General features: G+C 72.0%; 47 protein-coding genes, 3 tRNA genes and 1 pseudogene (1 of these 51 only partly in view). 19 read left to right on the top strand and 32 right to left on the bottom strand.

The window, feature by feature from the left end; genetic code table 11:
* Positions 1-548 precede the first annotated feature (548 nt).
* Positions 549-1,499, top strand: coding sequence for a GTPase Era (gene era / locus IE207_RS32930; protein ID WP_229873350.1), 951 nt, complete (start codon positions 549-551; stop codon positions 1,497-1,499).
* A gap of 15 nt (positions 1,500-1,514) precedes the next feature.
* Here the strand turns inward: era and IE207_RS03105 are convergent, their stop codons facing one another.
* The 4 genes from IE207_RS03105 to IE207_RS03090 form a co-directional block, all read right to left on the bottom strand.
* Complete coding sequence (locus IE207_RS03105; protein WP_190182414.1) at positions 1,515-2,207, bottom strand: class I SAM-dependent methyltransferase; 693 nt, start codon at positions 2,205-2,207, stop codon at positions 1,515-1,517.
* 118 nt (positions 2,208-2,325) lie between these two features.
* Positions 2,326-3,147 carry a GNAT family N-acetyltransferase gene (locus tag IE207_RS03100; protein WP_190182413.1) on the bottom strand — a complete coding sequence of 274 codons (822 nt, stop codon included), beginning with the start codon at positions 3,145-3,147 and terminating at the stop codon, positions 2,326-2,328.
* Between the two features lie 56 nt (positions 3,148-3,203).
* Positions 3,204-3,473, bottom strand: coding sequence for a protealysin inhibitor emfourin (locus IE207_RS03095; protein WP_190182412.1), 270 nt, complete (start codon positions 3,471-3,473; stop codon positions 3,204-3,206).
* Between the two features lie 10 nt (positions 3,474-3,483).
* Positions 3,484-4,548, bottom strand: a complete 1,065-nt coding sequence (locus tag IE207_RS03090) for a M4 family metallopeptidase (RefSeq protein ID WP_190182411.1) — start codon at positions 4,546-4,548, stop codon at positions 3,484-3,486.
* Between the two features lie 376 nt (positions 4,549-4,924).
* Between IE207_RS03090 and leuA the strand changes: the two genes are divergently transcribed.
* The 4 genes from leuA to IE207_RS03070 all read left to right on the top strand — a co-directional run bounded on the left by leuA (position 4,925) and on the right by IE207_RS03070 (position 9,280).
* Complete coding sequence (gene leuA / locus IE207_RS03085) at positions 4,925-6,688, top strand: 2-isopropylmalate synthase (protein ID WP_190182410.1); 1,764 nt, start codon at positions 4,925-4,927, stop codon at positions 6,686-6,688.
* A gap of 228 nt (positions 6,689-6,916) precedes the next feature.
* The gene (locus tag IE207_RS03080) at positions 6,917-7,612 is read left to right on the top strand and encodes a TerB family tellurite resistance protein (RefSeq protein WP_190182409.1); all 696 of its coding nucleotides are present in this window, start codon (positions 6,917-6,919) and stop codon (positions 7,610-7,612) included.
* Between the two features lie 85 nt (positions 7,613-7,697).
* Complete coding sequence (recO, locus tag IE207_RS03075; protein ID WP_190182408.1) at positions 7,698-8,444, top strand: DNA repair protein RecO; 747 nt, start codon at positions 7,698-7,700, stop codon at positions 8,442-8,444.
* An 11-nt stretch (positions 8,445-8,455) separates the two neighbouring features.
* Positions 8,456-9,280: an isoprenyl transferase gene (locus IE207_RS03070; RefSeq protein ID WP_190182407.1), complete on the top strand. Its 825-nt coding sequence runs from the start codon at positions 8,456-8,458 to the stop codon at positions 9,278-9,280.
* Positions 9,281-9,476: 196 nt separating this feature from the next.
* On the opposite strand, the gene IE207_RS03065 is transcribed toward IE207_RS03070, so the two are convergent.
* From IE207_RS03065 to IE207_RS03050, 4 genes are read right to left on the bottom strand one after another with little or no spacing between them, the layout of a single operon-like run.
* Positions 9,477-9,929 (bottom strand): Fur family transcriptional regulator, encoded by a 453-nt coding sequence (locus IE207_RS03065; RefSeq protein WP_229873275.1) that lies wholly within the window; start codon positions 9,927-9,929, stop codon positions 9,477-9,479.
* 20 nt (positions 9,930-9,949) lie between these two features.
* Entirely contained in the window at positions 9,950-10,816 is an 867-nt protein-coding gene (locus IE207_RS03060) for a metal ABC transporter permease (RefSeq protein WP_190182405.1), read from the bottom strand.
* Positions 10,816-11,610 carry a metal ABC transporter ATP-binding protein gene (locus tag IE207_RS03055; RefSeq protein ID WP_190182404.1) on the bottom strand — a complete coding sequence of 265 codons (795 nt, stop codon included), beginning with the start codon at positions 11,608-11,610 and terminating at the stop codon, positions 10,816-10,818. The genes IE207_RS03060 and IE207_RS03055 overlap by 1 nt, the downstream gene beginning before the upstream one ends.
* Positions 11,611-11,639: 29 nt before the next feature.
* Positions 11,640-12,593: a metal ABC transporter substrate-binding protein gene (locus IE207_RS03050; RefSeq protein ID WP_190182403.1), complete on the bottom strand. Its 954-nt coding sequence runs from the start codon at positions 12,591-12,593 to the stop codon at positions 11,640-11,642.
* Positions 12,594-12,747: 154 nt separating this feature from the next.
* On the opposite strand from IE207_RS03050, the gene IE207_RS03045 reads away from it, so the two are divergent.
* Positions 12,748-14,130, top strand: a complete 1,383-nt coding sequence (locus tag IE207_RS03045; RefSeq protein WP_190182402.1) for a glycine--tRNA ligase — start codon at positions 12,748-12,750, stop codon at positions 14,128-14,130.
* Between the two features lie 100 nt (positions 14,131-14,230).
* Here the strand turns inward: IE207_RS03045 and IE207_RS03040 are convergent, their stop codons facing one another.
* From IE207_RS03040 to IE207_RS03025, 4 genes are all read right to left on the bottom strand, one after another.
* On the bottom strand, positions 14,231-14,944 hold the full coding sequence (locus tag IE207_RS03040; protein WP_190182401.1) for a VC0807 family protein: 714 nt from the start codon (positions 14,942-14,944) through the stop codon (positions 14,231-14,233).
* Between the two features lie 126 nt (positions 14,945-15,070).
* Positions 15,071-15,664, bottom strand: a complete 594-nt coding sequence (locus IE207_RS03035) for a TetR/AcrR family transcriptional regulator (RefSeq protein WP_190182400.1) — start codon at positions 15,662-15,664, stop codon at positions 15,071-15,073.
* A gap of 21 nt (positions 15,665-15,685) precedes the next feature.
* Positions 15,686-16,741, bottom strand: a complete 1,056-nt coding sequence (locus IE207_RS03030) for an aldo/keto reductase (protein WP_190182399.1) — start codon at positions 16,739-16,741, stop codon at positions 15,686-15,688.
* A gap of 210 nt (positions 16,742-16,951) precedes the next feature.
* Complete coding sequence (locus tag IE207_RS03025; RefSeq protein WP_190182398.1) at positions 16,952-18,376, bottom strand: MFS transporter; 1,425 nt, start codon at positions 18,374-18,376, stop codon at positions 16,952-16,954.
* A 64-nt stretch (positions 18,377-18,440) separates the two neighbouring features.
* Between IE207_RS03025 and dusB the strand changes: the two genes are divergently transcribed.
* The 4 genes from dusB to IE207_RS03005 all read left to right on the top strand — a co-directional run bounded on the left by dusB (position 18,441) and on the right by IE207_RS03005 (position 24,709).
* Positions 18,441-19,583, top strand: coding sequence for a tRNA dihydrouridine synthase DusB (gene dusB, locus IE207_RS03020; protein WP_190182397.1), 1,143 nt, complete (start codon positions 18,441-18,443; stop codon positions 19,581-19,583).
* A 376-nt stretch (positions 19,584-19,959) separates the two neighbouring features.
* Positions 19,960-22,668, top strand: coding sequence for a pyruvate, phosphate dikinase (gene ppdK, locus IE207_RS03015; protein ID WP_190182396.1), 2,709 nt, complete (start codon positions 19,960-19,962; stop codon positions 22,666-22,668).
* 444 nt (positions 22,669-23,112) lie between these two features.
* Complete coding sequence (locus IE207_RS03010) at positions 23,113-24,165, top strand: ArsR/SmtB family transcription factor (RefSeq protein ID WP_190182395.1); 1,053 nt, start codon at positions 23,113-23,115, stop codon at positions 24,163-24,165.
* A gap of 133 nt (positions 24,166-24,298) precedes the next feature.
* A complete protein-coding gene (locus IE207_RS03005; RefSeq protein ID WP_190182394.1) occupies positions 24,299-24,709 on the top strand; it encodes a VOC family protein in 411 nt (136 codons plus the stop codon).
* A 14-nt stretch (positions 24,710-24,723) separates the two neighbouring features.
* On the opposite strand, the gene nirD is transcribed toward IE207_RS03005, so the two are convergent.
* The 3 genes from nirD to IE207_RS02990 are packed head-to-tail and all read right to left on the bottom strand — an operon-like array spanning position 24,724 to position 28,906.
* Complete coding sequence (gene nirD / locus IE207_RS03000; protein WP_190182393.1) at positions 24,724-25,062, bottom strand: nitrite reductase small subunit NirD; 339 nt, start codon at positions 25,060-25,062, stop codon at positions 24,724-24,726.
* Entirely contained in the window at positions 25,059-27,620 is a 2,562-nt protein-coding gene (gene nirB / locus IE207_RS02995; RefSeq protein ID WP_190182392.1) for a nitrite reductase large subunit NirB, read from the bottom strand. Before nirB ends, nirD begins: the two co-directional genes overlap by 4 nt.
* A gap of 2 nt (positions 27,621-27,622) precedes the next feature.
* Entirely contained in the window at positions 27,623-28,906 is a 1,284-nt protein-coding gene (locus tag IE207_RS02990; RefSeq protein WP_190182391.1) for an NAD(P)/FAD-dependent oxidoreductase, read from the bottom strand.
* A 172-nt stretch (positions 28,907-29,078) separates the two neighbouring features.
* On the opposite strand from IE207_RS02990, the gene IE207_RS02985 reads away from it, so the two are divergent.
* Positions 29,079-29,855 (top strand): sulfite exporter TauE/SafE family protein, encoded by a 777-nt coding sequence (locus tag IE207_RS02985; protein WP_190182390.1) that lies wholly within the window; start codon positions 29,079-29,081, stop codon positions 29,853-29,855.
* Positions 29,856-29,868: 13 nt separating this feature from the next.
* Here IE207_RS02985 and IE207_RS02980 read toward each other — a convergent pair whose 3' ends face one another.
* On the bottom strand, positions 29,869-30,504 hold the full coding sequence (locus tag IE207_RS02980) for a class F sortase (protein ID WP_190182389.1): 636 nt from the start codon (positions 30,502-30,504) through the stop codon (positions 29,869-29,871).
* A 127-nt stretch (positions 30,505-30,631) separates the two neighbouring features.
* The gene (locus tag IE207_RS02975; protein WP_229873274.1) at positions 30,632-31,174 is read right to left on the bottom strand and encodes a GVDTG sorting domain-containing protein; all 543 of its coding nucleotides are present in this window, start codon (positions 31,172-31,174) and stop codon (positions 30,632-30,634) included.
* Between the two features lie 478 nt (positions 31,175-31,652).
* Between IE207_RS02975 and IE207_RS02970 the strand changes: the two genes are divergently transcribed.
* On the top strand, positions 31,653-32,090 hold the full coding sequence (locus IE207_RS02970; RefSeq protein WP_190182388.1) for a gamma-glutamylcyclotransferase family protein: 438 nt from the start codon (positions 31,653-31,655) through the stop codon (positions 32,088-32,090).
* Positions 32,091-32,100: 10 nt separating this feature from the next.
* Here the strand turns inward: IE207_RS02970 and dnaG are convergent, their stop codons facing one another.
* The 4 genes and pseudogenes from dnaG to IE207_RS02950 all read right to left on the bottom strand — a co-directional run bounded on the left by dnaG (position 32,101) and on the right by IE207_RS02950 (position 37,646).
* On the bottom strand, positions 32,101-33,999 hold the full coding sequence (dnaG, locus tag IE207_RS02965; RefSeq protein WP_190182387.1) for a DNA primase: 1,899 nt from the start codon (positions 33,997-33,999) through the stop codon (positions 32,101-32,103).
* A gap of 34 nt (positions 34,000-34,033) precedes the next feature.
* Positions 34,034-35,308, bottom strand: a complete 1,275-nt coding sequence (locus tag IE207_RS02960) for an NAD(P)/FAD-dependent oxidoreductase (protein ID WP_190182386.1) — start codon at positions 35,306-35,308, stop codon at positions 34,034-34,036.
* Between the two features lie 93 nt (positions 35,309-35,401).
* Positions 35,402-36,718, bottom strand: a complete 1,317-nt coding sequence (locus IE207_RS02955; RefSeq protein WP_190182385.1) for a deoxyguanosinetriphosphate triphosphohydrolase — start codon at positions 36,716-36,718, stop codon at positions 35,402-35,404.
* A gap of 65 nt (positions 36,719-36,783) precedes the next feature.
* A pseudogene (locus tag IE207_RS02950) lies at positions 36,784-37,646 on the bottom strand (sirohydrochlorin chelatase).
* Positions 37,647-37,844: 198 nt separating this feature from the next.
* On the opposite strand from IE207_RS02950, the gene IE207_RS02945 reads away from it, so the two are divergent.
* The 4 genes from IE207_RS02945 to IE207_RS02930 all read left to right on the top strand — a co-directional run bounded on the left by IE207_RS02945 (position 37,845) and on the right by IE207_RS02930 (position 42,818).
* Positions 37,845-38,543 (top strand): SanA/YdcF family protein, encoded by a 699-nt coding sequence (locus IE207_RS02945; RefSeq protein WP_190182383.1) that lies wholly within the window; start codon positions 37,845-37,847, stop codon positions 38,541-38,543.
* A 34-nt stretch (positions 38,544-38,577) separates the two neighbouring features.
* Complete coding sequence (locus IE207_RS02940) at positions 38,578-39,372, top strand: glucose 1-dehydrogenase (protein WP_190182382.1); 795 nt, start codon at positions 38,578-38,580, stop codon at positions 39,370-39,372.
* Positions 39,373-39,440: 68 nt separating this feature from the next.
* Positions 39,441-41,522, top strand: coding sequence for a molybdopterin oxidoreductase family protein (locus IE207_RS02935; protein ID WP_190182381.1), 2,082 nt, complete (start codon positions 39,441-39,443; stop codon positions 41,520-41,522).
* 174 nt (positions 41,523-41,696) lie between these two features.
* The gene (locus IE207_RS02930; protein ID WP_190182766.1) at positions 41,697-42,818 is read left to right on the top strand and encodes an RNA polymerase sigma factor; all 1,122 of its coding nucleotides are present in this window, start codon (positions 41,697-41,699) and stop codon (positions 42,816-42,818) included.
* A gap of 114 nt (positions 42,819-42,932) precedes the next feature.
* Here the strand turns inward: IE207_RS02930 and IE207_RS02925 are convergent, their stop codons facing one another.
* The 4 genes from IE207_RS02925 to IE207_RS02910 all read right to left on the bottom strand — a co-directional run bounded on the left by IE207_RS02925 (position 42,933) and on the right by IE207_RS02910 (position 48,584).
* The gene (locus IE207_RS02925) at positions 42,933-44,855 is read right to left on the bottom strand and encodes an ABC transporter ATP-binding protein (RefSeq protein WP_190182380.1); all 1,923 of its coding nucleotides are present in this window, start codon (positions 44,853-44,855) and stop codon (positions 42,933-42,935) included.
* Positions 44,852-46,585 carry an ABC transporter ATP-binding protein gene (locus IE207_RS02920; protein WP_190182379.1) on the bottom strand — a complete coding sequence of 578 codons (1,734 nt, stop codon included), beginning with the start codon at positions 46,583-46,585 and terminating at the stop codon, positions 44,852-44,854. Before IE207_RS02920 ends, IE207_RS02925 begins: the two co-directional genes overlap by 4 nt.
* Before the next feature lie 132 nt (positions 46,586-46,717).
* Positions 46,718-48,181: an FGGY family carbohydrate kinase gene (locus IE207_RS02915; RefSeq protein ID WP_190182378.1), complete on the bottom strand. Its 1,464-nt coding sequence runs from the start codon at positions 48,179-48,181 to the stop codon at positions 46,718-46,720.
* 103 nt (positions 48,182-48,284) lie between these two features.
* Positions 48,285-48,584 (bottom strand): YtxH domain-containing protein, encoded by a 300-nt coding sequence (locus IE207_RS02910; protein WP_190182377.1) that lies wholly within the window; start codon positions 48,582-48,584, stop codon positions 48,285-48,287.
* A gap of 145 nt (positions 48,585-48,729) precedes the next feature.
* Here IE207_RS02910 and IE207_RS02905 point away from each other — a divergent pair.
* From IE207_RS02905 to IE207_RS02895, 3 genes are all read left to right on the top strand, one after another.
* A tRNA-Asn gene (locus tag IE207_RS02905) sits at positions 48,730-48,802 on the top strand.
* 5 nt (positions 48,803-48,807) lie between these two features.
* Positions 48,808-48,880, top strand: a tRNA-Asn gene (locus tag IE207_RS02900).
* A gap of 175 nt (positions 48,881-49,055) precedes the next feature.
* A tRNA-Ile gene (locus IE207_RS02895) sits at positions 49,056-49,129 on the top strand.
* A gap of 66 nt (positions 49,130-49,195) precedes the next feature.
* On the opposite strand, the gene IE207_RS02890 is transcribed toward IE207_RS02895, so the two are convergent.
* The 7 genes from IE207_RS02890 to IE207_RS02860 form a co-directional block, all read right to left on the bottom strand.
* Complete coding sequence (locus IE207_RS02890) at positions 49,196-50,365, bottom strand: acetate/propionate family kinase (RefSeq protein WP_190182376.1); 1,170 nt, start codon at positions 50,363-50,365, stop codon at positions 49,196-49,198.
* A 131-nt stretch (positions 50,366-50,496) separates the two neighbouring features.
* Positions 50,497-52,278, bottom strand: coding sequence for an FAD-dependent oxidoreductase (locus IE207_RS02885; protein ID WP_190182375.1), 1,782 nt, complete (start codon positions 52,276-52,278; stop codon positions 50,497-50,499).
* A complete protein-coding gene (locus IE207_RS02880; protein ID WP_190182374.1) occupies positions 52,278-52,541 on the bottom strand; it encodes a UBP-type zinc finger domain-containing protein in 264 nt (87 codons plus the stop codon). The genes IE207_RS02885 and IE207_RS02880 overlap by 1 nt, the downstream gene beginning before the upstream one ends.
* Before the next feature lie 5 nt (positions 52,542-52,546).
* Entirely contained in the window at positions 52,547-53,005 is a 459-nt protein-coding gene (trxA, locus tag IE207_RS02875; protein ID WP_190182373.1) for a thioredoxin, read from the bottom strand.
* The gene (clpB, locus tag IE207_RS02870) at positions 53,002-55,641 is read right to left on the bottom strand and encodes an ATP-dependent chaperone ClpB (RefSeq protein WP_190182372.1); all 2,640 of its coding nucleotides are present in this window, start codon (positions 55,639-55,641) and stop codon (positions 53,002-53,004) included. Before clpB ends, trxA begins: the two co-directional genes overlap by 4 nt.
* The gene (locus tag IE207_RS02865; protein WP_229873270.1) at positions 55,632-56,006 is read right to left on the bottom strand and encodes a chaperone modulator CbpM; all 375 of its coding nucleotides are present in this window, start codon (positions 56,004-56,006) and stop codon (positions 55,632-55,634) included. Before IE207_RS02865 ends, clpB begins: the two co-directional genes overlap by 10 nt.
* Positions 56,003-56,607: the 3' portion of a DnaJ C-terminal domain-containing protein gene (locus IE207_RS02860; protein ID WP_190182371.1), read on the bottom strand. It continues 349 nt past the right edge of the window; only the last 605 of its 954 coding nucleotides appear in the window; its start codon lies off the right edge, out of view; it ends in the stop codon at positions 56,003-56,005. The genes IE207_RS02865 and IE207_RS02860 overlap by 4 nt, the downstream gene beginning before the upstream one ends.

Here is a 56,607-nt window from a genome sequence, read left to right as displayed (position 1 = left end):
TCGCCCTCACCGTGACCGTCCCCGAGCGGGCCGAGCCCGGGGACCACCCCGGCGCCGTCGTCGCCCTGGAGGACGAGCCCGCCACAACCCCCACCCCCGGCCTGGGCGTGCGGCAGGCCGTCGCCGCCCGCCTCTACCTCCGGGTCACCGGACCCGCCGCCCCCGCGCTCGCCGTCCGCGACGTCCGGGTCCGCGCCCACGGCAACGGCGCGGAGATCACGTACACCCTCAGCAACCTCGGCAACGTCACCCTCCGGCCCCGCGCCACCCTCACCGCCACCGGCACGGCCGGCCGCGGCCTGCCGGCCCGCCCGCTCGACGGTCCGCCGGCGGAACTCCTGCCCGGCCAGGAGGTGCGCCTGCGCGGCCGGTGGGCCGATCCGCCCGCCTTGCAGTGGGCCCGGCTGACCGTGCGGGCCCGCGACGGCGGAGCGAGCGCCGAAGGCACCGCCGACTACGCGCGCCACCCCCGGCTCGCGGCCGCTCTGGCCGCCGCTCTGGCCCTCGCGGCCGCGGCCTGGTCGGCGCTGGGAGCGGCATCGGGGAGAATGGCCCGTATGAGCGATCGTTCCCCCGAGCCCACCGCCCCGCACCGCGCGGGCTTCGCCTGTTTCGTCGGCCGCCCCAACGCGGGCAAGTCGACCCTGACCAACGCGCTCGTGGGCACCAAGGTCGCGATCACCTCGAACCGGCCGCAGACCACCCGCCACACCGTTCGCGGCATCGTGCACCGCCCCGACGCCCAGCTGGTGCTGGTCGACACCCCCGGCCTGCACAAGCCGCGCACCCTGCTCGGCGAGCGCCTCAACGACGTCGTACGGACCACGTGGGCCGAGGTCGACGTCATCGGCTTCTGCCTGCCGGCCGACCAGAAGCTCGGCCCCGGCGACAAGTTCATCGCGAAGGAACTCGCGGGGATCAAGAAGACCCCGAAGATCGCCATCGTGACCAAGACCGACCTGGTCGAATCCAAGCAGCTGGCCGAGCAGCTCCTGGCCATCCACCAGCTGGGCGCGGAGCTCGGCTTCGAGTGGGCCGAGATCGTCCCGGTGTCGGCGGTCGGCGACAGCCAGGTCCAGCTGCTGGCGGACCTCATCGCGCCGCTGCTGCCGGAGAGCCCGCCGCTGTACCCGGAGGGCGACCTCACCGACGAACCCGAGATGGTGATGGTCGCGGAACTCATCCGCGAGGCCGCGCTGGAGGGCGTGCGAGACGAGCTCCCGCACTCGATCGCGGTGGTCGTGGAGGAGATGATCCCCCGGGAGAACCGTCCGGCGGACCGCCCGCTGCTCGACATCCACGCGAACGTCTACATCGAGCGGCCCAGCCAGAAGGGCATCATCATCGGCCCGAAGGGCTCCCGCCTCAAGGAGGTCGGGATGAAGTCGCGCAAGCACATCGAGGCGCTCCTGGGCACGCCCGTCTTCCTCGACCTGCACGTGAAGGTGGCGAAGGACTGGCAGCGGGACCCGAAGCAGCTGCGCAAGCTCGGCTTCTGATCCGTCAGACACCCCCTACGGCAGTCGCAGGACCTTGACCGCGTTGTCGGTGCGGGTGCCGGGGCGGCCGTCGGGGCGGGTCTGGACGCGCTCGTGCTCCTCCGCGAGCAGCACCTCCCACTTGCCCTCCGGCAGCTCCAGCGCCGCGACCACCTCGTCCGGGGTCGGGAAGTGCACGCGGTGGTCGGGATGCTCGTGCCAGACCGGCCAGCCCGCGTGGCCGACGATCAGCAGGATGCCGCCCGGGGCGACGGCCGCGGCGGCCCTGCGCAGGATCCGCTCGCGAGGGAAGTCCCCGTAGGAGTGCAGGAAGCAGGCGGAGACAAGGTCGAACTCGCCCTCCGGGAACGACACGGCGAAGTCGTGACGCTGCCAGTCGACCCGGTCGCCGACCCCGGCATCCTCCGCATGGCTCCGCGCCCGTTCCAGCGCGACGCCGGAGATGTCGGTCGCGGTGACCCGCCAGCCCTGCCGGGCCAGCCACACGGCGTCGCCGCCCTCGCCGCAGCCGAGGTCCAGGGCGCGACCGGGGGTGAGCCCCTCGGCCTCCCGGACCAGGACGGCGTTGGCGTTGCCGCTCCACACGCGCTCGCTCTCGCCGTAGCGGGAGTCCCAGTAGTCCTCGCCGCCCTCGATGGCGGTGTGCGCGGCGTCTGCGGCGTGCGTGGCGCGTTCGGCGTGCGTGGTGTGTTCGGCCTCTTCGGGCATCGGCGTCTCTCTTCCCGTGATGCGTGGACGCGTGCGGTCGCGATACGCCGATGGTCCGCCCGGCCGCGGCGGCCGGGCAAACATCCTTGCCGTTCCGGCAAAACCCCGTGGCCGGCGCTCAGGCGCCGTCCGTCGCCGGGGGTTCCGCGATCAGGGCCGTTGCGACCCGGCGGAAGCCGGCCCGTCCGTAGATCCGGGCCACGTCCTCGTCGCCCGCCGACAGGAACACCGTACGGATGCCCCGCGCGAGCGCCTCGGTGACCAGTGCCGCCGTCACCGCGAGGGCCAGCCCCTGGCGGCGGGCCGCCGGGAGGGTGCCGACGGCGACGATCTCGGCCACCTCGCCGACCGGGTTGTACTGGCCCGAGCACAGCACCACGCCGTCCCGTTCGGCGGCGGCCAGCACGGTGCGGCCCGAGGCGATCGCCGCCGCGACCGTGGCGCGGCGCACCTCCACCGCCGGATCCGCGGTCGCCGCTGCGAGTTCCGCCGGACCGGCCTCGCCCAGTGCCGTCCCCCCGGCCGCGAAGGCGAGCATCGGCACCGTCACGGCCGCCGCCAGCAGAGGGTCGTCGGCGCCGAGCAGCCGGGCCCCTTCCGGCTGCGGCGGGAGCGGTTCGGCCGTGTCCAGGACCATGAGCGGGTGGGCGTGGACGTGGAGCCCCGCGGCCTCCACCGAGGCGCGCAGGGAGGGGCTGTTTTCGGCCACCCATTCGAAGGCCTCGGGCAGTTTGAGCTCCCGCTGGCGGGCCAGGACCCGCTCGACGTCCGCGACCGAGGCCCCGGAGCCGCCGAGCGTGGGCCGCGCGTAGTACGCCCAGCCGTCGCCCTCCTGTACGAAGAGGGTCAGCGGACCGAAGTCCTCGGCCCGCGCGCCGCCCGCGCGCGGCACGGCGTCGTAGTACTGCTCCAGCGAAGCCAAGATTGTTTGGATGGTCATCCGGTCATCCAAACAAAGCCGCGGGTGCCGGTCATCCGATTTCCGGCCCGGCGCCGCTAAGCGCCCTCCTTGAGCACCCGGGTGATCAGGCTCCGCTGGGCCTGCGACAGGTACGGCTCCGCGCAGGACACGGTGCGCCCGTCCACCGTGATCCGGTACGAGAACCCGTCCCGGACCCGGTCCGCCCCGTGCCCCGGCGGACCGGGCCGCAGCGCCAGCAGCGCCAGTGCCCGCAACTCGTCCTCGTCCGACCGGCCCGAGGTGTCCACCTCGGCCCGGCGCTCGATTCCCGCGAAGCCGCCCGTCCGTACCACCAGAATCCGCATGTCGGCCCTCTTACCCCAGGCCGACCGCCGACCACGCCTTCTGCATCGCCTGGTGTTCCGCGCCGCCTTCCCCGTACCGGGCGACGGCCGCCGCCGTGGAGAGCCGGGCGAAGCCGGCGAAGTCGGCGTCGGGGGCGAGGTCGCCGCCGGTCAGGGTGTCGTACCAGATCCGCCCGGCCCGCTCCCAGGCCTTGCCGCCCAGTTCGCTCGCCACGATGTAGAACGCGTGGTTGGGGATGCCCGAATTGATGTGCACGCCGCCGTTGTCGCTGTGCGTGCGGACGTAGCCGTCCATCGTCGCGGGCTGCGGGTCCTTGCCGAGCTCGTCGTCGTCGTACGCCGTCCCCGGCGCCTTCATCGAGCGCAGCGCCACCCCGGTGACGGAGGGCCCGAGCAGGCCGGCGCCGATCAGCCAGTCCGCCTGGTCGGCCGTCTGACCCAGCGAGTACTGCTTGATGAGGGAGCCGAACACGTCCGACATCGACTCGTTCAGCGCACCCGACTGGCCCCGGTATTCGAGATTGGCCGTGTACTGGGTGACGCCGTGCGTCAGCTCGTGCCCGATCACGTCCACGGACACCGTGAAGTCGAGGAAGAGGTCGCCGTCCCCGTCGCCGAAGACCATCTGGCGGCCGTCCCAGAAGGCGTTGTCGTAGTCCTGGCCGTAGTGGACGCTCGCGTCCAGCGGCAGACCCGCGTCGTCGATCGAGTGACGCCCGAACCCCTTGAGGAACAGTTCGTACGTGGCTCCGAGGCCCGCGTACGCGCGGTTGACGCTGGCGTCGCCGGTGGCCTCCTCGCCCTCGCCGCGCACCTTCGTACCCGGCAGCCGGGTGCGGTGCCCGGCGTCGTACACCGTCCGTTCCGGCTCGTCGGACACGGGCGCACCGAGCGCCGGGGTGATGCCCCGCACCGTGGTGATCCGGCGGCGGGTGCGCAGGGCGGCGTCGTGTTCGAGGGTCCGCTGGGCGGTGTCGGCGCGGCGGGTGTGCTCGGACCCGGCGATCCGGTCGAGGAGGTGGGGAGGCACCACCGTGCAGAAGACGGGGTGGGCGGGGCGAAGAGTGGCATCCATGTGCGCAATGTGGCAGTGCGTAATGATCCTGTCACTAATCGCGACCATGATTCATTCGGTTGTCTGAAAGCCGTCGCACCACGTTGACGGATCGACCGGACATTCCCTGCGCGCGTCGGTGCATAGCGAGTCTTAACTCACAAAAGGGTACAAAACTGACCAGGGGGTCTTGCATACTGAAACAGGTCCTCGCGTTACGGCGCGGCTCCGCTAGGCTCGGCCCATCATGCGTTTCGGGCTGCTTCTCCTTAGCTGCCGCGGCGAGGGTCTGTAGTCGTAGGCCGGCCCCCTCCCCGCGGAGTCTGGTGTTGCGGATTTACGACCGCCGTCGGCCGTCCCAGCGAACTACACGCGGACACGCGAGGAGCCCCACGCCATGAGTCAGCACACTTTCGCAGGTCGCCCCACGCCCATCACGAACGCGACCCATACGCAGAAGCCCTCCGGGATGCCGATCCACAAGTACGGCTCCTACGAGCAGGTGGACATCCCCGACCGCACCTGGCCGGACGCCCGCGTCACCAAGGCCCCCCGCTGGCTGTCCACCGACCTGCGCGACGGCAACCAGTCGCTGATCGACCCGATGACCCCCGCCCGCAAGCGCGAGATGTTCGACCTGCTGGTGCGCATGGGCTACAAGGAGATCGAGGTCGGCTTCCCCTCCTCCGGTGAGACGGACTTCGCCTTCGTCCGCTCCATCATCGAAGAGGGCGCGATCCCCGACGACGTCACCATCTCCGTACTGACGCAGGCCCGCGAGGACCTGATCGAGCGGACCGTGGAGTCGCTGGTCGGCGCCAAGCGCGCCACCGTGCACCTGTACAACGCGACCGCCCCGACCTTCCGGCGGGTCGTCTTCCGCGGCTCCAAGGAGCAGATCAAGCAGATCGCCGTCGACGGCACGCGCCTGGTGATGGAGTACGCGGAGAAGCTGCTGGGCCCGGAGACCACCTTCGGCTACCAGTACAGCCCGGAGATCTTCACCGACACCGAGCTGGACTTCGCCCTGGAGGTCTGCGAGGCCGTCTGTGACGTCTGGCAGCCGGCCGAGGGCCGCGAGATCATCCTGAACCTGCCCGCCACCGTGGAGCGTTCGACGCCCTCCACCCACGCGGACCGCTTCGAGTGGATGGCCCGCCACCTGACCCGCCGCGAGCACATCTGCATCTCCGTACACCCCCACAACGACCGCGGCACCGCCGTGGCGGCCGCCGAGCTGGCCCTGATGGCCGGCGCCGACCGCATCGAGGGCTGCCTGTTCGGGCAGGGCGAGCGCACCGGGAACGTCGACCTGATCACCCTGGGCATGAACCTGTTCTCCCAGGGAATCGACCCGCAGATCGACTTCTCGCAGATCGACGAGATCCGCCGCACCAGCGAGTACTGCAACCAGATGGAGGTCCACCCGCGCCACCCCTACGCGGGCGACCTGGTCTACACCGCCTTCTCCGGCTCCCACCAGGACGCCATCAAGAAGGGCTTCGACGCCATGGAGGCCGACGCGGCCGCCGCCGGCAAGACCGTGGACGAGATCGAGTGGGCCGTGCCCTACCTGCCGATCGACCCGAAGGACGTCGGCCGCTCGTACGAGGCCGTCATCCGCGTCAACTCGCAGTCCGGCAAGGGCGGCATCGCCTACGTCCTCAAGAACGACCACAAGCTGGACCTGCCGCGCCGCATGCAGATCGAGTTCTCGCGGATCATCCAGGCCAAGACCGACACCGAGGGCGGCGAGGTCACGCCGAAGGCGATCTGGTCGGTCTTCCAGGACGAGTACCTGCCCAACCCCGAGAACCCGTGGGGCCGCATCCAGCTGCGCTCGGGCTCGACGGCCACCGACAAGGACGGCACCGACACGCTGACCGTCGAGGCGGTCGTCGACGGCGTCGAGACCGTCCTGACCGGCACCGGCAACGGTCCGATCTCGGCCTTCTTCGACGCGCTGGCCGGCATCGGCGTGGACGCCCGCCTGCTGGACTACACCGAGCACACGATGAGCGAGGGCGCCTCCGCCGTGGCCGCCTCGTACATCGAGTGCGCGATCGACGGCCGTGTCCTGTGGGGCATCGGCATCGACGCCAACACCACCCGCGCCTCCCTCAAGGCGGTCATCTCCGCCGTCAACCGCGCGGGCCGCTGATCCCACCGGATCCCACCCGCTCCGCGAGCGAACCCCGCACCTCCCCACGGAGGCGCGGGGTTCCGCTTTTCCCGGGCGCCGCCACGCCCCGCGACGGGGGCGCAGATCGGCCAACTCCGGTTCCGGGGCCAGGTTGTCTCGTCACACGACTGACACACACTCACGGATGTGGCTAACATCACGCCCACCCGGCGATGGTGCCGTGGGGTCCGCATACGGAGGTGCGACGTGCTGCCAGTTCGGGGTGGGGACGGCCGGAAACTGACCGTATGGGGCATCCGTACCACCTGGAGCACCGTGGCCGACGGGGAGTTCTTCTGCCCCGGCTGCGGCGGTGACCGCAACTACCGCAGGCGCACCGGCCGCCGCCGCTTCGCGGTCCTCGGCGTGCCGCTGCTGCCGCGCGGATCCGCCGGGCCGGTGGTCGAGTGCCAGGCCTGCAAGGAGCGCTTCGGCACCGACGTGCTGGACCACCTGACCACCACCCGCTTCTCGGCGATGCTGCGCGACGCGGTGCACACCGTGACGCTGGCCGTCCTCGCCGCCGGCGGGACCACCTCGCGCAGCGCCCTGGAGGCGGCCGTGGCGGCCGTACGGGGCGCCGGGTTCCAGGACTGCACCCAGGAGCAGCTGGAGTCCGTGGTGGACGCCCTGGCGACCGACGAGGGACGGCTGGGGTTGTACGACGGCCCGGAGTGCTGCGGGGCCGCACTGTCGATAGAGCTCCACGAGGCACTGGAGCCGCTCGCGCCGCACCTGGCCGGCCCGGGGCGGGCGTCGCTCCTGCTCCAGGGCGCCCGGATCGCGCTCGCCGACGGACCGTACATCCCGGCCGAGCGCGAGGTGCTGGCCACCGTGGGCGCGGCGCTGCGGATGGACGCCGACGAGGTCGCCCGGCTGCTGTCGGCGGTCCGCGCTCCGTAGCGGTCCGCCGCACGTCGGTCCGCCGCACGTCGGTCCGCCGCACGAGGGCCCCGCGCGGGTCCCCGCACAGGGGACAATGGGGTCCATGAGTCTGTTCCGCGACGACGGCATCGTGCTGCGCACCCAGAAGCTGGGTGAGGCGGACCGCATCATCACGCTCCTCACCCGCGGCCACGGGCGGGTGCGGGCCGTCGCGCGCGGGGTACGGCGTACGAAGTCCAAGTTCGGCGCCCGGCTGGAACCTTTCTCCCACGCCGACGTGCAGTTCTTCGCGCGCGGCAGCGAGCTGGTCGGCCGCAGCCTGCCGCTGTGCACCCAGACCGAGATCATCGCCCCGTACGGCAACGGCATCGTCACCGACTACGCCCGCTACACCGCAGGCACCGCGATGCTGGAGACCGCCGAGCGCTTCACCGAGAACGAGGGCGAACCGGCCGTCCAGCAGTACCTGCTGCTCGTCGGAGCCCTGCGCACGCTCTCGCGCGGCGAACACGAGCCGCACCTCATCCTGGACGCGTTCCTGCTGCGCTCGCTGGCCGTCAACGGCTACGCGCCGAGCTTCGAGGACTGCGCGAAGTGCGGCATCCACGGCCCCAACCGGCACTTCTCCGTCGCCGCGGGCGGGGTCATATGCGGGGACTGCCGGGTGCCGGGCAGCGTCGTACCCTCGTCGGAGGCCATCGCTCTGCTCAGCGCTCTGCTGACGGGCGACTGGGGGCACGCGGACGCCTGCGAGGCGCGGCACGTGCGGGAGGGCAGCGGGCTGGTCTCGGCCTATTTGCACTGGCATCTGGAGCGCGGGCTACGCTCCCTGCGATACGTCGAGAAATAGGAGCTGGGCACATGGCACGACGCGGGATTCTGGGACGCTCTCGCCGGGAGTACAAGGTTCCCGAGCCGCACCCGTCCGGTGAGCGCCCGCCGAAGATCCCCGGTGAGCTCGTCCCGAACCACGTCGCGGTCGTCATGGACGGCAACGGCCGCTGGGCCAAGGAGCGCGGACTGCCGCGCACCGAGGGCCACAAGGTGGGCGAGGGCGTCGTGCTCGACGTGCTCAAGGGCTGCCTGGAGATGGGCGTCAAGAACCTGTCCCTGTACGCCTTCTCGACGGAGAACTGGAAGCGCTCGCCCGACGAGGTCCGCTTCCTCATGAACTTCAACCGGGACGTCATCCGGCGCCGCCGGGACGAGATGAACGAGCTGGGGATCCGCATCCGCTGGGTCGGCCGGATGCCGAAGATGTGGAAGTCGGTCGTCCAGGAACTCCAGATCGCGCAGGAGCAGACCGTCGGCAACGACGCGATGACCCTGTACTTCTGCGTCAACTACGGCGGCCGCGCCGAGATCGCGGACGCGGCGCAGGCGATCGCCCGGGACGTGGCCGCGGGCAAGCTGGACCCCTCGAAGGTCAACGAGAAGACCTTCGCGAAGTACATCTACTACCCGGACATGCCGGACGTGGACCTGTTCCTGCGCCCGAGCGGCGAGCAGCGCACCTCCAACTACCTGATCTGGCAGAGCGCCTACGCCGAGATGGTCTTCCAGGACGTGCTGTGGCCGGACTTCGACCGCCGCGACCTGTGGCGCGCCTGCCTGGAGTACGCCCAGCGCGACCGCCGCTTCGGCGGCGCGGTCCCCAACCAGCCGGAGCCGAACACCCTGGGCTGACCCGCCGGCCCCGTCCGTGATCCGGGCGGGGCCCCGGCCCCGCCCGGATCACGGACGGCCGTGGGGTTCGCCGCCAGGGGGGACGTCGCGTTCACCGGCCTGCCCCGGCGGGGCGCCCAGGACCTGCCGGCATCGACCCGCTCCCGGCGATCCTCGACCGGAACCTGCGGCGGCTCCGGGCCCTGTCCGGGCCCCGCTAGCCGGCGGCCGCGCAGTCCGCGCAGGTGCCGAAGATCTCCACCGTGTGGGCGACGTTCACGTAGCCGTGCTCGGCCGCGATCGCCTCCGCCCACTTCTCCACCGCAGGGCCCTCGACCTCGACGGCCTTGCCGCACTTGCGGCACACCAGGTGGTGGTGGTGTTCCCCCGTGGAGCAGCGCCGGTAGACGGATTCGCCGTCGCTGGTGCGCAGCACGTCCACCTCGCCGGCGTCGGCCAGGGACTGGAGGGTGCGGTAGACCGTGGTCAGGCCCACGGAGTCGCCGCGGTGCTTGAGCATGTCGTGCAGCTCCTGGGCACTGCGGAACTCGTCCACCTCGTCCAGCGCGGCGGCCACGGCGGCGCGCTGCCGGGTGGATCGTCCTCGTACTGGCGCGGTCTCGCCAGGCGCAGTCGCCACCGGTTCCTCCTCGTATCGGCCTCGCCCCATTGTGCCAGGCTGCCGAACGGCTAAACCTTCACGTCGTCGCGCGTGCAGACCTCTTCGGCCACCCGGGCCGCCTTCGCGCGGCGCCGGGCCAGCGGGGTGGACAGGGCCGTCATGACCATGAAGACGCCGATGGCGAACAGCACGATCGTGGCGCCCGAGGGTACGTCGATGTAGTACGTCACCGCCGTGCCCGTCAGGGACACGGTCAGGCTGATCGCGATGGCCAGGCCCAGCGTGGCGGCAAAACCGCGCGTCAGGCGCTGCGCGGCGGCGACCGGGATCACCATCATCGCGCTGACCAGCAGCAGGCCGACGATGCGCATGGCGACGGTCACGGTGATCGCGGCGGTGACCGCGATCAGCAGGTTCAGGGCGCGTACCGGCAGGCCGGTGACGCGGGCGAACTCCTCGTCCTGGCAGACGGCGAAGAGCTGCCTGCGCAGCCCGATGGTCACCGCGATGACGAACGCCGCAAGGATCACGACGGCGGTCACGTCCTGGGTCGAGACGGTGGTGATCGAGCCGAACATGGCGCTGAGCAGGTTGGTGGTGGAACCGCCGGGAGCCATGTTGATGATCATGACGCCGCCGGCGAGACCGCCGTAGAAGAGCATCGCGAGCGCGACGTCGCCGCTGGTCTTGCCGCGGGAGCGGATCATCTCCATGACGACGGCGCCGAGGACGGCGACGAGCGTGGCCATCCACACCGGGCTGGTGTTGAGCAGGAAGCCGAGGGCGACGCCCGTCATGGCGACATGGCCGAGACCGTCCCCCATGACGGCCTGGCGGCGCTGGACGAGGTACGTGCCGATCGCGGGGGCGGTGATGCCGACCAGGGCGGCGGCGATCAGGGCACGCACCATGAAGGGGTAGTGGAGGAGGTCCATCAGCTCAGCAGTCCCGTCCGCAGGGGCTCGGCGTCGTGCGCCGCGTGGGGGTGTACGTGGTCGTGGCCGGGCAGGGCGTGCTGGCCGACGGCCTGCGGGGGCGGCCCGTCGTGCACGACGCAGCCGTCGCGCAGGACGACGGCCCGGTCGATCAGCGGCTCCAGGGGGCCCAGCTCGTGCAGGACGAGCAGGACGGTCGTACCGGCCGCCACCTGGCGGCGTACGGCCTTGGCGAGCACCTCCTGGTTGGCCAGGTCGACGCCGGCCATGGGCTCGTCCATGATCAGCAGTTCGGGCTCCACGGCCAGCGCCCGGGCGATGAGCACGCGCTGGTGCTGCCCGCCGGAGAGGGCGTTGACGGAGGCGTCCGCGTGCGTGTTCATGTCGACGAGGTCCAGCGCGCGCTCCACGGCGATCCGGTCGGCCTTGCGCAGGACGCCGAAGCGGGAGCGGGCCAGCCGGCCGGCGGAGACGACCTCCCGGACGGTGGCGGGGACGCCGCTGGCGGCCGTGGTGCGCTGGGGGACGTACCCGATCCGCGACCACTGGCGGAAGCGCTTGAAGTCGGTGCCGAAGAGGGAGAGCGTGCCGTCGCTCAGCGGGACCTGGCCGACGACGGCGCGGACGGCGGTGGACTTGCCCGAGCCGTTGGCGCCGAGGAGCGCGACGACCTCGCCGCGGCGCACGGTGAGGTCGACCCCGCGCAGCACGGGGCGCGAGCCGAGCGAGGCGGTGGCCCCGCGCAGGGATATGACGGGCTGCTCGGCCGCCGATGCGGCTGTACCGGACTCCATGGCTCGCGCCTCCGTTGCTGCTACTGCTGTCACTTGGTGCCGAGCGCCTTCTGGAGGTTCTTGAGGTTGGACCGCATGACCTCGAAGTAGTCGGCGCCCTGGGACTTGTCGGTGATCCCCTCAAGGGGGTCGAGGACATCGGTCTTGAGGCCCGTGTCGGCGGCGAGGGTCTTGGCCGTCTTGTCGCTGGCCAGCGTCTCGAAGAACACGGTGGACACATTGTCCTCCTTCGCGATGGCCTGCAGGTCCTTCATCCGGGCCGGGCTGGGCTCGGACTCGGGGTCGACGCCGGAGATGCCCTCCTGGTCCAGGCCGTAGCGCTCGGCGAGGTAGCCGAAGGCGGCGTGGGTGGTGATGAAGGTCTTGGAGGCCGTGCTGCCCAGGCCGTTCTTGTACTCGGTGTCCAGGGCGGTCAGCTCGGCCAGCAGGTCGTCGGTGTTCTTCTTGTAGTCGGCCGCGTGGGCGGGGTCGGCCTTCTCCAGGGCGGCGCCGACGCCCTGGGCGATCTCCGCGTACTTGCGGGGGTCGAGCCAGACGTGGGGGTCCGCGCCGGCCTCGCCGTGCTCGTCGCCCCCGGCCGGGTGGCCGTCATGGCCGGACGCGGCGTGCTTCTCCAGCTTGGTGAGGGTGGCGGCGTCGACGGTGTTCTTCACGCCGGCCTGGGCCACCGCCTTGTCGACGGCGGGCTGGAGGGTCTTGAGGTAGAGCACGACGTCGGACTCGCCGAGCCGGGCGGTCTGCTTGGGGGTGATCTCCAGGTCGTGCGGTTCGACGCCCGGCTTGGTCAGGGTGGTGACCTGCACGTGGTCCTTGCCGATCTGTTCGGCGAGGTACTGCAGCGGGTAGAACGACGCCATCACGTCGAGCCTGCCGTCCTTGCCGCCCCCCGCGGCACTGGCGCCGGAACAGGCGGTGAGGGCCGTCGCGGCGAGGGCCACGGCTCCGGCGAGTGCGGCGGTCGGTATAAGGCGTCGTACGTTCATGACATCCATTTTCATCAAAGATGGAAACGGTTGTCAAAAAGCCTGGTGGGGCGGCCCTTGGAAGGCCGTCGAAGGGGTCCCGATTTGATAGCGGGGGTGCGGGCGCCGGTAACCTAAAGGCTTCGCCGTTCGTCCTCGTAATGAAGAGAGCACCGTGGCCGCCGACAAGATCGAAACCATCGTCAGCCTGAGCAAGCGCCGTGGCTTCGTTTTCCCGTGCAGTGAGATCTACGGCGGCTCCAGGGCTGCCTGGGACTACGGTCCGCTCGGCGTCGAGCTCAAGGAAAACATCAAGCGCCAGTGGTGGAAGGCCATGGTCACCGGCCGTGAGGACATCGTCGGCCTCGACTCCTCCGTGATCCTGGCCCCCGAGGTGTGGCAGGCCTCCGGCCACGTCGCCACCTTCTCCGACCCGCTCACCGAGTGCACCTCCTGCCACAAGCGGCACCGCGCAGACCACCTGGAAGAGGCGTACGAGGCCAAGCACGGCCGCCCTCCGGCCAACGGTCTTGCCGACATCAACTGCCCCAACTGTGGCGTGAAGGGCCAGTTCACCGAGCCGAAGCAGTTCTCCGGCATGCTGGAGACGCACCTCGGCCCGACCCAGGACACCGGCTCCAAGGCGTACCTGCGGCCCGAGACCGCCCAGGGCATCTTCACCAACTTCGCCCAGGTGCAGACCACCTCGCGCAAGAAGCCCCCGTTCGGCATCGCGCAGATGGGCAAGTCCTTCCGCAACGAGATCACCCCCGGCAACTTCATCTTCCGCACCCGCGAGTTCGAGCAGATGGAGATGGAGTTCTTCGTCAAGCCGGGCGAGGACGAGCAGTGGCAGGAGTACTGGATGGCCGAGCGGTGGAACTGGTACCGCGACCTCGGCATCCGCGAGGAGAACATCCGCTGGTACGAGCACCCGAAGGAGAAGCTGTCCCACTACTCGAAGCGCACCGCCGACATCGAGTACCGCTTCAACTTCGGTGGCAATGAGTTCTCCGAGCTGGAGGGCGTGGCCAACCGCACGGACTTCGACCTCAAGGCCCACTCCGCCGCCTCCGGCCAGGACCTGTCGTACTTCGACCAGGAGGCCGGCGAGCGCTACACCCCGTACGTCATCGAGCCGGCGGCCGGTGTCAACCGCGCCATGCTCGCCTTCATGCTCGACGCGTACAACGAGGACGAGGCCCCCAACGCCAAGGGCGTCATGGAGAAGCGCACCGTCATGCGCCTCGACCCGCGCCTGGCGCCGATCAAGGTCGCCGTCCTGCCGCTGTCCCGCAACCCGCAGCTGTCGCCGAAGGCCAAGGGCCTCGCCGCCGACCTGCGCAAGAACTGGAACATCGAGTTCGACGACGCGGGCGCCATCGGCCGCCGCTACCGCCGCCAGGACGAGATCGGCACGCCGTTCTGCGTGACCGTCGACTTCGACACCCTGGACGACAACGCGGTGACCGTGCGCGAGCGCGACACCATGAAGCAGGAGCGCGTCTCCCTGGACCAGATCCAGAGCTACCTCGGCAGCCGTCTGCTCGGCTGCTAGGCCCCGACCCAGGCCTGTCGGTTCCGCTTCCCGGCGGAATGGGCGGTGGCCCGGTGCGCACTGCGCACCGGGCCACCGCCGTTTTCCGTACTGCTGCCCGTCAGGCCGCTGCTGCCTGCGCGGCGGCGGCCGCCTCCGCGGCGCGGCGTTCGCCCTCGGCCTGGGAGCGCTTGCCGTAGCGCGCGGTCCAGACGGCCAGCAGGCCGAGCACCGTGTAGATCATGACCGGGCTGACGGTCACCATCGTGTCGGTGTCCAGGATGTACGTCAGGGCGACCCGCACCCCGGCCTCGACCAGGTACGCCACGCCCCAGACCGTGGTCATGACGGTCAGCGTCCGGCGGAAGCCCTCGTACTGCCACAGGCCGTTCCACCAGGCGGTGCTCTCGGGAGTGCCGTCGGTGGCGAACTTGCGGCCGAAGTAGAACATCAGGGGCCTCGGGGCGAGCAGGGTGGCCAGGCACAGCAGCCCGAACAGCCCGGTGACGCACGAGTCCTTGATCAGCAGTGCGCGGGCCGAGTGCGCGCCGACCAGCGAGACGACGGCCGTGATGACCAGGAACACCAAGGTGACGATGGCGAACTCGTCCAGCTTGCGGCGCCAGGCCAGACTGACCGCGCTGTCGAGCACCGGCCAGGCGCTGCTGATCAGCAGCGCGCTGAACTCGCTCCAGCCGTGGGCGTGCAGCTGGTTGTAGGTGATGACCGGTGCGACCACGTTGAGACCGATGGTCACGATCCAGCCGACCGCGGCCGCGCCGGTCGACCGCGCGGGTGGCTTCGGACGGCTGGCCTGTGACTGCGTAGTGGACATGCTTCCCCCTGAGAAGTGCTTGATGGTGTTCGGGGGGAACCTAGGCCAGGCGTGCGGGCCCGCGACAGGGCCCCCGGCTCAAATGATCACCAAGTCCGGCCGGAATGGCCCAGTCCGGGAAGGGGGTCAGGCGCGCAGGCCGCGGACGATCAGCGAGGTGACCGCCTCGAACTCCGCAGTGATCGTGGGCGAGAGCCAGTCGGCCGCGTACTGGGGATCATGGAAGCGTCCGGTGGCGTCGAACACCGCGCGGGCGGCGGCCGGCACGTCCTGCGCGGCCAGCGTCCCGTCCGCGACACCCTGGGCGATGATCCGGGTCAACTGTCCGATCAGCTCGCTCAGGTGGTGATCCACCACGCCGCTGCTCTCGGCCAGCAGCACCGTGTACGTCGCGAACAGCTCCGGGTCGTCACCCGCCTTGTGCCGCTTGGCTTCGAACAGCGCCTCCAGCCATGCCTCCAGCTTGGAGGGGGCCGGCTCGGCCGGCGCCGAGGCGATCTCCTCCAGTCGTACGACGCTCTTGGCGAGCCAGCGGTCGGTGACGGCTTCGCGCAGCGCCGCCTTCGAGGGGAAGTGCCGGTACACGCTGCCGTGACTGACGCCGAGGGCGCGCGCCACGTCCACCACGGTCGCCTTGGTCGGGCCGAAGCGGCGCAGCACTTCCTCGGTGGTTTCGAGGATGCGCTCGGGAGTCAGGGGTTCGGCAGCAGCGGAGGGCATGAGTACGACCGTACCGCCAGGTCAGCGTTCGCTGTCCAGGTGGGCCATCTGCGCCGCCGGGTAACGCTCGCCGGCCGCCGCCCCCGCGGGTATCGCCGCCTCGATGGCGGCCACGTCGGCGGGGCTCAACTCCACCTCCAGGGCGCCCAGTGCCTCCTCCAGCCGGTCCCGGCGTCGGGCGCCCACGAGCGGCACGATGTCCACCTGGTGTCGCCGGCCCTGGGCGAGCACCCAGGCGATGGCGGTCTGGGCGACGCTCACGCCCTTCTCCTGCGCCACCTTGCGCAGGGCGTCCACCAGGTCGAGGTTCCGGTGGAGGTTCTCGCCCTGGAAGCGCGGGCTCATCCCGCGGAAGTCGCCGGGGGAAAGCAGCCGGTCGCGGCCGAAGTGGCCGCTGATCAGGCCCCGGGCCAGCACCCCGTACGCGGTGATGCCTATGCCCAGCTCGCGCGCGGTCGGCAGGATCTCCGCCTCTATCCCTCGCGACATCAGCGAGTACTCGATCTGGAGGTCCGCGATCGGGCCCACGGCGGCGGCCCGGCGCAGGGTGTCCGCGCCGACCTCGGAGAGCCCGATGTGCCGCACGTGCCCGGCCTGGACCGCCTCGGCGATGGCGCCGACCGTCTCCTCAATCGGTACGTCCGGGTCCAGGCGGGCGATGCGGTAGATGTCGATGTGGTCCCGGCCGAGCCGCTGGAGCGAGTAGGCGAGGAAGTTCTTCACGGCCTCAGGCCGGCCGTCGACCCCGGTGAAATCGCCCTCGACGGTCCGCAGGGCGCCGAACTTCACGCTGGTCAGCGCCCGCTCCCGCAGCGCGACGGGCGCACTGCGCAGGGCCTCGTTGATCAGCAGCTCGTTGTGGCCCATGCCGTAGAAGTCGCCGGTGTCGAGCAGGGCGTCCATGCCGTCGGGGACGGCGTCCAGGTAGGCGTGGATGGTCGCGACCGACTCGGCCCGGTCGCTCTCTCCGTACAGGGCGGACATGCCCATGCAGCCGAGCCCAACCGGAAAGACGGCGGGGCCGGTGGTTCCGAGGGTCGTGGTGGTGGTCGTAGAGGTGCTCTCGTTCGTCGTCATGCAACGAGAATGACATGACGGGTGACAGATTTCAATATCTGTCACTCGTCAGTGTGCGCCGCCCCGGCAGGCACCAGTCACGGTCGTCGGCGTGGCCGCCGGGGCGGCGCCGGGGCAACGGGGCTCGGGCGGCCCGGACACGAGGGGTGTGCAGATGGCGCGGGTCGTGGGGCGCCGGCCTCGGCTCGGGGTGGAGGGCGCCGTTGCGCGTTACTTCGGCGACAGGACCTCGCTCAGGGCACCGGCCGTGCGGGTGGCCGTCTGCCGGGCCCAGTGGCCCGTCGTGGCGAGGCCCGTCGCCAGCACCAGGACCCCGCACACCGTGATGATCCACCAGGCCGGCCGCGCCGCGGCGATGAAGCCGCCGCCCTGGGACAGGCCGGCCGCGAGCACCGCGCCGATCACCGCCACGCCCAGCGTCCCCCCGGTCTGCCGGCTGGTCGACGCCACCGCCGCCGCCACCCCCGCCTGGGCGCGCGGCATCCCGGACACCGCCGTGTTGGTGATCGGCGCGTTGACCATGCCGAAGCCGAGCCCGAACAGCACGTACCCGGCGAACATCAGCGGGTCCGACCCCTCCGCCGCGAACGCCGCGAACAGCAGCCCGCTCGCCCCCATCGCCACCCCCGCGATCACGAGCGGCAGCCGCGGCCCCACCGCCCCGACCAGCCGCCCCGACAGCGGCGCGCACAGGAAGGCCGGCGCCGCCATCGGCAGCATGTACAGCCCGGCGTCCAGCGCGTCCAGCCCCCGCACCTCCTGGAGGTAGAGGGTGTTCAGGAACAGGAACCCCGACAGCGCGGCGAAGGCGCTCACCGCGATCACCGTCGCCCCGCTGAACGGCGCGCTGCGGAAGAACCGCGGGTCGATCAGCGGCTCCGGCCGCCGCGGCTCGTACGCCAGCAGCCCCACCAGGGCCGCCACCGCGAGCGCCGCGCAGCCGAGCACGGTCGGCGAACCCCAGCCGGCCGACGGGGCCTCGATGATCCCGTACGTCACCGACCCCAGCAGCGCCACGACCAGCAACTGCCCCACCGGGTCCGGACGGCGCGGGTGCCCGGCCCGCGACTCGGGGATGTGGCGCAGGGTCAGGACCAGGGCGGCCAGCCCGACGGGGAGGTTGATCCAGAAGATGGAGCGCCAGCCGACGGAGTCCACCAGCAGGCCGCCGATCAGCGGTCCGGCGGCCATCGAGATGCCGACGACCCCGCCCCAGACGCCGATGGCGCGGGCGCGCTCCTTGGGCTCCGTGAACGTGTTGGTGATGATCGACATGGCCACCGGGTTGAGCATCGAGCCGCCCACGGCCTGGACCATCCGGAACGCGATCAGCCACTCCAGGCTCGGCGCGAGCGAACACAGCACGGAGCCGGCGGTGAAGACGATCAGGCCGGTGCTGAACACCTTCCGGCGCCCGATCCGGTCGCCCGTGGACCCCGCCAGCATCAGCAGCGAGGCCAGGACCAGCGTGTAGGCGTCGATCGTCCACTGCATGCCCGCCACCGAGGCGTGCAACTCCTGCCGCATGGAGGGCAGGGCGACGTTCAGAACGGTGGTGTCCAGGCTCACGAGCAGCAGGCTCATGCAGCAGATCGCCAGCACGAGGCTGCGTCGCCTGGGGCTCAGGGTTCGCATGACTCAGATAGTACGCCTAACTAATGAAATACGGGACGGGGTCCGGCTGGGCGACAATGGGGGGATGACCACGCTCCCCCCGCCCCTCGCGATCGGCCCGCACACCGTGCAGCCCCCGGTGGTGCTCGCACCCATGGCCGGTATCACCAACGCCCCGTTCCGCACCCTGTGCCGCGAGTTCAGCGGCGGCAAGGGGCTGTTCGTCAGCGAGATGATCACGACGCGCGCCCTGGTCGAGCGCAACGAGAAGACCATGCAGCTGATCCACTTCGACGAGACCGAGAAGCCCCGCTCGATCCAGCTGTACGGAGTCGACCCCACGACGGTCGGCAAGGCGGTCCGCATGATCGTCGAGGAGGACCGCGCCGACCACATCGACCTCAACTTCGGCTGCCCGGTCCCCAAGGTCACCCGCAAGGGCGGCGGCTCGGCCCTGCCCTACAAGAGGAACCTGCTGCGCGCGATCCTGCGCGAAGCCGTGGCCGGCGCCGGCGACCTGCCCGTCACCATGAAGATGCGCAAGGGCATCAACGACGAGCACCTCACCTACCTCGACGCCGGCCGGATCGCGGTCGAGGAGGGCGTCACCGCCATCGCCCTGCACGGGCGCACCACCGCCCAGCACTACGGCGGCACCGCCGACTGGGACGCCATCGCGCGCCTCAAGGAGCACGTGCCGGAGATCCCGGTGCTCGGCAACGGCGACATCTGGTGCGCCGAGGACGCGCTGCGCATGGTCCGCGAGACCGGCTGTGACGGAGTGGTCGTGGGGCGCGGCTGCCTGGGGCGGCCGTGGCTGTTCAACGACCTGGTCGCGGCCTTCGAGGGGCGCCCCGAGGACTTCCACAAGCCGACGCTGCGCGAGGTCGCGGCGACCATGCACCGGCACGCCCAGCTGCTGGGGGAGTGGATCGGCGACGAGGCGCGCGGGGTGATCGACTTCCGTAAGCACGTGGCCTGGTACCTCAAGGGCTTCGCGGTGGGATCCGAGATGCGCCAGAAGCTGGCGGTGACCTCTTCCCTCGCCGAACTGGACGCTCATCTGAGCGAGCTTGATCTGGACCAGCCCTGGCCCGACAGCGCCGACGGTCCGCGCGGCCGGACGTCCGGAAACAACCGGGTTGTCCTGCCCGAGGGCTGGTTGAAGGATCCGTACGACTGCGCAGGCGTGAGTGAAGACGCCGAGACGGACACCTCCGGAGGCTGACGGAAGCCGACAAATCGCCCTCGGTGTAGCGTGATATACGCCACGCATGGGAGAGGTTTCGCTCAGATGAGCAGTTAAGTCACGGGTAAGACTTTCAAAGGGTGGCACTGGGTGCCACCCTTTGTTCGTTCAATACTTGAACGCAAATGTATCGATGATCGCTCATCCGAGCGTGGACAGGCCCCAGGGGCCCCCTCATCCTTCGGGTTCTGAACGCTCAGCGCCCTTCGGCATTACTTACCGGTTACTTTCGATTGGCTGGCACACGGGTGGTTACAGCCTCATGACGACCAAGTGGACATACCCAGACGCCTTCGATCTGGGTATGTTCCTGGCCGTCAGGGCAGCCACCCGAGTCCTCGAGGAGTCGAGACCCGTGTCGGAAAACAAAGATCAGAAGTTCGTCTACGACTTCACCGAGGGAAACCGCGACCTCAAGGACCTTCTCGGCGGCAAGGGAGCCAACCTCGCCGAGATGACCAACCTTGGTCTCCCGGTGCCTCCCGGCTTCACCATCACCACCGAGGCCTGCAAGGTCTACCTCGAAAGCGGTGAGGCCCCGGCCGCGCTGCGCGACGAGGTCAGCGCCCACCTGGCCGCCCTCGAAGCGAAGATGGGCAAGAAGCTCGGCCAGTCGGACGACCCGCTGCTGGTCTCCGTTCGTTCCGGCGCCAAGTTCTCGATGCCCGGCATGATGGACACCGTCCTCAACATCGGCCTCTCCGACGAGTCCGTGGCCGGCCTCGCCGCCCAGGCCGGCGACGAGCGCTTCGCGTGGGACTCCTACCGCCGCCTGATCCAGATGTTCGGCAAGACCGTCCTCGGCGTGGACGGCGAGCTCTTCGAGGACGCCCTCGACGAGGCCAAGGCCGCCAAGAAGGTCACCGTCGACACCGACCTCGACGCCGCCGACCTCAAGAAGCTGGTGAAGGCCTTCAAGAAGATCGTCGCGAAGGAGGCCGGCCGCGAGTTCCCGCAGGACGCCCGCGACCAGATGGACCTCGCCGTCGAGGCGGTCTTCAACTCCTGGAACACCGACCGCGCCAAGCTCTACCGCCGCCAGGAGCGCATCCCCGGCGACCTGGGCACCGCCGTCAACATCTGCTCCATGGTCTTCGGCAACCTCGGCCCGGACTCCGGCACCGGCGTCGCCTTCACCCGCGACCCCGCCACCGGCCACCAGGGCGTCTACGGCGACTACCTGCAGAACGCCCAGGGCGAGGACGTCGTCGCGGGCATCCGCAACACCGTCCCGCTGGCGGACCTGGAGACCATCGACAAGGCCTCCTACGACCAGCTCATGACGATCATGGAAACGCTGGAGACCCACTACAAGGACCTCTGCGACATCGAGTTCACGATCGAGCGCGGCCAGCTGTGGATGCTCCAGACCCGCGTCGGCAAGCGCACCGCGGGCGCCGCCTTCCGCATCGCCACCCAGCTCGTGGACCAGGGCCTGATCGACGAGGCCGAGGCCCTCCAGCGCGTCAACGGCGCCCAGCTGGCGCAGCTGATGTTCCCGCGCTTCGACGAGGCCGCCAAGACGACCATGCTCGGCCGCGGCATCGCCGCCTCCCCGGGCGCGGCGGTCGGCAAGGCCGTCTTCGACTCGTACACGGCCGTCAAGTGGTCCCGCTCCGGCGAGAAGGTCATCCTGATCCGCCGCGAGACCAACCCGGACGACCTGGACGGCATGATCGCCGCCGAGGGCATCCTGACCTCCCGCGGCGGCAAGACCTCGCACGCCGCCGTCGTCGCCCGCGGCATGGGCAAGACCTGCGTCTGCGGCGCCGAGGACCTCGAAGTCGACACCAAGCGCCGCCGGATGACGGTCGGCGGGACGGTCGTCGAAGAGGGCGACGTCGTCTCCATCGACGGCTCCACCGGCAAGGTCTACCTCGGCGAGGTACCCGTCGTACCGTCCCCGGTGGTCGAGTACTTCGAGGGCCGCATGCACGCCGGCGCCGACGACGCCGACGAGCTGGTCGCCGCCGTGCACCGGATCATGGCGTACGCGGACCGCGTCCGCCGGCTGCGGGTGCGCGCCAACGCCGACAACGCCGAGGACGCCTCGCGCGCCCGCCGTTTCGGCGCCCAGGGCATCGGCCTGTGCCGCACCGAGCACATGTTCCTCGGTGAGCGCCGCGAGATGGTCGAGCGCCTGATCCTGGCCGACACCGACGACGAGCGCGAAGCGGCACTCAGTGCCCTCCTCCCGCTGCAGAAGAAGGACTTCGTCGAGCTGTTCGAGGCGATGGACGGGCTGCCCGTCACCGTCCGCCTCCTCGACCCGCCGTTGCACGAGTTCCTCCCCGACATCACCGAGCTGTCGGTGCGCGTCGCCCTCGCCGAGTCCCGCAAGGACGCCAACGAGAACGACCTGCGCCTGCTGCAGGCCGTGCACAAGCTGCACGAGCAGAACCCGATGCTGGGTCTGCGCGGCGTCCGCCTCGGCCTGGTCATCCCCGGTCTGTTCGCCATGCAGGTCCGGGCGATCGCCGAGGCCGCGGCCGAGCGCAAGAACGCCAAGGGCGACCCGCGCGCCGAGATCATGATCCCGCTCGTGGGCACCGTCCAGGAGCTGGAGATCGTGCGCGACGAGGCAGACCAGGTCATCGCCGAGGTCGAGGCCGCCACCGGCACCAGCCTCAAGCTGACCATCGGCACGATGATCGAGCTGCCGCGCGCCGCGCTGACCGCCGGCCAGATCGCCGAGGCCGCGCAGTTCTTCTCCTTCGGTACGAACGACCTGACCCAGACGGTGTGGGGCTTTTCCCGCGACGACGTCGAGGCCAGCTTCTTCACCGCGTACCTGGAGAAGGGCATCTTCGGGGTCTCGCCCTTCGAGACCATCGACAAGGACGGTGTCGGCGCCCTGGTCCGCAGCGCGGTCGAGGCCGGCCGGGCCACCCGCCCCGACCTCAAGCTCGGCGTCTGCGGTGAGCACGGCGGCGACCCCGAGTCGGTGCACTTCTTCCACGAGGTCGGTCTCGACTACGTCTCCTGCTCGCCGTTCCGGATTCCGGTGGCGCGCCTGGAGGCCGGCCGCGCGGCCGCCGAGTCGAAGGGCTCCGACAGCCGCTGAGCCCCCCCCGTGCCGGGTTCCGGCGCGGCTCGGCCGGGCACGAACCCGGCCGGCGGCACCGGTTCCTGAGGCTGCGCCCTGCTTCCGGTTTCCCTGACCCCCGGAAGCGGGCGCAGCCTGCTTTGCGTTTAAGGCCCGTATTCAACCAAGTCGCCATTACGGCACCAGGCGGTGGACGGATCCCCACCCGTCCACCGCCTGCCGCCTATCGCCAGGCACGTCGGCGCTTACCTGTGCGACCGACCGCCAGGCCCCGCAAAGCCCCCCACGGCCTTCACGGAGCGTTTCGGTCGCACCGGAGTGTGCCTGGCGGAGTACAGGATTTCGGTTGTCACGCTCCTGCCGAAAGGGGTTTCAACTGTGGCTGAAAGGGCGTGGTGACCACGTGTGACGGCGTGCATACTCATGGGGCGGGGGGATTGCGGTTGCACAGGTGGGGGTTCGGTGCTTCGTATCCATTTCACGGGAGTGGATCTCGCACGCGTACGGATGGCGGGACGTCCCGATGCGTTGTGGGAAACGATTCTCAGCTTTCACCGCTTAAGGGACCGGCGTGATGCCCGGTTGTTCGGTGAATGGCGTACGGAAACCCGGAGCCGGTTGAATAGTGAAACAAGACTCCTCGGCGCGCTGATACCGGGGCGCGGCTATTTCCCCGATTTCCTGACCCCGGTCGAGGGCCAGTACGGGTGGGACCTCGGCCTCGACGCGCTGCGCGGCATACGCCCCGAGCGAATACGCCGCGAGCTTTCGATGCTGGGCGCGGGAGCGCGCGTCGGCGCCGCCTTCGGCATGCCGCCGGGAGCGGGCGGCGCGGGCGACACCCTCGTCCCGCGCCGGCTGCGGGACTTCATGGACGACGCGTCCAAGCACATGCCGAGGCTGCTGGGCGAACTGCGCGCGTACCACCGGGTGGCCGTGGAGCCCTACTGGACCCACATCCAGGCCCAGATCGAGGCCGAGCGGGCAGCCAGGGGCCGCGCACTGCTGGACGGCGGCGCGGACGAGCTGCTCGCGTCGCTGCCGCCGATGCTGCGCTGGCGGGCGCCGGTCCTGGAGTGCGACTACCCGGTGGACCGGGACGTCCGGTTGCGGGGGCGGGGGCTGCTGCTCCAGCCGTCCTTCTTCTGCCGCCGTACGGCCGTCACCCTGCACGACCCGGAGCTGCCGCCGGTCCTGGTGTACCCGGCGGCGGCGCAGCTCGCCTCGGCCCCCGCCCAGGGGGAGGCCGCCCGCCCCGCGGAGGAGCAGCGCCAGCGGACCTTGGGAAAGCTCGTCGGGCACACCCGCTCGGTGGTGCTGCGGGCCATCGGCGACGGGGCCACGACCAGCGAACTGGCCCGCCGGGCGGGGGTGTCCCTCGCCTCCGCGAGCCAGCACGCCTGTGTGATGCGGGAGGCGGGCCTGGTCACGACCCTGCGCCGGGGCAACGCCGTGCTGCACACGGTGACCCCGCTGGGGGCGGCGCTGCTCAAGGGCGGCGCCGTGGCGTCCTGACGGCGCGGGGAGCCGCGTAGGAGATGAACGACGCAGGGACGGGCCGGAAAAACCTTTCCCGGGAGCGATGAGTTTCCCGGGGCGGCCCGGTCTACCCCTTCGAACGCACCACCGCGAGAGAAGAGAGACCGAGATGTCCGCCACCATGATCTTCGTCAACCTGCCGGTCAAGGACCTGGAGGCGAGCAAGGCCTTCTGGGGCAAGCTCGGCTACTCCTTCAACGCTCAGTTCAGCGACGAGAACGGCGCCTCCCTGGTCATCAGCGACACCATCTACGCGATGCTGCTGACCGAGGCCCGCTTCAAGGACTTCACCCACAAGGCCATCGCTGACACCTCCACCACCACCGAGGCCCTGCTGTGCCTGAGCGCCGAGAGCCGCGACGCGGTGGACGCGCTGGTCGACGCGGCCGTCGGCGCGGGCGGCACCGAGCCCCGGGCCGCGCAGGACCACGGCTTCATGTACGGGCGGGCCTTCGAGGACCTCGACGGTCACACCTGGGAGATCATGTGGATGGACCCGGCGGCGATCCAGGCACAGTAGTCCCCCCGGCTGCCCTACGCGGGCGAGGGCACGGCGGTCCGTACCGGATAGGTCCGGACCGCCACCGCGTCGTCGTCCAGACAGCGCCCCGACTCCAGGTCGAACCGCTGCTTGAGCAGCGGCGAGGCCACGAAGGGGCGTCCCGTCACCGCGCCCACCAGTCCCCTGGCGAGCACCTGCGCGCCGGTGAAGGGGTCCCGGTTGCCGATGGCGTACGGGCGTCCCCCGCGGTCCACGAACACCGCGGCCTGGCTCCCGTCGGGCAACAGGGCCGCGACCCCGCGCCCAGGGATCAGCTCCGACAGCTCGCACACCGTCAGCCAGCCGCCGTTCACTTCCAGCTCGATGGTCACCGGTCGCCTCCCACGGGCTCAAGGGTCAGTACGGTCAGGTCGGGCTTGACCTGGTCGCGTTCCGGCACGAACCGCACGCTGGGGTCCGGGGCGCCGGGCGCGTTGACGAAGGAAACGAACCGGCGCAGCCGCTCGGGGTCCCGGAGGGTCTCGGCCCACTCGTCGCGGTAGTGGGCGACGTGGTCGGCCATCAGCGACTCCAGCTCCGCGCACAGACCGAGCGAGTCGTGGACGATCACGTCCCGCAGGTGGTCCAGCCCGCCCTCCAGCCGCTCCAGCCAGGTCGAGGTCCGCTCCAGCCGGTCGGCGGTGCGGATGTAGAACATGAGGAACCGGTCGATGAGGCGGACGAGTTCGGCGTCGGACAGGTCCTGGGCGAGCAGGTCGGCGTGGCGCGGGCTGGCCCCGCCGTTGCCGCCGACGTAGAGGTTCCAGCCGTTCGCCGTGGCGATGACGCCGAAGTCCTTGCTCTGTGCCTCCGCGCACTCGCGGGTGCACCCCGACACCGCCGACTTCAATTTGTGCGGGGCGCGCAGGCCCCGGTAGCGCAGCTCCAGGTCGATGGCCATGCGCACGCTGTCCTGGACCCCGTAGCGGCACCACGTCCGGCCCACGCAGGACTTCACCGTGCGCAGCGCCTTCCCGTAGGCGTGCCCGGACTCGAACCCGGCGTCCACCAGCCGCGCCCAGATGCGCGGGAGCTGGTCGACCGCGGCCCCGAAGAGGTCGATCCGCTGCCCCCCGGTGATCTTCGTGTAGAGGCCGAAGTCGCGGGCCACCTCGCCGATCACGATGAGCTTGTCGGGGGTGATCTCACCGCCGGGAATGCGGGGGACGACCGAGTACGAGCCGTTGCGCTGCATGTTCGCCAGGAAGTGGTCGTTGGTGTCCTGGAGGGCGGCCTGCTCCCCGTCCAGGACGTATCCGCTCGCGCCCAGCGTCGCGGCGAGCGAGGCGATGACCGAGGCGACGGCGGGCTTGCAGACCTCGCACCCCTCGCCGCCCCGGGCGTCTTCACGGCCGTGGCCGTCGAGGATCTCCCGGTAGGAGGTCAGGCGGCGGGTGCGGACGATCTCGTACAGCTCGGCGCGGGTGTACGGGAAGCAGCCGCACAGCCCCTTGTCGGCGGCGGCGGGAAGCAGCTGCCCGATCACCTTGAGGCAGCCGCCGCAGCCGGTGCCGGCCTTGGTGCACTTCTTGACCTCGGGCAGGGAAGTGAAGGCGGTGATCTCCTTCTTGGTGACGTTGTGGCAGGAGCAGATCACCGCCGTGTCGGGCAGCGCGGACGGCCCGAGCTGCGCGGCCGGGCCGATGCCCGCGGGCAGCACCAGCTGCTCGGGCAGGACCGGCGGGACGCTGCCGGTGAGCGGGCGCAGCAGCCCGTAGGCGTCGGCGTCACCGACGAGGACCCCGCCGAGCAGCACGCCGTCGGGGGAGACGACCAGCTTCTTGTAGACGCCGGAGCGGGAGTCGGAGTAGACGACGTCGAGGCAGTCGGGGGTGGCTCCGTGGGCGTCGCCGAAGGAGGCCACGTCCACGCCGAGCAGCTTGAGCTTGGTGGACAGGTCGGCCCCGGTGAACTCCCGCTCACGGCCCAGCAGGTCGTCGGCGGCGGTCTCGGCCATCTCGTAGCCGGGGGCGACCAGGCCGTAGACCCGGCCGTCGACGGCCATCGCGCATTCGCCGATCGCGTACACGCCCGGGTCGGAGGTCCGGCAGCGGGCGTCGACGGCGATCCCGCCGCGTTCGCCGACGGCAAGCCCGGCGTCGCGGGCGAGCTGGTCGCGGGGGCGGACACCGGCGGAGAAGACGACCAGGTCGGCGGGGACGGTCGAGCCGTCGGAAAGGCGCATCCCGCTCACCGAGCCGTCCTCGCCGGTGAGGATCTCCTGGGTGCCGACGCCGGTGTGGACGCTCAGTCCCATCGCCTCGATGGTGCGCAGCAGGGCGGCGCCGCCCCCGTCGTCGACCTGGACGGGCATCAGGCGCGGGGCGAACTCCACGACCCGGGTGGCCAGCCCCAGTCCTTGCAGCGCGCCCGCGGCCTCCAGTCCGAGGAGTCCGCCTCCGACGACGGCCCCGCTGCCGCGGCCCCTGCCGTACGCCTCGATCGCGAGGAGGTCCTCGATGGTGCGGTACACGAAGCAGCCGGGGGCGTCCTTGCCGGGCACGGGCGGCACGAAGGGGTAGCTGCCGGTCGCCAGTACGAGGACGTCGTACGGGAACACCCGCCCGGAGCGGGAGGTGACGGTGCGGGCGCCGCGGTCGATGGTCTCGGCGGGGTCGCCGAGGTGCAGGTCGATCCCGTGCCGGGCCATGAACCCGTCCGGGGTCAGCGACAGGTCCTCGGGGGTGCTGCCGGAGAAATAGGAGGTCAGGTGGACCCGGTCGTAGGCGGGCCGGGGCTCCTCGCACAGGACGGTGACGCGGTGCGTGGCGGTGATCCCGCGCTCGGCGAGGGCCTCCAGGTAGCGCTGGCCGACCATGCCGTGGCCGACGAGCACCAGGGCGGGGCCGGCCGCGGATGCGGGTCCGGGGGTGGGCGGGACTGCGGCCATGATCAGGAGCCTCCGTCGTCGGTGAGCAGGTGCGAGAAGTCGGTCAGGGCGGCCCCGTCCTCCCAGGAGCGGGCCAGGGCGCCCACGGTGGACAGTTCGCCGAGCAGGACCCCGCCGACCAGGCGGTCGCCGCGTACGACGACCTGCCGGTAGGTCCGGCGGGTGGCGTCGGCGAGGCGGATCACGTCGTCACCCGGCAGCGGGGTCGGCTCCCCGAAGGCGGCGAGGTCCAGGGAGCCGCCGCCGCCGGGGGAGCCCTCGCCGTCGCGCGAGCCTTCGCCGCCGGGGGTGAGGGTGAGCCGGGTCAGCGCGCGGGTGCCGGTGTAGGCGCCGGCGGGGCCGCCGGTACCGGTCAGGGAGGCCGCGAGGGCGTCGGCCTGCTCCAGCGCGGGCCCGGCCAGCCCGTACACCCGGCCGTCGTGCTCGGCGCAGTCGCCGATGGCGTGGATGCGGGGGTCGCTGGTGCGCAGCCGGTCGTCCACGACGATGCCGCCCCGCACCTCCAGCCCGGCGGCCCGCGCCAGTCCGGTGCGCGGGCGCACCCCGCAGGCGAGCACCACGAGTTCGGCGTCGAGCCGGTAGCCGTCGGCGAGTTCGACGCCGGTGACCCGGGTTCCGGCCCCGGCGCGGGGGTCCGCGGTCTTGGTCAGGCCGCGGACCCGGCACTCGGTGTGGATCTCGATGCCGAGAGCGGTGAGGTGGGCGCCCAGCAGGGCCGAGGCGGGCGCGTCCAGCTGGCGTTCCATCAGCCGCTGGGCCTGCTGCGCGAGCACCACCTGGGCGCCGCGGGCGGCCAGGGCCCGGGCCGCCGAGACGCCGAGGAGGCCGCCGCCGATCACCACGGCGCGCAGGCCGGGGCGTACGGCCGCCGAGAGGGCCAGGCAGTCGTCCATGGTGCGGAACGCGTGCACCCCCTCGGGGAGCGCCCGGCCGTCCGGCTCGAACAGGCCGCGCAGAGGGGGGAGCACCGGGTTCGAGCCGGTGGCCAGGACGAGGGTGTCGTACCCGAGCACCGCCCCGTCGTCGCAGTGCACCGTCCGGTCGGCGCGGTCGACGCGGACCGCGCGCACGCCCCGGCGCAGCACCGGGCCCGGGTCCGGGAGCGCGGTCACCTCGGCGGCGTACCGGCCGGCCAGGATCTCGGCCAGCAGCACGCGGTTGTACGGGGCGTGCGGCTCCTCGCCGAGGACCGTGACCGCCGCGGCACCGCCGGCGGTCAGCCGCGCCGCGCACCGCAGGCCCGCCAGGCCGCCGCCGATCACCACCACATGCCGGTCCGAAGTCATGGAACGAGCGTGCGGGGCCGCTGTTTCCCCGCCGCATCGCCGCTGTTACCCGGACGGAACGCGCACCTCAGCGCCCGGCCGGACGGCCCGTGAGGCCTTCGAACCTCAACCTTTGCGCAAGTTTCCCGGTATCCGTGCCCATTGCAGCGAACCGCTCCATAGGGTCGGAGCCGTGCCTGACATATCAACCACGATGATCATCGTGCTGTGCGTGGCCGCCGCGGCGGCCGGCTGGATCGACGCGGTGGTCGGGGGCGGCGGACTGCTGCTCCTGCCCGCGCTGCTGCTCGGCCTCCCGCACACGCCCCCCGCCGCCGTCCTCGGCACCAACAAGGCGGTGGCCATCGTCGGCACCACCGGAGCGGCCGTGACGTACGCCCGCAAGGCGCCGGTGAACGTGAAGCTCGCCGTCCGTATCGGCCTGGCCGCGCTCGCCGGTTCGATGGGCGGCGCCGCGCTGGCCGGGGGGATCAGCAAGGACGCCATGCGGCCGCTGATCATGGCGGTGCTGGTGGTCGTGGCCGCGGTGGTGATCTTCAAGCCCGGTTTCGGCGCGGCCGCGTCCACCGCGCCCGTCAGCCGCCGGCGCGTGCTGCTCGCCATCGGCCTGGCGGGACTCGGCATCGGCTTCTACGACGGGCTCATCGGGCCCGGCACCGGCACCTTCCTGGTCCTCGCCCTCACCGCACTGCTCCACCTCGACCTGGTGACCGCCTCCGCCACCGCCAAGATCGTCAACTGCTGCACGAACGCCGGGGCGCTCGCCATGTTCGCGTACCAGGGGATGGTGCTGTGGCAACTGGCCGCGCTGATGGCGGCCTTCAACCTGGCCGGGGGCATGATCGGGGCCCGGATGGCGCTCACCAAGGGCAGCGCGTTCGTCCGCACGGTGCTGCTGACGGTGGTCGGCGCGCTGGTGGTCAAGCTCGGCATCGAGCAGTGGGGCTGAGGCCTGCCGGCCGCTAGTACGTCCCCGTCAGGTGGGCGAAGACGACCACGTTGCCCTCGTACCCGGTGCGGGGGGAGAAGCCGCCCCCGCAGGTGATGACCCGCAGCTCGGCGCGCGGCGAGGGGCCGTACACCCGGGAGTCGGGGAAGGCCTTGGCGTCGTACACCTCCACGGCGTGGACGGTGAACACGGCCGTACGTCCGTCCGCGCGCGCCACCTCGATCGTGGCCCCGCGGCGCAGCGCGCCCAGGTGGTAGAAGACGGCCGGGCCGGTGGCGTGGTCGACGTGGCCCGCGATGACGGCGGTGCCGATGGCGCCCGGGGTGGTGCCGTCGCGGTACCAGCCCGCGAGGTCGCGGCGGCCCGGCGGCGGGACTTCGAGGCTGCCGTCGGCCTGGAGGCCCAGCCCGGTGAGCGGGGCGTCCACGCGGATCGAGGGGATCCGGATCCGGGTGGGCGGGGAGCCGGGCAGCGGGGCGATGCTCCCGGCGTAAGAGGCCTGACCGCTGAGCGCGCTGAGCGCCTCGGCGGGGGACGGCAGCGGCGGACCGACGCGCTCCCCGGAACCGCTGCCGACGAGCCAGATACCCACGCAGGCGGCGAGGGCCAGGAGCCCGCCGCGGCCGGCGACGCCGGAGGTGCCCACCATGCCTGCCCCCTCGTGCTCGCTTCCCGTGCGTATGACTGGCCGTCGCCCGGCCCCGCGAACGGGGGGACCTCGCGGGGCGGGCGACGGGGGACGGTACCGCTCGGACCGCGGCCTCGGCCGCGGTCCGTCAGCTCCGCGTGCCGCTCGCCCGGCGACGCAGGAGCCAGGTACCGCCGACGGCGACCGCGGCCAGCAGGGCCGCTCCCGCCGTGATCTTGGCGGGGTCGGTGGTGGTGGTCGTGCCACCACCGACCCCGGTCCGTACGTGGCCTTGCGGGCCACGGTCGGTGACGACCAGGTCGCCGCTGGCGAACTTGCCGTTCGCGCAGGTCGCGCCGATGTCGTAGGTGCCGGGGCGGAGGTCGCGGGCGACCTGGAACTGTCCCGTGACCACCTCCTTGCGGGTGCCCGGCAGCAGCTTGAAGCGGCCCCCGCCGACGGTGGTGGCGTCACCCTCGGCGTGGCCGGAGGGGCCGCAGGCGCTGGTGTTCACCGTCACGGTCACGCCCGGGGAGGCGGACTTCGGCCAGACCTCCAGCGGAGCGAAGTCGCCCGGCGCGAAGCCGGGCATGCCGAGTTCCGCGGCGGCGACCGCGCCCGCGACCGGGCCGGCGAAGGCGACGGCGGTCAGCGCGGTGGCGGTCAGCACGTGTGCGGTGCGGCGGCGCATGAGGGCTCCTGGGAACGCGGGGTCGTGTTCCCGAGATAACCCGTCCCGCCCGCGCCGCGCCTCCTGATGCGGCGTCAGCTTCACCGGCCGGCCCGGTGTCACCGCAGCTCAACCGCCTCGGCTTGGGCCGTCCGGGCGACCCTGCCCGTCCGGGTGACACCAGCCACCGCCCCGTACCGTCCACCGCCGTGCCGGCCCGCCCGCCGCCGCGGGGGAGGCCTCGTCGTCCGGGGGCAGCCGCCGTGCTGTGGCTGGCCTTCCCACCCGGCGGCCGCCCCGTGCCGGCCCGCCGCCGTCGCGGGGGTGGCCTCGTACGTCCGGAGCGGCTGCCGTGCTGCGGCTGGACTCCGCGCCCGGCGGGCGGGCTGCGGGGGCCGGGTGCGGAGAGGGGTTACGACGGCCGGCGGGCGGTGCGTACGGTGGAGGGCCGCGCGGGCGGGTGGGCCCGTGGGCCGCCGACAAGTCCTGGGAGGGCCTCGTGACACCGCTCGACCGGCCGCTGCCGTTCTTCGTGTACGGGACCCTGCGGCCCGGCGAGGTCAACCACGACCTCTTCCTGCGGGGCCGCACCGTGGCGGAGGAGCCGGCCCTGCTGCCGGACGCCGCGCTGTACGAGGGCCCGGGATACCCGTACGCCGTCGCGCGCCCCGGACCCGGGATACACGGGGAGGTGATCACCCCCGAGCCCGGGGCCTACGCCGAGCTGCTGGTCGCGCTCGACCTGCTGGAGGAGTACCGGGGCCCGGGCCTCCCGGGGAACGTCTACGACCGGGTCGCCCGCGAGGCCCTGCGCCCCGACGGCACCCCGGTCCTGGCCTGGGTGTACCTGGCCGCCGCACCGCTGGCCCGCGCCCTGGCCCGCTCCGGGACCGAGATCCCGGGCGGGGACTGGCTCGTCCCCGGCCGGGCCGGGTGACGACCGGCGGCTACAGCCCCTCGGCCCCGCGGTTGCGCAGCCGCTGCCCGTACTGCTGGAGGACCCACAGCTCCTCCTGGACCGCCGCCAGCTGCTCCGGCGGGGCCTGCGCCCCCAGGCGCGAGAGCGTGCCCTGGACCTCCTGCACCCGGCGGTCCACGGCGCGCAGCCGCACCTGCACCAGCTGGACCCCCGCGTAGATCTCGTCCACCGTCTTCGCGTGGATGGCTTCGACCGCCAGTTCCGTGACCAGCGCGCGCACGGTGTCGTTGGGCGCGGCCTCCCGGACCCGGGCCAGGTAGTCCTCGGTGCCCAGGGAGGCACCCCCGGCGTCCTGGATGGCCTGGCGGACCGCCGCGTAGGGCGGCGCGGTGAACTCGTCGATCCCGTAGGCGTCGAAGGCGGGGGAGACCAGGGCCGGTCTCTGCAGCGCCAGCTTGAGCAGCTCGCGTTCCGTGCGGTGGGCGGGGCTGCGCAGGTTCAGCGCCGGGCCCCCCGCTGTCGCGGGCGCCGGTGCCGGGGCGGCCTCGTACGTACGGCCGCGCCCGCCCTGCTCGGGCCGGCCTCCCCGCTCGCGCGCCCAGCGGGCGAGCTGCGCGACCCGCTTGACCACGAACTGTTCGTCGCGGATGCCCAGCATCCCCGCCAGCTGGACCGCCGACTCGTGCTGGATCGCGATGTTCTTGATGTTGGCGACGACGGGGGCCGCCTCGTCCAGCGCGGCCGCCCGGCCCGCCGGGTTCTCCAGGTTGTGCCGGGCCACGATGTGCCGCAGCGCGAACTCGAACAGCGGGGTCCGCGACTCCACCAGTCCCGACACGGCGGCGTCGCCCTGCGCGAGCCGCAGGTCGCAGGGGTCCATCCCGCCCGGGGTGATCGCGATCGAGGTCTCGGCGGCGAACTTCTGGTCGTCCTCGAAGGCGCGCAGCGCGGCCTTCTGGCCCGCCGCGTCACCGTCGAAGGTGAAGATCACCTCGGCCGTCGCGTTGTCCATCAGCAGCCGGCGCAGGATCTTGATGTGGTCCCCGCCGAAGGCCGTGCCACAGGTCGCGATGGCGGTGGTGACCCCGGCCAGGTGGCAGGCCATCACATCGGTGTAGCCCTCCACCACGACCGCCCGCGAGGTCTTCGCGATCTCCTTCTTGGCCAGGTCGATGCCGTACAGCACCTGGGACTTCTTGTAGATCGCCGTCTCGGGGGTGTTCAGGTACTTGGGGCCGTTGTCGTCGTCGCGCAGCTTGCGCGCGCCGAAGCCGACGACCTCGCCGCTGATGTCCCGGATCGGCCACATCAGCCGCCCGCGGAACCGGTCGATCGGCTTCCCGCTGCGGCTGTCCTGGGCCAGGCCCGAGGTGATCAGCTCCTTGTCGCTGAACCCCTTGCCGCGCAGGAAGCGGGTCAGGTGGTCCCAGCCGGCGGGGCTGTAGCCCACGCTGAAGTGCGCGGCCGCGGCCTGGTCGAAGCCGCGCTCCGCCAGGAACTTGCGGCCGATCTCCGCCTCGGGACCGTCCAGCTGGTCGACGTAGAACTGCGCGGCGGCCTTGTGCGCCTCGACCAGCCGGATCCGCTCGCCGCGGCCGCTGGTACCGGCGGTGTAGCCGCCCTCCTCGTACCGCAGGGTGATGCCCGCCTGGCCGGCGAGGCGCTCGACCGCCTCCGAGAAGGAGAGGTGGTCGATCTTCATGATGAAGTCGAGGGTGTCCCCGCCCGCCTGGCAGCCGAAGCAGTGGTAGAGCCCCTTGCTCGGGCTGACCTGGAAGGACGGGGACTTCTCGTCATGGAAGGGACACAGGCCCTTGAGGTTGCCGCCGCCGGCGTTGCGCAGCTGGAGGTAGTCGGAGACCACGGCGTCGATCGGGACCGCGTCCCGTACCGCCTTCACGTCGTCGTCGTTGATCCGTCCTGCCACGCGTGAAGTCTACGGCCGGGCGCCGACAAACCCGTCAGGCCCCCTCCGCCGCCACCAGGGAAGAGAGCGGAACCGACGGGTCCGCCAGTTTCTCCCGGTCCACCGGCGCGTGGGAGCGGATCAGGGCCTGGATGTGCCCGGTGACGTCCCACACGTTGACGTTCATCCCGGCGAGCACCCTGCCCTGCGACAGCCAGAACGCGATGAACTCCCGCTTGCCCACGTCGCCGCGGATCAGCACCTGGTCGTAGCCGCCCACCGGCGCGTACCCGGAGTACTCCAGGCCCACGTCGTACTGGTCCGAGAAGAAGTAGGGCACCCGGTCGTACGAGACCTCCTGGCCCAGCATCGCCCTGGCGGCGGCCGGGCCGCCGTTGAGCGCGTTCGCCCAGTGTTCGACGCGCAGCCGGGTCCCGAGCACCGGGTGGTGGGCGGCCGCCACGTCCCCGACGGCGAAGACGTCCGGATCGGAGGTCCGCAGCGACGCGTCGACGGCGATCCCGCCGCCGTGCTCCCGGTCCACCAGCGCCAGCCCGGAGCTCTCCGCGAGCGCCGTGCGGGGCGCCGCGCCGATCGCGGCGAGCACCGCGTGCGCCGGGTGCTCCTCGCCGTCGTCGGTCCGGGCGGCCAGCACCATGCCGTCCGTCCCGACGATCTCGGTGAGCCGGGCGCCGAAGTGGAAGCGGACGCCGTGCTCGGCGTGCAGGTCCCCGAAGAGCCGGCCGATCTCCGGGCCGAGCACCGCGTGCAGCGGCGTGGCCAGCGGCTCGACCACGGTCACCTCGGCGCCGTACCCGCGGGCCGCCGCCGCGACCTCCAGGCCGATCCAGCCGGCGCCCGCGATCAGCAGGTGGCCGTTGTCCCGGCCCAGCCCGGTCAGGACCTGCTTGAGCCGCTCCGCGTGCGCGAGGCGCCGCAGGTGGTGCACCCCCACCAGGCCGGTGCCGGGGACGTCCAGGCGGCGCGGCTCGGCGCCGGTGGCCAGCAGCAGCTTGTCGTAGTGCAGCGCCGTGCCGTCACCGAGGACGACCTTCTTCGCGGACCGGTCCAGCTGGACGGCGGGCTGGCCCAGGTGCAGCTCGATGTCGGCGCCCGCGTACCAGGACGGCTCGTGGACGAAGACGCTCTCGCGCTCCTCCTTGCCCGTCAGGTACCCCTTGGACAGGGGAGGGCGCTCGTAGGGATGCTCACGTTCGTCCCCGATCAGGATCACCCTGCCCGTGAACCCCTCGGACCTCAGGGTCTCGGCCGCTTTGGCCCCGGCGAGACCCGCGCCGACGATGACGAACGTCCGGTGTGCGTCGACCACCTGATGCCTCCTCATAACCTCTGCGCCACATGCGGCCACATGCGAGCGTCCCGCACCGAGCCTGCCCCGTGAAGGGGGAGTGGCCCGATCGGCTCACCCTTGGGCGCGTCGTGGGCGCCTGGTGAGACGGGCGTGCAACGAGCGGGCCGAGGCGTCGGTGAGGGCGGCGATCTGGTCGATGACCGCGCGTTTCCTGCCCTTGTCGTCGGGAGCGTCCTCGAAGATCGCCCGGAACTGGGGGTCGAGGCCCTCGGGTGCCCGGGCGCTCAGCGCCTCGGCGAGTTCGGCCAGGACGATGCGCTGGTCCGCGCGCAGCCGCTCCTGCTCGTCGCGCTGCATCACGTACAGGTCGGCGACCGCCTTGAGTACGGCGCACTCGTTGCGCGCCTCCCGGGGGAGGACCAGCTCGGCCGTGTACCGGGTGAGGCGGCCCGACCCGTACGCCTCCCGCGTCGCCGCCTCGGCGGCCAGGCAGAAGCGGCCGATCAGCTGGCTGGTGGCGTCCTTGAGCCGGGCCTGGGCGACGGCCGAGCCGTCGTAGCCGTGCGGCCACCATTCCTGCTCCATCAGCCGGTCCAGGGCCTCCCGCAGCTCTTCCGGCGCGGTGTCCGCGGGCACGTACCGGCCGATCGCGACCCGCCAGATCGCATCGCGTTCCGGTTCGGCGAAGAGCATGTTCGGGTCGAGGTGCCCGGCGTGCAGACCGTCCTCGAAGTCGTGGACGGAGTAGGCCACGTCGTCCGCCCAGTCCATGACCTGTGCCTCGAAGCACTTGCGGTCGGCGGGAGCGCCCCGGCGCAGCCAGGCGAAGACCGGCAGGTCGTCCTCGTACGCACCGAACTTCACCGAATCGGGGTCGGTGGGGTGCCCGCCGCGCGGCCACGGGTACTTGGTGGCGGCGTCCAGCGAGGCCCGGGTGAGGTTGAGACCGACGCTGACGAGTCGACCCGTCGCCGGATCGGGCACGAACCGCTTCGGCTCCAGCCGGGTCAGCAGGCGCAGGGACTGCGCGTTGCCCTCGAAACCGCCGCAGTCCTTGGCGAACTCGTTGAGGGCCTCCTCGCCGTTGTGCCCGAAGGGCGGGTGGCCCATGTCGTGGGAGAGGCAGGCGGCCTCGACCAGGTCGGGGTCGCAGCCGAGGGCCGCTCCCAGCTCGCGGCCCACCTGCGCGCATTCCAGGGAGTGGGTCAGACGGGTGCGGGGGCTCGCGTCCCAGTCGTAGGAGCGGGTCCCGGGGGTGACGACCTGCGTCTTGCCGGCGAGGCGGCGCAGCGCGGCGGAGTGCAGTACGCGGGCGCGGTCCCGCTGGAAGGCGGTGCGGCCGGGCCGCTTGTCGGGCTCGGCGGCCCAGCGCTCGGTGTCGGCAGGCTCGTAGGGGTCGGTGCGGGCGGTGCTTTCCATGCCTTCCATGTTCAGACGTTAACCGGAACAGCCGACAATGCGGGTGATCCGGGCGGCCGGACCCGCCCGCTGCCCTACGCGGTGGCCAGTTCCAGGGCTGTCCGGCGCCGGGCGAGTGCCTGGTCGTAGCGCAGGAGAACGAGGCGGGCGAGTGCCGGGTGGTCGCCGAGCGGTGCGGCGGCCGGTCCGGTCGCGGCAGCGGCGCTCTGGGCGGCGAACCGGCCGGGAGCGGTGAAGTACGAGGCCACGGCGATCCGGTGGTGGCCGCGGGCGGCGAGGGCGCGCAGGGCGTCGGGCACGGCCGGGGTCGCGGCGGAGGCGTAGGCGGCCACGACGGGCACTGCGCCGAGGCGTTCGGACAGCAGGGCGGCGGTGCGGCGGGTGTCCTCGGCGGCGTCCCGGTCGCGGGAACCGGCGGCGGCGAGCACGACCGCCGTCCCCGGGGCCCAGCCGGCCTCCAGGAGCCGCTCGTACAGGGCCTCGACCAGCAGCGGGTGCGGGCCGAGCGGGGCGGCGACCCGGGTGCGCAGGTGCACGGCGCGGGCGGCCGCCGCGGGGAGGTCCCGCTTGACGTGGTGCCCGCGGCTCAGCAGCAGCGGCACGAGGACGGCCTCCCCGGCGACGGCGTCGAGCGTCTCGCCGAGCAGCGGCCGGTTCAGCTCGATGTGCCCGAGGCGGACGTCGAGGCGGGGGCGGAGCTCGCGGACCCGCTCCAGCAGGGCCCGGACGCTGGGGAGCGCGCGGGGGTCACGGCTGCCGTGGGCGACGGCGACGAGGGTGGGCTGCATGCGGGGACTCCGTTGGTCCGGGCCCCCGGCGGACGCACGGCGTCCAGCTGTGCCCCGAGCTGGACGGTGATCCGGGTCAGCAACTCGGCGGCGGTGGCGGGGGGAAACGGGAAGAGCGGGAATTCGGGAGGGTGCGCGGGCTCCGTCATGAACCGATCCTGCGGGGCGCAGGTTGCCGCCGCGTTGCGCCGTCATGACGGGTCTTTGCGGGCTGCTCACAGCGGGCGGGGCGGGGTGCGGCCCGGCGGCGGGTGAAACCGCACCGGCCCCGGCCGCGTCCTGACCAGCGGACACCGGGCGAAACCGGCCATGACCAACGACGACCAGCGACAACCAGGGGGAACGTCATGCGCGGAGTGCGCCTGAGCCGGACAGCGGGCGGGGTGCGGGGGCTGCTGCCGCGTACGGTGCGGGCCAGGCGGCGCGCCGTACGGGCCGTGATGGTGTTGTGCGTGCTGGCACTGCTGCCCTCGGCGTGGACGCACGCGGTGGCCGCCGACCGGCTCGGCGGTACGGCCCAGGCGCCCGCCGCCCCGGTGGCCGTGGTGTTCGGCGCGGGCCTGCTGGGCGCCCGCCCCACCCCGTACCTGGCCGACAGGCTCGACGCGGCCGCCGAGCTGTACCGCGCCGGGAAGGTCAAGGTCGTGCTAGTCACCGGGGACAACAGCCGTACCGAGTACTCGGAGCCGGACGTGATGCGCGCCTACCTGACCCGCCACGGGGTCCCGGACGACCGGATCGTCAGCGACTTCGCCGGATTCGACACCTGGGACTCCTGCGTGCGGGCCCGGCGGATCTTCGGAGTGGAGCGCGCGGTGCTGATCAGCCAGGGCTTCCACATCCGGCGGGCCGTCGCCCTGTGCCAGGCGGCGGGGGTGGACTCGTACGGCGTCGGGGTGGAGGACGTCCACGACGCGACCTGGTACTACGGAGGCGCCCGCGAGGTCTTCGCAGCCGGGAAGGCGGCGCTGGACGCGGTGTTCAAGCCGCGGCCGACGTTCCTGGGGCCGAAGGAGGACGGGGTGTCGCGGGTGCTGACGCTCTGACAGACTGGCACGGATTGTCAGACTCAGGGGGGCTGTGGTGGATCTGAGGGACAAGGCCGTCGTCATCACCGGAGGGGCCCGGGGGCTGGGCGCGGCCGCCGCGCGGGCCGTCGTGGACGGCGGCGGCCGGGTGCTGATCACCGACGTCCTGGAGGCGGAGGGCGCCGCGACGGCGGCCGCACTGGGCGGCGCGGCCCGCTTCCTGCGGCACGACGTGACGAGCGAGGACGACTGGACGGCGGCCCTGGAGTACGCGGCCGCCGAGTTCGGCCGCCTCGACGGCCTCGTCAACAACGCGGGCATAGCCACGGGCCGGTTCCTGGAGCACGAGAGCGTCGAACACTTCCGCCGGGTCGTCGAGGTCAACCTGGTCGGCACGTTCATCGGCATCAAAGCGGCCGTCCCGCTGCTGCGCGCGAACGGCGGCGGCTCCATCGTCAACATCTCCTCCGCCGCCGGCCTCACCGGGCTCGCGCTGACCGCCGGGTACGGCGCCTCCAAGTGGGGCGTGCGCGGCCTGTCGAAGATCGGCGCGGTCGAGCTCGCCGAGTCCCGGATCCGCGTCAACTCCGTCCACCCGGGCATGACGCTCACCCCGATGACCGCCCCGGTCGGCATCCGGGCCGGCGAGGGCAACTACCCCGGAACCCCGCTGGGCCGCGTCGGCGCCCCCGAGGAGATCGCCGCGGCCGTCGCCTTCCTGCTCTCCGACTCCGCCGCCTACATGACGGGCGCCGAACTCGCGGTCGACGGCGGCTGGACGGCGGGCCTCACGGTGCAGCACTTGGCAGCGGATGCCCGCCTCACCGAGCGGCGGGGGGTGCGCTGAGGGGGAGCACCCCCGGCCGTAACGCGAGGGGCCCGTCCGCGTAACACCGGCGGCGCACCGTGGTCGGCATGCACACCGAAGGCACCGCCGGGCCCGTCACCGCCACGCACTGCCCGTACTGCGCCCTGCAGTGCGGCATGAACCTGCGCACCGGGCCGGACGGCGGCGTCGAGGTGGAGGAACGGCCCGACTTCCCCGTGAACCGGGGCGCCCTGTGCGGCAAGGGACGTACCGCCCCCGCCGTGCTGTCCTCGCGGGTGCGCCTGACGCAGCCGCTGGTGCGCGGCCGTACCGGGCGACTGGAGCCGGCCACCTGGGAGCAGGCCCTGGACGCCGTCGCCGAGGGCCTCGCCCGCACGGGGCGCTCCTACGGCCAAGACGCGGTCGGCGTCTTCGGCGGCGGCGGGCTGACCAACGAGAAGGCCTACGCCCTCGGCAAGTTCGCCCGCGTCGCCCTGCGCACCTCCCAGATCGACTACAACGGCCGCTTCTGCATGTCCTCCGCGGCCGCCGCCCACCAGCGCGCCTTCGGCCTCGACCGCGGCCTGCCGTTCCCGCTGGAGGACGTCCCCCGCACCGGCTGCGTGATCCTCGTCGGCTCCAACCTGGCCGAGACCATGCCGCCCGCCCTGCGTTTCCTGCGGGAACTCAAGGACAACGGCGGCACGTTGATCGTGGTGGACCCGCGCCGCACCCGCACCGCCGAACAGGCTGACCTGCATCTCGCCCCCCGCCCCGGGACGGACCTCGCGCTCGCCCTGGGCCTGCTCCACCTCGTCGTCGCCGAAGGGCGCACCGACGAGCCGTTCATCGCCGATCGCACCACCGGCTGGCCCGAGGCGCGGGCCGCCGCGATGGCGCACTGGCCGGAACTGGTGGAGCGGATCACCGGGGTCCCCGTGCCCCGACTGCGGGAGGCGGTACGGATGTTCTGCGCCCCGGAGTCCGCCATGGTGCTGACCGCGCGCGGCCCGGAGCAGCACTCCAAGGGCACCGACACCGTCGGCGCGTGGATCAACCTCTGCCTCGCCACGGGCCGCGCCGGGCGGCCGCTGTCCGGGTACGGCTGCCTCACCGGCCAGGGCAACGGCCAGGGCGGCCGGGAGCACGGCCAGAAGGCCGACCAGCTCCCCGGATACCGCAAGCTGACGGACCCGGCGGCGCGGGCCCACGTCGCCGGCGTGTGGGGCGTCGACCCCGACGACCTGCCCGGCCCCGGCCGCAGCGCCTACGAACTCCTCGACGCCCTCGGCACCGACGTGCGGGCGCTCCTGCTGATGGGCTCCAACCCGGTGGTCTCCGCGCCCCGCGCCGCCCACATCGAGGGCCGGATCCGCTCGCTGGACTTCCTCGCCGTCGCCGACGTCGTCCTCTCCGAGACCGCCGAACTGGCCGACGTGGTACTGCCCGTCACCCAGTGGGCGGAGGAGAGCGGTACCACCACCAGCCTGGAAGGCCGCGTCCTGCTGCGCCGCCGGGCCCTGACCCCGCCGCCGAGCGTGCGCACCGACCTGGAGGTCCTGCACGGCCTCGCCGCCCGGCTCGGCGTAGAGAAGGGTTTCCCCACCGCCCCCGAGGAGGTCTTCGAGGAACTGCGCCGCGCCTCGCAAGGCGGTCCCGCCGACTACTCCGGGATCTCCTACGCCCGCCTCGAAGCCGAACAGGGCGTCTTCTGGCCCTGCCCGGACGGCTCGCCCGGGACGCCCCGCCTCTTCCTGGACCGTTTCGCCACCGACGACGGCCGGGCCCGCTTCGTGCCCGTCGCGCACCGGGACGCCGCCGAGGTCCCCGACGCGCAGTACCCGCTGCTGCTCACCACGGGGCGGGTCGTGGCCCAGTACCAGTCCGGGGCCCAGACCCGACGGGTCGCGGAGCTCAACGCGGCCGCCCCCGGCCCGTTCGTGGAACTCCACCCCCGCCTCGCCGCCCGCCTGGGCGTGGCCGAGGGGGCCGTGCTGGCGGTCGTCTCGCGGCGCGGGCGCGCGGTGGCCCCGGCCCGCATCACCGACGCGATCCGGGCGGACACGGTGTTCATGCCGTTCCACTGGCCGGGGGAGGGGCGCGCGAACACGCTCACCAACCCGGCCCTGGACCCGGTGTCAGGCATGCCGGAGTTCAAGACCTGCGCGGTCCGCGTCGAGCCCGCCTGAGCCGAGGGCCCGCTCGGACATGCGTCCGGGCGGCTTCGGGCATCCCGGCGAGGGGTAACCATCCGGTCACGCACCGGACTCAGAAAGTGCTCGCACGCCCCTCGTGGCTGCGATGTGTCGTACCCCACACTGAAATCCGGTGCCCCCGTCCTCGGAGCCCTGGAGGTCGCCCCCGTGCAGACCCAGACCCTGACCGTGAACGTGAGCCACCCCGCCGCCCAGGCCGACGAACCCGCCGACGCGGAGGCCGAAGTCGTGGACGCGGAGCCCGAGGAGCCGGAGGTGCTCGACCTGACCGGGGAGTTGCCCGGGCAAGGCGGGCGCGACGGCATCCGCGAAGGCGGTACGGGAGGTACGGGCCGGGCGGCCGGCACGGGCGGAGCGGGCCCCTCCGCGGACCTCTTCAGGCAGTACCTGCGCGAGATAGGCAGGATCCCGCTTCTGACCGCCGCCGAGGAGGTCGAACTCGCCCGGCGCGTCGAAGCGGGACTGTTCGCCGAGGAGAAACTCGCCGCCGCCACCGGGCTCGACCTCCAGCTCACCCTCGACCTGGACAAGCTCGTCGTCATGGGCCGCATGGCCAAACGCCGCCTCATCGAGTCCAACCTGCGGCTCGTCGTCTCCGTGGCCAAGCGGTACGTGGGCCGCGGGCTCACCATGCTCGACCTCGTCCAGGAAGGGAACCTCGGGCTGATCCGGGCCGTTGAGAAGTTCGACTACGCCCGCGGCTACAAGTTCTCCACCTACGCCACCTGGTGGATCCGGCAGGCGATGTCCCGGGCCCTCGCCGACCAGGCCCGGACCATCCGCGTGCCCGTACACGTCGTCGAACTGATCAACCGCGTCGTGCGCGTACAGCGCCGCATGCTCCAGGAGCGCGGGTACGAGCCCACCGCCGAAGAGGTCGCCGCCCACCTGGAACTGACCCCGGAACGCGTGCTGGAGGTGCTCCGCCTCGCGCAGGAGCCGGTCTCCCTGCACGCGCCGGTCGGCGAGGAGGACGACGTCGCCCTCGGAGACCTCATCGAGGACGGGGACGCCGCCTCACCCGTCGAGTCCGCCGCGTTCTTCCTGCTGCGCGAGCACCTCGAAGCCGTGCTGTCGACCCTCGGCGAACGCGAACGCAAGGTCGTCCAGCTCCGCTACGGCCTCGCCGACGGCCGCCCGCGCACCCTGGAGGAGATCGGACGGATCTTCGGCGTGACGCGCGAGCGGATCCGCCAGATCGAGTCCAAGACGCTCAACAAGCTGCGCGACCACGCCTTCGCCGACCAGTTGCGCGGCTACCTCGACTGAGCGGGACCCCCTTGCGGACGACCGCTGCCCTCAGGACGCCACTGTGCGCGAAAGGGGTGCCCCCGTACGAGGGCACCCCCGACCCGGACCTCAGGACGAGGTCCGCTGGTTGCGCTAGTCGACCTCGGCCACCGCCTGCGCGAACTGCGCCGCGTACAGCCGGGCGTAGGCGCCGTCCGCCTCCAGCAGCTCCTCGTGCGTGCCCTGTTCCACGATCGAGCCGTTCTCCATCACCAGGATCACGTCCGCGTCGCGGATGGTGGAGAGCCGGTGCGCGATCACGAAGGACGTACGGCCGTGCGCGAGACGCGCCATCGCCTTCTGGATCAGCACCTCGGTACGGGTGTCCACCGAGCTCGTCGCCTCGTCGAGCACCAGGATCACCGGGTCCGACAGGAACGCCCGCGCGATCGTGATCAGCTGCTTCTCGCCCGCGCTGACGCCCGCGCCCTCGTCGTCCAGCACCGTGTCGTAGCCGTCCGGCAGGGTGCGGACGAACCGGTCCGCGTGCGCGGCCCGCGCCGCCCCCTCGATCTCCTCGCGGGTGACCTCGCGCGAAGCCCCGTAGGCGATGTTCTCCGCGATGGTGCCGCCGAACAGCCAGGTGTCCTGGAGCACCATGCCGATGCCCGCGCGCAGTTCCTCGCGGGTCATCTTCGCGGCGTCCACCCCGTCCAGGGCGATCCGGCCGCCCGTGACCTCGTAGAACCGCATCAGCAGGTTGACGAGGGTGGTCTTGCCGGCGCCCGTCGGGCCGACGATCGCGACCGTCTGCCCCGGCTCGACGCTCAGCGAGAGGTCCTCGATGAGCGGCTTGTCCGGCTCGTAGCGGAACGCCACCTTGTCGAGGGTGACCTGGCCCCGCAGCCGCTCGGGCCGCTCGGACACCTCCGCGTCCGGCTCCTGCTCCCGCGCGTCCAGCAGCTCGTACACCCGCTCCGCTGAGGCGACACCGGACTGGACCAGGTTCGCCATCGAGGCGACCTGCGTCAGCGGCATCGAGAACTGGCGCGAGTACTGGATGAAGGCCTGGACGTCACCGATCGACAGGGAGCCCGAGGCCACCCGCAGACCGCCGACCACCGCCACCAGCACGTAGTTGATGTTCGAGACGAAGAACATCACCGGCTGCATGATCCCGCTGACCAACTGCGCCTTGAACGAAGCCCGGTACAGCGCCTCGTTCTGCTCGGCGAAGACGGCCGCGGACTCCTTCTGCCGGCCGAACACCTTGACCAGCGTGTGGCCCGAGTACATCTCCTCCACGTGCGCGTTGAGCGCACCCGTGGACTTCCACTGCGCCACGAACTGCGGCTGCGACTTCTTGCCGATCTTCGCCGCGACGAACACCGACACGGGGATGGTCACCAGGGCGACCAGCGCCAGCAGCGGCGAGATCCAGAACATCATCGCCAGCACGCCGACGATCGTCAGCAGCGAGTTGAGCAGCTGGCCCATCGTCTGCTGGAGCGTCTGCCCGATGTTGTCGATGTCGTTCGTGGCACGGCTGAGGACCTCACCGCGCTTCTGCTGGTCGAAGTACGACAGCGGCAGCCGCGACAGCTTCCCCTGGAGCTCCTCGCGCAGCCGGAACACGGTGCCGTTCATGATGTGGTTGGACAGCCGCGTCGCGACCAGCATCAGCAGTCCGGCGAGGGTGAAGACCACCAGCGCCCAGACCGCGACGGCCCCGACCGCGGAGAAGTCGATGCCCTGGCCCGGGGTGAAGTCGGTGCCGGACAGCATGTCCGCCATGCCGCCCTGCCCCCTGGCCCGCAGGCCGTCCAGCGCCTGCGCCTTGGTGATCCCGGCCGGCATCTGCCGCCCGACGATCCCCGCGAACACCAGGTCGGTGGCGTTGCCGAGGATCTTCGGCCCGACCACCGAGCAGGCGACGCTGCCGACGACGGCGGCGACCATGCCCCAGATCCTGGTCCGGTCCTGCGCGAGCTGGCCCAGCAGCCGCTTGCCCGACCCCTTGAAGTCCATGGACCGCTGGACCGGTCCCGTCATCATCCGTCCTCCGGGCCCGCTCATGCGGCCTCCGCCTCCGTCAGCTGGGAGAGCACGATCTCCCGGTAGGTCTCATTGCCGGCCATCAGTTCCTGATGGCGCCCCTCGCCCACCACCTGGCCCTCGTCCAGGACGATGATCCGGTCGGCGTCGCGGATCGTGGACACGCGCTGGGCCACGATGACGACGGTCGCGTCCCGCGTCTCCAGGGCCAGCGCGGCACGCAGCGCCGCGTCCGTCGCGTAGTCCAGGGCCGAGAAGGAGTCGTCGAACAGGTAGATCTCCGGGCGCTGCACCAGCGTGCGGGCGATCGCCAGGCGCTGGCGCTGCCCGCCGGAGACGTTCGTGCCGCCCTGGGTGATCGGCGCGTCCAGGCCGCCTTCGAGTTCGGAGACGAACCCGCGGGCCTGCGCCACCTCCAGGGCCTGCCACAGCTCTTCGTCCGTCGCCTCCGGGCGCCCGTAGCGCAGGTTGGAGGCGACGGTCCCGGAGAACAGGTACGGCTTCTGCGGAACCATGCCGACCGTCTTGGCCAGCAGCTCCGGGTCGAGCCGGCGTACGTCCTCACCGTCGACGAGCACCTCGCCGCCCGTCGCGTCGAACAGCCGCGGCACCAGGCCGAGCAGCGTGGACTTGCCGCTGCCCGTGGAGCCGATGACGGCGGTCGTCTCGCCGGGGCGGGCCAGCAGGTCCACCCCGCGCAGCACCGGCGCCTCGGCGCCCGGGTAACGGAAGTCGGCGCCGCGCAGCTCCAGCTGCCCGCGCCGCAGGAGCTTCCTCACCGGCTCGGCGGGCGGGATGACGCTGGAGTCGGTGTCCAGGACCTCCTGGATGCGCTCGGCGCAGACCTCGGCGCGCGGCACCATCATGAACATGAAGGTGGCCATCATCACGGACATGACGATCTGCATCAGGTAGGCGAGGAACGCCGTCAGCTGGCCGATCTCCATGCCGCCGCTGTCGACGCGCATCGCGCCGAACCAGATGACGGCGACGCTGGAGATGTTCACGACGACGATGACGACCGGGAACATCAGCGCGAGCAGCCTGCCGGACGCCAGCGACACCCCCGTCAGCTCCGCGTTCGCCTCCCGGAAGCGCTCCTTCTCGTAGGAGTCGCGGACGAAGGCGCGGATGACGCGGTTGCCGGTGATCTGCTCGCGCAGCACCCGGTTCACGATGTCCAGGCGCGTCTGCATCTTCCGGAACAGCGGGCGCGTCTTGAAGACGATCGTGCCGACGGACAGACCGAGGACGGGGACGACGGCGAGCAGCACCCCGGACAGCTTCACGTCCAGCGACAGCGCCATGGCGATGCCGCCGATGCACATGATCGGCGCCGAGACCATCAGCGTGAAGGTCATCAGGACCAGCATCTGGACCTGCTGGACGTCGTTGGTCGTACGGGTGATCAGCGACGGGGCGCCGAACTGGCCGAGCTCCCTGGCGGAGAAGCTCTGCACCCGGTCGAAGACGGCGGCGCGGACGTCCCTGCCGACGGCGGCCGCGGTGCGGGCACCGAAGTAGACGGCGCCGATGTTGCAGGTGAGCTGGACGAGCGAGACGCCCAGCATCAGGGCGCCGAAGCGCAGGATGTAACCCGTGTCACCGCTTACGACACCGTTGTCGATGATGTCCGCGTTGAGGGTGGGCAGGTAGAGGCTCGCGCTGGTCTGCAGCAGTTGCAGCAGGACCAGGAGGGCGATGGGTTTCCTGTACGGACGCAGGTGCGTCCCCAGAAGTCGTATGAGCACGCGCAGGCTCCGGTCGGCATGATCGAGGGGGGTTCACCCCATCTTCGGCCAACCGGAGGCCGGAACCCCAACGGTTTTCGCAAAGCCCGGTCAAAAGGAGTACCCCTCCCCGTACTCCTACCGACGGAGGTCCTACGCCGTCCCGCCCTGGAACGCCCCGGGGTGGATCTGCTCGCGCGTCGCCACGTACTGCTGGCGCACCGCCTGCCACGCCGGGAACTCCTCGCCCGGCTCGAAGGTCTGGGCGGACGGGGCCGGCCACACCGGCGGGGTGTGCGGGGCCAGCGTGCCCTGCGCCACCCCGAGCGCCCACGCCGCCTGCCGCGCGGATCCCAGTGCGGCGTAGTCGGCCGGAGCCGGCACCACGACCTGCGTACCGAACAGGCCCGGCGCGGCGGCCTGTACGGCGGGCAGCTCGGCCGCCGCCCCCAGCAGGAACACCCGGCGGATCTCCACCCCGCGGTGCCGCAGCACGTCCAGGGCGTCGACCAGCCCGCACAGCATGCCCTCGAACGCGGCCCGCGCCAGGTGCTCGGGCTTCATCGAATCCCGGCGCAGCCCGGACAGGGTGCCGGCGGTGAGGGGCAGGTTCGGGGTCCGCTCCCCTTCGAGGTACGGCAGGAGTACCAGGCCGTGCGCACCCGGCGTCGACTTCAGCGCGAGCGCGCTCAGCCCTTCCAGGTCGGTGCCCAGCAGCTCGGCGGTGCCGCGCAGGGCCCGTACGGCGTTGGAGGTGTTCACCACCGGCAGGTGCATGCCGCTGGCGTCCGCGAGCGAGGTGATCAGGCCCCCCGGGTCGGACACCGCCTGGTGGTGCACGGCCATCACCGACCCCGAGGCGCCCAGCGAGACCACCGCGTCGCCGGGGACCAGCCCCAGCCCGAGCGCGGCGGCCATGGTCTCCCCGGTCCCGGCCGAGATCAGCAGCCCCTCGGGGGTCGTCCCGGCGGCGTCGGCCGGGCCGAGCACCTCGGGCAGCAGTGCCTGGTGCCCGAGCGCCAGCTCGACCAGGTCGGGGCGGTAGGAGCCGGTGGCCGGCGACCAGTAGCCGGTCCCGGAGGCGCCGCCCCGGTCCGTGGTGCGGCGCGCGGGCCGGCCGAGCAACTGCCAGACGAGCCAGTCGTGCGGGGACATCAGTACGGCCACCCGCCGGGCCGCCTCGGGCTCGGTCCGGGCCAGCCAGGCGAGCTTCGCCAGCGGCTGCGCCGAGTGCGGGACCGAACCCACGGCCTCCGCCCAGGCCTGCCGGCCGCCGAGCGCCTCGATCAGGTCGGCCGCCGCGACCTGGCCCCGCTTGTCGTTGCCGACCAGGGCCGGACGGACCAGGCCGCCCTGCGCGTCGAGCGGGAGCAGGCCGTGCTGCTGCGCGGAGACGCCGATGGCCTGGACCCCTTCGAGGAGCCCGTTGCCGGCGGCCTCGCCGAGCGAGAGCAGCCAGGCCTGCGGGTCGGTCTCGTGCTTGTTCGCGCCGGCGCCCTCACCGGTCGGCTGCGGATGGGGCGCGTAGCCCTGGCGCAGCACGGCCCCCGTATCGGTGTCGCAGACGACGATGCGAGTGAAGGCGGAAGAGCTGTCCAGCCCGGCGACTATCCCCATGCGGAGAATTCTGCCGCACCGCGCGGCGGTCGTGACCGCCGAGTAGGCACGCAAACGCCGCGGGCCCCGGAAAGTTCCGGAGCCCGCCGCTTCGCCGTCACCGTCAGGTGTTGCTCGTACCCCACTCGTCCTCGCCGGAGCGGCCCCGGCCGCGCAGCGTACGGACCCGTTCCGAGAGGGATTCCGGCAGCTTGTCGCCGACCTTGTCGCCCACCACGGCGAAGGCCTTGCCCGCGTAGGCGCGCCCGGCCTGACCGGCGGTCTCGGCGGCGTTGCGCACCGCCGGCGTCTGCGCGACCTCCCGCGCCGACTTCTTCAGCTGCTCGTACCGCTCGCGCCCGGCCCGGGTCCCGAGCACGTACCCGACGGCCAGTCCGATCGCGAACGTGACCTTGTACCGCATGCTTGCCACCCTTCGTCGTGTGGTGCCCGGCCCACTGCCGATACCGATTGGCGGAGCACCCCCCTGCTTGCGCTAATCTATGACTCGCAACGGGCGCTCGCCCTTCGGCAAGGCCGGAGGTGGGCTGTTCGGCGCACCGCAGCAATCCCCTGTAGCTCAATTGGCAGAGCAGCCGGCTGTTAACCGGCAGGTTACTGGTTCGAGTCCAGTCGGGGGAGCGCGATCCCCTGTAGCTCAATTGGCAGAGCAGCCGGCTGTTAACCGGCAGGTTACTGGTTCGAGTCCAGTCGGGGGAGCACCGAAGACGAGGACCCCGGGCGGGTCCTCTTCTTTTTTGCCCCGAACCCGGAACCGGGCAGCGCCCGGCACGGTCTTCCTGGGCAGGCGAAGCCGATCATGCGAGGCAGCAGATCGTATGAGCGGCTATGCTGCGGCAGACGGCGCGCACACATGTACGCGCCACGCCGTAGAGGGGCGGTAGCTCAGCCGGTTAGAGCAGCGGACTCATAATCCGTCGGCCGTGGGTTCGAGTCCCACCCGCCCCACTGCGAGCCGCAGGTGAAGAATCGTTTTCACCTGCGGCTTTTGTGTTTCCAGGGGCGGTCGTGGCGTCAGGCGGACGGTGCGAGGGGTGCGGCACGTCCCTCCAGGACGCGGCGGGTCTCGACGGCGATCTGCTGCGTCTCGCCGGTCGCGACGACGATGACGGGCACGCCTGCGCCGGGGACGTCGACCCTGCGTGCGCCCTCCTCGAACAGCTCCTCCAGCGGCGGGACCGCCAGACCGGCCCCTACGCCGAGGACCCGGAGTCCCGCGCACACCTCCTCGCGCACCTCGGGCTGGTCCTCGCCGATCTCGCCGGTGAAGACCAGCGCGTCCAGGCGGTCCAGCGAGGCCGCCATGGCGGCGATGCCGCGCCGGCAGCCGTGCACGAACACGGCGAGCGCCGTCTCGGCGGAGGCGTCCCCCCGCCCGCGCGCCCGCACCAGGTCCCGGGTGTCCCCGGACGTGCCGGAGAGGCCGAGGAGACCGGAGCGCAGGTGGAGGTCCTCTTCCAGCTCACGAGCGGTCAGGCCGTGGCGGCGCTGCAGCCACAGCAGGGCGCCGGGGTCGACGCTGCCGCTGCGGCGGCTCATCACCAGTCCCTCCAGCGGGGTGAGGCCCATGGTGGTGTCCACGCTGCGGCCGTCACGGACCGCGCACGCGGAGCAGCCGCCGCCCAGATGGACGAGCACGGCCTGGAGACCGCCGGCAGGCCGCTCCAGCACCTCGGCGGTCCGTTCCAGGCACCACGCGTAGGACAGCCCGTGGAAACCGTAGCGCCGCACCCCGTACTCGTTACGCCACCGCTGCGGCACGGCGTAGTCACGGGCGGCGGGCGGCAGGTCGCGGTGGAACACGGTGTCGAAGCAGGCCACGTGGGGCAGGTCCGGCAGCAGCTCCCGGGCCGTGTCCACCACGGTGAGGGCGGGCGGCAGGTGCAGCGGCGCCAGGTTCGCGGCGTCTTCCAGCAGTTGGCGGACCCGTCCGTCGATCACCATGTGGTGCGTCAGGCGCGGACCGCCGTGGACGAGACGGTGACCCACGGCGGCGGGCGGGGGCACGGTGGCCAGGAAGTCCCGCAGGTCCCTTGCGGACTCGGGACCGGGCGGCTCTGACGAGTCCCTGCCCGCGATCCGGGTGCCGTCGGCCGAGAAGAGGGTGAGGTGAAGGCTGGAGGAACCGGCGTCGAGGACCAGAACGCTCCGGCGGGAAGGGAGGGAAGACCGGGCGGGGCCCATCGCTGCCCTCCTTCCGCGCCGTGCGCTCAGCCGACGAGGTCGGCCTTGCCGAACAGGACCTCCCCGGGGGCTGATCCGGCCGGCCGCTCAGGACCTGCCCGGTGACTTCCGCTGCTTCGTCCCGGTCGGAGTCACGCGAGCCATGCGGACTCCTTGCGGCGGGTCCGCGGGGAGTCGTCGGTGTGGCCGGGCGTGGGGGTGGTCCCCAGGTGCCGGTGTACGAAGTGGACGGCCATCGCTCCTTCACCCGACGCCGATGCGACCCGTTTCACCGAACCGCTGCGGATGTCGCCGGCCGCGAAGACGCCGGGCAGGCTGGTCTCCAGGGTCAGGCAGTTGCGGTCCAGGCCCTCCCACACCGTGGGGGCCGAGCGGGCTTGGGCCTCGGATCCGGTGAGTACGAAGCCGCGGGCGTCGAGCGCGAGGGTGTCGGACAGCCAGCCCGTGTCGGGGTCGGCACCGGTGAAGACGAACAGGGCCCGGACGGCGAGACGGCGGTGCTGCCCCGTACGGTTGTCCACCACGTCGACCGCCTCCAGGGCCTCTTCGCCGATGACTTCCGTGGCCTCCGTGTGCAACAGCGTTTCCACCCGCGGATGCCGTTCGACCTGATCGATCAGGTAGCGGGACATGTGGGTGGCGAGGTCCGCCCCGCGGACCAGCAGGTACACCTTGGGCGAGTACGCGGCGAGGAAAAGGACCGCCTGGCCCGCGGAGTTGCCGCCGCCGACCACGGCGATGGGGTCGGTGCGGCACTGCTGGGCCTCGTACAGGGTCGCCGAGTAGTGGACGCTGGTCCCCTCCAGGCGTTCGATGCCGGGGATGGTCAGCCGTCGGTAGCGGGCGCCGGTGGCCAGGAGGACGGTGCGGGCGGTGATCTCCGTGCCGTCGGCGAAGGTCACGGCGTAGTGATCGTCGCGCGGTTCGAGCCGGGTGGCCTCCGCCGGGACACTGATCCCTGCGCCGAACTTGGTCGCCTGGAGCACTCCGCGTTCGGTGAGTTCGGCGCCGGAGATGCCGGAGGGGAAGCCGAAGCAGTTGTCGATGCGGGACGAGGTCCCTGCCTGGCCGCCGGTGGCGACCGCCTCCACGACGGTGGTGCTCAGGCCCTCGGAGGCGGCGTGCACCGCGGCGGCGAGCCCGGCCGGCCCGGAGCCGATCACGAGGAGGTCGCCCCGGCCGTTCGACGCCGCCAGCTGGGGCAGACCGATCAGCCGGGCGAGTTCCGCGTTGCCGGGATTGCGCAGCAGGGTGGTGTCGCGCCAGATGACGAGGGGGGTTTCCTCCGGCTTGACGCCGAAGCGGCGGAGCAGCGCCTCGGCCTCCTCGTCCGTCTCCAGGTCGACCCAGCGGTGGGGCAGCCGGTTCCGGGCTGCGAACTCGCGCAGCCGCCGGGTGTCGGGGGAGTAGCGCGAACCGATGATGCGGAAGCCGGCCCCCTGCCCGACCAGCAGGGCGCGGCGGCCCAGGCACGCGCGCAGCACGAGATCGCCGAGGACCGGGTCGCGGGTGACCAGGCGGCGCAGCTCGTCCACGGAGAGGACGAGGACTTCTCCCGGTTCCCTGGCGACGGCGGTGTAGAAGGCCACCTGTCCGTGCAGGAGGCCGAGTTCGCCGAGGAAGCGACCCGGGCCGTGCACGCGGAGCACGTGTTCGTCGGGTGTGCCGTAGTCCTCGACGATCGCGGCGGAGCCGCTGAGGACGACGAAGAACGTCTCGCAGCGCTCGCCCTCGCGGATCAGCACGTCGTCCGGGCGCATCTCACGCCGCTCGCCGTGTTCTGCCAGGCGGGCTATCTGGTCGTCCGACAGCCGTGGGTAGGCGCCGTAGACGTCGGGAGTCTCGAAGGGCGTGACGTCCTCCGGCTCCGCCGGGGCCGGGTCCTCGCGCGGCAGCGCGCCGTCGCCGGACATCACACCAACGCCTCGTGGACGAAACACCACCGCCAGTCCTCGCCGGGTTCCATCGACGCCACGATCGGATGGCCGTCGGCGGCGGAGTGACGGCGTGCGTGCCGCTGCGGGGAGGAGTCGCAGCAGCCGACGTGCCCGCAGGTCAGGCACAGCCTGAGGTGGACCCATGGGGAGCCGATCCGCAGGCATTCCTCGCATCCCTCCAGGGTGTGCGGCTCGACGGGGCGTACCAGGGCGAGGTGGGGGTCGGCAGGTAGGGTCATCGCGATCATCCTCCTGGGGCGGGTTGACGGCCTGCGAGGGACTGTTCCACCCACTGGCGCAGGGCGGGTGCGGGCGCGGCTCCCGCCTGTCGGGCGACGGTCCTTCCCCGGTCGAGGACCAGGAGCGTCGGCACGGCCTGGACCTCGAACCGCTGCGAGAGCCGGGGGTTCTTGTCGATGTCGACCTTGGCCAGTTTGATGCGGCCGGCGAGGTCGGTGGCGACCTTCTGCAGCGCCGGACTGACCATGCGGCAGGGGCCGCACCAGGTGGCCCACAGGTCGACCACGACGGGCACGGTGGCTCCTTCCACGACCTCCGCGAAGTCGTCGTCGCCCGCGTCCACGATCCAGGGCAGCGGCTGCTTGCAGTTGCCGCACCGGGGGCTTCCCTCGGCGGCCGCGGGAACCCGGTTGCCGCGGCCGCAGTGCGGACACGTGACGGTCGTCGCGGGCGCGGTGCTCATGCCGCCCTCGCCTCCTCGTCGTCCTCGGCCGGTTCGTAGGTGACGACCAGCTCCTGATGCTGGGCGTCCACCCGGATCGTGGCGCCTTCCTGGACGTCGCCGCGCAGCAGGGCCCTGCCGACGAGCGTTTCGACCTCGTGGGAGATGTAGCGGCGCAGCGGGCGCGCCCCGTAGACCGGGTCGTAACCCTGGTGGGCGATGAACTCCCGTGCCGCGTCGGTGAGTTCGACGGTGATGCGGCGCTCGGCGAGCCGGCTGCGCAGTTCGTCGAACTGCAGCTCCACGATCCGCTCGATCTGGGTCTCGCCCAGCGGCTTGAACAGCACGATGTCGTCGACCCGGTTGAGGAACTCCGGACGGAAGTGGCCGCGCAGTTCGCCCATCACCAGCGCCCGGGCGTCCGGTTTGATCTCGCCCTCGGCGGTGGCGCCGTCGAGGAGGTGCTGCGAGCCGATGTTGGACGTCATGATGATCACGGTGTTGCGGAAGTCGACGGTGCGGCCCTGGGCGTCGGTGATGCGGCCGTCGTCGAGGATCTGCAGCAGGGTGTTGAACACGTCGGTGTGCGCCTTCTCGACCTCGTCGAACAGCACGACCGAGTACGGCTTGCGGCGCACGGCCTCGGTGAGCTGGCCGCCCTCCTCGTAGCCGACGTATCCGGGCGGCGCCCCCATCAGACGGCTGACGGTGTGACGCTCCTGGTACTCGCTCATGTCGAGCCGGACCATGTTGTCCTCGGAGTCGAACAGGGCCCGGGCCAGGGTCTTGGCCAGCTCGGTCTTCCCCACGCCGGTGGGGCCGAGGAAGATGAACGAGCCGATGGGCCGCCGCGGGTCGCGGATGCCGGAGCGGGCCCTGATGATGGCATCGGCCACCAGTTTGACCGCCTCGTCCTGGCCGATGACCCGCTCGCGCAGGATCTCGTCCAGGCGCAGCAGCTTCTCCCGCTCGCCCTCCTGGAGGCGGGAGACGGGGATGCCGGTCCAGGCGGCCACGATCTCGGAGATCTCCTCCTCGGTGACGACCTCGCGCAGCAGCCGGTTCCGGCCCTGCTTCGCCGACAGCTGCTCCTCTTCGGCGGCCAGCCGGCGCTCCAGGTCCCGCAGGCGGCCGTAGCGCAGTTCGGCGGCGCGGTTGAGGTCGTAGGCACGCTCGGCCTCCTCCGCCTCGATGCGGACCTGTTCCAGTTCCTGGCGCAGGTCCTGCACGCGGCGGATCGCCTGCCGTTCGGCGTCCCACTGGGCGTGTTTGGCGTCGGCCTCGGCCCGCAGGTCGGCGAGTTCCTTGCGCAGTTCCTCCAGGCGGGTCCTGCTGGCGGGGTCGGTCTCCTTGGACAGGGCCGCGTCCTCGATCTCCAGGCGGGTCACCCGGCGGGTGATCTCGTCGAGTTCGGCGGGCATCGAGTCGATCTCGGTACGCAGCCGGGCGCACGCCTCGTCGACGAGGTCGATGGCCTTGTCGGGCAGGAAGCGGTCGGTGATGTAGCGGTGCGACAGGGTCGCCGCCGCGACCAGCGCCGTGTCCTGGATCTTGACGCCGTGGAAGACCTCCAGGCGCTCGCGCAGGCCGCGCAGGATCGAGATGGTGTCCTCCACGCTCGGCTCGCCGACCAGCACCTGCTGGAAGCGGCGTTCGAGCGCGGCGTCCTTCTCGATGTACCGCCGGTACTCGTCCAGCGTGGTCGCACCGATCATGTGCAGCTCACCGCGGGCCAGCATCGGCTTGAGCATGTTGCCCGCGTCCATGGCCCCCTCGGCGGCGCCCGCGCCGACGACGGTGTGCAACTCGTCCACGAAGAGCAGGATCCGCCCCTGCGCGGCCTTGACCTCGCTCAGTACGGCCTTGAGGCGCTCCTCGAACTCGCCGCGGTACTTGGCGCCCGCCACGAGCGAGCCCATGTCGAGGGCGAACACCGTCTTGTCGCGCAGTCCTTCGGGTACGTCGCCGCGCACGACGCGCTGGGCCAGGCCCTCGACGATGGCGGTCTTGCCGACACCCGGGTCGCCGATGAGGACGGGGTTGTTCTTGGACTTGCGGCTGAGGATCTGGGTGACGCGGCGGATCTCGGCGTCCCGGCCGATGACCGGGTCGAGCTTGCCCTGCCGGGCCTCGGCGACCAGGTCACGGCCGTACTTCTCCAACGCCTCGTACGCCACTTCTGGGTTGGCGGAGGTGACGCGCTGGTTGCCGCGTATCCGCGTCAGCGAGCTCAGGAACGACTCGCGGGTCACCCCGTGCTGCTTGAGCAGTCGCCCCGCCGTGGTCGTCGAACCCTCCTCGGCCAGGGCGAGCAGGAGGTGCTCCACGGACACGTATTCGTCCTTGAGGCGTTTGGCCTCCCGCTCGGCCGCGTCCAGCAGCCGGGACAGCCGCTGGGTGACGAAGACCTGGCCGGGGGCAGCGCCCGGACCGGTCACCCTGGGCCGGCGGGACAGGTCCTCGCGTACGGCCGCGCGCAGTTCCTTCGGCTCGGTGCCCGCCTGTTGCAGCAGGCGGGGGATCAGGCCGTCCTCCTGGTCGAGGAGGGCGAGCAGCAGGTGTTCGCCGTCGACCTCGGTCTGCCCCATGTTCACGGCGACGGTCTGCGCCTCTTGCAGGGCTTCCTGGGACTTCTGGGTCAGGCGGTTCATGTCCATGGCGGTGTATCACTCCTCGTGCCGGCGCGGCGCAGTGCGGCTTCCAGCAGGCTGATGCGGTCGAGCAGGTCGAGCACCAGCCCGAGGGACGCGTAGTTGAGGCACAGCCCGGTACGCAGTCGCTGGACGCGGGCCAGCTCGGCCGGTGCCGTGGGGCCGAACGCGAGCCCTCCGGAGGCGTCGCGGTCGGCGTCCACCAGCCCGAGGGCCACGAACCGGCGGATCAGATCGGGATGGAGGCCGGAGCGGCGGGCCACGGTGTCCAGGGAGAGCCTGGGCACGGGCACGATCGCGTACTGCACGCGCGCCGTCACCGGGGCCGTCCGCTCCGGCGGCCGGCCCGTATTGGGCGGGCGGTCTCTCATCGGGTCCTCCTGGGGTCGAACGAGGAGACGGTGGCGAGTTCCTCGAACAGCTCCCGCTCCCGGTCGCCGAGCCGGGGCGGCACCATGATGCGGAGCTCGGCGTACAGGTCGCCGTTCGCGCCGCGCCGCCCGGGCATGCCCTCGCCGCGCAGCCGCAGCCGGCGGCCGCTGGAGGACCCCGCGGGCACGTTCACCTTCGCCGTGGCGCCGCTCGGAGTGGGCACGGGCACGTTCGCACCCAGCGCGGCCTCCCAGGGGGTGACCGGAAGCTGCACGTGGACGTCCCGGCCGTCGAGGCGGAACCGGGGGTGCGGTTGGATCCGCACCCGCAGGTACAGGTCTCCCGCGGGGGCGTCGCCGTTGCTGCGGCCGCCCTCGCCCGCGAGCCGGATGCGCTGCCCGTCCGTGGTCCCGGGCGGCACGTCGACCTCGTAGCGACGCTGCCCGGACGGCCCGGCGAGGGTGACGGTCCGGCGGCCGCCGCGGTACGCCTCCTCGACGGTGAGCGGCAGTTCGGCCTCCTGGTCGGCCCCGGGGACGCGCATGCGCCCGCCGCCGCCGAAGAACGAGCCGAACAGGTCCTCGAAGTCGACCCCTTCGG

The sequence above is a fragment of the Streptomyces cirratus genome (assembly GCF_014650775.1).
In the GTDB taxonomy this organism is placed as follows: Bacteria; Actinomycetota; Actinomycetes; order Streptomycetales; family Streptomycetaceae; genus Streptomyces; species Streptomyces cirratus.
This window is presented reverse-complemented; position numbering and strand designations above follow the sequence as displayed.

What these genes read in the sequence shown, in the direction of transcription:
- era (WP_229873350.1), top strand. Translation starts at nt 549, where the DNA reads ATGGCCCGTATGAGCGATCGTTCCCCCGAGCCCACCGCCCCGCACCGC.
- IE207_RS03105 (WP_190182414.1), bottom strand. Translation starts at nt 2,207, where the DNA reads ATGCCCGAAGAGGCCGAACACACCACGCACGCCGAACGCGCCACGCAC.
- IE207_RS03100 (WP_190182413.1), bottom strand. Translation starts at nt 3,147, where the DNA reads ATGACCATCCAAACAATCTTGGCTTCGCTGGAGCAGTACTACGACGCC.
- IE207_RS03095 (WP_190182412.1), bottom strand. Translation starts at nt 3,473, where the DNA reads ATGCGGATTCTGGTGGTACGGACGGGCGGCTTCGCGGGAATCGAGCGC.
- IE207_RS03090 (WP_190182411.1), bottom strand. Translation starts at nt 4,548, where the DNA reads ATGGATGCCACTCTTCGCCCCGCCCACCCCGTCTTCTGCACGGTGGTG.
- leuA (WP_190182410.1), top strand. Translation starts at nt 4,925, where the DNA reads ATGAGTCAGCACACTTTCGCAGGTCGCCCCACGCCCATCACGAACGCG.
- recO (WP_190182408.1), top strand. Translation starts at nt 7,698, where the DNA reads ATGAGTCTGTTCCGCGACGACGGCATCGTGCTGCGCACCCAGAAGCTG.
- IE207_RS03070 (WP_190182407.1), top strand. Translation starts at nt 8,456, where the DNA reads ATGGCACGACGCGGGATTCTGGGACGCTCTCGCCGGGAGTACAAGGTT.
- IE207_RS03065 (WP_229873275.1), bottom strand. Translation starts at nt 9,929, where the DNA reads ATGGGGCGAGGCCGATACGAGGAGGAACCGGTGGCGACTGCGCCTGGC.
- IE207_RS03060 (WP_190182405.1), bottom strand. Translation starts at nt 10,816, where the DNA reads ATGGACCTCCTCCACTACCCCTTCATGGTGCGTGCCCTGATCGCCGCC.
- IE207_RS03055 (WP_190182404.1), bottom strand. Translation starts at nt 11,610, where the DNA reads ATGGAGTCCGGTACAGCCGCATCGGCGGCCGAGCAGCCCGTCATATCC.
- IE207_RS03050 (WP_190182403.1), bottom strand. Translation starts at nt 12,593, where the DNA reads ATGAACGTACGACGCCTTATACCGACCGCCGCACTCGCCGGAGCCGTG.
- IE207_RS03040 (WP_190182401.1), bottom strand. Translation starts at nt 14,944, where the DNA reads ATGTCCACTACGCAGTCACAGGCCAGCCGTCCGAAGCCACCCGCGCGG.
- IE207_RS03035 (WP_190182400.1), bottom strand. Translation starts at nt 15,664, where the DNA reads ATGCCCTCCGCTGCTGCCGAACCCCTGACTCCCGAGCGCATCCTCGAA.
- IE207_RS03030 (WP_190182399.1), bottom strand. Translation starts at nt 16,741, where the DNA reads ATGACGACGAACGAGAGCACCTCTACGACCACCACCACGACCCTCGGA.
- IE207_RS03025 (WP_190182398.1), bottom strand. Translation starts at nt 18,376, where the DNA reads ATGCGAACCCTGAGCCCCAGGCGACGCAGCCTCGTGCTGGCGATCTGC.
- dusB (WP_190182397.1), top strand. Translation starts at nt 18,441, where the DNA reads ATGACCACGCTCCCCCCGCCCCTCGCGATCGGCCCGCACACCGTGCAG.
- IE207_RS03005 (WP_190182394.1), top strand. Translation starts at nt 24,299, where the DNA reads ATGTCCGCCACCATGATCTTCGTCAACCTGCCGGTCAAGGACCTGGAG.
- nirB (WP_190182392.1), bottom strand. Translation starts at nt 27,620, where the DNA reads ATGGCCGCAGTCCCGCCCACCCCCGGACCCGCATCCGCGGCCGGCCCC.
- IE207_RS02990 (WP_190182391.1), bottom strand. Translation starts at nt 28,906, where the DNA reads ATGACTTCGGACCGGCATGTGGTGGTGATCGGCGGCGGCCTGGCGGGC.
- IE207_RS02980 (WP_190182389.1), bottom strand. Translation starts at nt 30,504, where the DNA reads ATGGTGGGCACCTCCGGCGTCGCCGGCCGCGGCGGGCTCCTGGCCCTC.
- IE207_RS02975 (WP_229873274.1), bottom strand. Translation starts at nt 31,174, where the DNA reads ATGCGCCGCCGCACCGCACACGTGCTGACCGCCACCGCGCTGACCGCC.
- IE207_RS02955 (WP_190182385.1), bottom strand. Translation starts at nt 36,718, where the DNA reads ATGGAAGGCATGGAAAGCACCGCCCGCACCGACCCCTACGAGCCTGCC.
- IE207_RS02945 (WP_190182383.1), top strand. Translation starts at nt 37,845, where the DNA reads ATGCGCGGAGTGCGCCTGAGCCGGACAGCGGGCGGGGTGCGGGGGCTG.
- IE207_RS02935 (WP_190182381.1), top strand. Translation starts at nt 39,441, where the DNA reads ATGCACACCGAAGGCACCGCCGGGCCCGTCACCGCCACGCACTGCCCG.
- IE207_RS02925 (WP_190182380.1), bottom strand. Translation starts at nt 44,855, where the DNA reads ATGAGCGGGCCCGGAGGACGGATGATGACGGGACCGGTCCAGCGGTCC.
- IE207_RS02915 (WP_190182378.1), bottom strand. Translation starts at nt 48,181, where the DNA reads ATGGGGATAGTCGCCGGGCTGGACAGCTCTTCCGCCTTCACTCGCATC.
- IE207_RS02910 (WP_190182377.1), bottom strand. Translation starts at nt 48,584, where the DNA reads ATGCGGTACAAGGTCACGTTCGCGATCGGACTGGCCGTCGGGTACGTG.
- IE207_RS02890 (WP_190182376.1), bottom strand. Translation starts at nt 50,365, where the DNA reads ATGGGCCCCGCCCGGTCTTCCCTCCCTTCCCGCCGGAGCGTTCTGGTC.
- IE207_RS02885 (WP_190182375.1), bottom strand. Translation starts at nt 52,278, where the DNA reads ATGTCCGGCGACGGCGCGCTGCCGCGCGAGGACCCGGCCCCGGCGGAG.
- IE207_RS02880 (WP_190182374.1), bottom strand. Translation starts at nt 52,541, where the DNA reads ATGACCCTACCTGCCGACCCCCACCTCGCCCTGGTACGCCCCGTCGAG.
- trxA (WP_190182373.1), bottom strand. Translation starts at nt 53,005, where the DNA reads ATGAGCACCGCGCCCGCGACGACCGTCACGTGTCCGCACTGCGGCCGC.
- clpB (WP_190182372.1), bottom strand. Translation starts at nt 55,641, where the DNA reads ATGGACATGAACCGCCTGACCCAGAAGTCCCAGGAAGCCCTGCAAGAG.
- IE207_RS02865 (WP_229873270.1), bottom strand. Translation starts at nt 56,006, where the DNA reads ATGAGAGACCGCCCGCCCAATACGGGCCGGCCGCCGGAGCGGACGGCC.